This is a genomic window from Chryseobacterium sp. IHB B 17019, assembly GCF_001456155.1.
In the GTDB taxonomy this organism is placed as follows: Bacteria; Bacteroidota; Bacteroidia; order Flavobacteriales; family Weeksellaceae; genus Chryseobacterium.
This window is the reverse complement of sequence record NZ_CP013293.1, coordinates 1,323,474-1,381,144: the sequence shown is the minus strand read 5'-3', so window position 1 is coordinate 1,381,144 and position 57,671 is coordinate 1,323,474. Positions and strand designations below refer to the sequence as shown.

56 protein-coding genes (1 of these 56 only partly in view) are annotated in these 57,671 nt (G+C 36.5%); 26 read left to right on the top strand and 30 right to left on the bottom strand.

Annotated features, from left to right (window positions below):
• The first annotated feature begins 43 nt into the window (after nucleotides 1-43).
• Complete coding sequence (gene rpe / locus ATE47_RS06250; RefSeq protein ID WP_062161149.1) at nucleotides 44-694, top strand: ribulose-phosphate 3-epimerase; 651 nt, start codon at nucleotides 44-46, stop codon at nucleotides 692-694.
• A gap of 224 nt (nucleotides 695-918) precedes the next feature.
• Here the strand turns inward: rpe and chrI are convergent, their stop codons facing one another.
• Nucleotides 919-1,404, bottom strand: coding sequence for a chryseobasin maturation helper ChrI (chrI, locus tag ATE47_RS06245; protein ID WP_185097139.1), 486 nt, complete (start codon nucleotides 1,402-1,404; stop codon nucleotides 919-921).
• A 180-nt stretch (nucleotides 1,405-1,584) separates the two neighbouring features.
• Here chrI and ATE47_RS06240 point away from each other — a divergent pair, with 180 nt between their 5' ends.
• Nucleotides 1,585-3,429, top strand: coding sequence for an alpha-L-fucosidase (locus tag ATE47_RS06240; protein WP_062161147.1), 1,845 nt, complete (start codon nucleotides 1,585-1,587; stop codon nucleotides 3,427-3,429).
• 55 nt (nucleotides 3,430-3,484) lie between these two features.
• Here ATE47_RS06240 and ATE47_RS06235 read toward each other — a convergent pair whose 3' ends face one another.
• From ATE47_RS06235 to ATE47_RS06200, 8 genes are all read right to left on the bottom strand, one after another.
• Entirely contained in the window at nucleotides 3,485-3,901 is a 417-nt protein-coding gene (locus ATE47_RS06235) for a nucleoside-diphosphate kinase (protein WP_034752387.1), read from the bottom strand.
• A 410-nt stretch (nucleotides 3,902-4,311) separates the two neighbouring features.
• Nucleotides 4,312-5,238, bottom strand: coding sequence for a ribosome small subunit-dependent GTPase A (gene rsgA, locus ATE47_RS06230; protein WP_062161146.1), 927 nt, complete (start codon nucleotides 5,236-5,238; stop codon nucleotides 4,312-4,314).
• A gap of 140 nt (nucleotides 5,239-5,378) precedes the next feature.
• Nucleotides 5,379-6,458 (bottom strand): chorismate mutase, encoded by a 1,080-nt coding sequence (locus ATE47_RS06225; RefSeq protein WP_062161145.1) that lies wholly within the window; start codon nucleotides 6,456-6,458, stop codon nucleotides 5,379-5,381.
• Nucleotides 6,459-6,841: 383 nt separating this feature from the next.
• Nucleotides 6,842-7,381: a hypothetical protein gene (locus ATE47_RS19355; RefSeq protein WP_228376329.1), complete on the bottom strand. Its 540-nt coding sequence runs from the start codon at nucleotides 7,379-7,381 to the stop codon at nucleotides 6,842-6,844.
• A 77-nt stretch (nucleotides 7,382-7,458) separates the two neighbouring features.
• Entirely contained in the window at nucleotides 7,459-8,544 is a 1,086-nt protein-coding gene (gene dnaX / locus ATE47_RS06215) for a DNA polymerase III subunit gamma/tau (RefSeq protein WP_062161144.1), read from the bottom strand.
• A 101-nt stretch (nucleotides 8,545-8,645) separates the two neighbouring features.
• Nucleotides 8,646-9,275 carry a TetR/AcrR family transcriptional regulator gene (locus ATE47_RS06210; RefSeq protein WP_062161143.1) on the bottom strand — a complete coding sequence of 210 codons (630 nt, stop codon included), beginning with the start codon at nucleotides 9,273-9,275 and terminating at the stop codon, nucleotides 8,646-8,648.
• Between the two features lie 6 nt (nucleotides 9,276-9,281).
• Entirely contained in the window at nucleotides 9,282-10,535 is a 1,254-nt protein-coding gene (locus ATE47_RS06205; protein ID WP_062161142.1) for an aminotransferase class I/II-fold pyridoxal phosphate-dependent enzyme, read from the bottom strand.
• A 224-nt stretch (nucleotides 10,536-10,759) separates the two neighbouring features.
• On the bottom strand, nucleotides 10,760-11,515 hold the full coding sequence (locus ATE47_RS06200; RefSeq protein ID WP_062161141.1) for a response regulator transcription factor: 756 nt from the start codon (nucleotides 11,513-11,515) through the stop codon (nucleotides 10,760-10,762).
• Between the two features lie 94 nt (nucleotides 11,516-11,609).
• On the opposite strand from ATE47_RS06200, the gene ATE47_RS06195 reads away from it, so the two are divergent.
• Complete coding sequence (locus ATE47_RS06195) at nucleotides 11,610-12,257, top strand: DUF1349 domain-containing protein (RefSeq protein WP_062161140.1); 648 nt, start codon at nucleotides 11,610-11,612, stop codon at nucleotides 12,255-12,257.
• A 151-nt stretch (nucleotides 12,258-12,408) separates the two neighbouring features.
• On the opposite strand, the gene ATE47_RS06190 is transcribed toward ATE47_RS06195, so the two are convergent.
• Together ATE47_RS06190 and ATE47_RS06185 are read right to left on the bottom strand one after the other, a co-directional pair.
• Nucleotides 12,409-13,407, bottom strand: coding sequence for a hypothetical protein (locus ATE47_RS06190; protein WP_062161139.1), 999 nt, complete (start codon nucleotides 13,405-13,407; stop codon nucleotides 12,409-12,411).
• Nucleotides 13,408-13,614: 207 nt separating this feature from the next.
• Nucleotides 13,615-13,833: a hypothetical protein gene (locus tag ATE47_RS06185; RefSeq protein WP_082632649.1), complete on the bottom strand. Its 219-nt coding sequence runs from the start codon at nucleotides 13,831-13,833 to the stop codon at nucleotides 13,615-13,617.
• Between the two features lie 675 nt (nucleotides 13,834-14,508).
• Between ATE47_RS06185 and ATE47_RS06180 the strand changes: the two genes are divergently transcribed.
• On the top strand, nucleotides 14,509-14,841 hold the full coding sequence (locus tag ATE47_RS06180) for a hypothetical protein (protein WP_062161137.1): 333 nt from the start codon (nucleotides 14,509-14,511) through the stop codon (nucleotides 14,839-14,841).
• Here the strand turns inward: ATE47_RS06180 and ATE47_RS06175 are convergent.
• Nucleotides 14,827-16,410 (bottom strand): Na+/H+ antiporter, encoded by a 1,584-nt coding sequence (locus ATE47_RS06175; RefSeq protein ID WP_062161136.1) that lies wholly within the window; start codon nucleotides 16,408-16,410, stop codon nucleotides 14,827-14,829. The two genes, ATE47_RS06180 and ATE47_RS06175, sit on opposite strands and share 15 nt — an antisense overlap.
• Before the next feature lie 475 nt (nucleotides 16,411-16,885).
• On the opposite strand from ATE47_RS06175, the gene ATE47_RS06170 reads away from it, so the two are divergent.
• Nucleotides 16,886-17,302, top strand: coding sequence for a hypothetical protein (locus ATE47_RS06170; protein WP_062161135.1), 417 nt, complete (start codon nucleotides 16,886-16,888; stop codon nucleotides 17,300-17,302).
• 368 nt (nucleotides 17,303-17,670) lie between these two features.
• Here ATE47_RS06170 and ATE47_RS06165 read toward each other — a convergent pair whose 3' ends face one another.
• The 5 genes from ATE47_RS06165 to ATE47_RS19215 form a co-directional block, all read right to left on the bottom strand.
• On the bottom strand, nucleotides 17,671-18,768 hold the full coding sequence (locus tag ATE47_RS06165) for a cytochrome-c peroxidase (RefSeq protein ID WP_228376328.1): 1,098 nt from the start codon (nucleotides 18,766-18,768) through the stop codon (nucleotides 17,671-17,673).
• Between the two features lie 205 nt (nucleotides 18,769-18,973).
• On the bottom strand, nucleotides 18,974-20,443 hold the full coding sequence (locus ATE47_RS06160; protein WP_062163471.1) for an alpha-amylase: 1,470 nt from the start codon (nucleotides 20,441-20,443) through the stop codon (nucleotides 18,974-18,976).
• Nucleotides 20,444-20,447: 4 nt separating this feature from the next.
• On the bottom strand, nucleotides 20,448-21,200 hold the full coding sequence (locus tag ATE47_RS06155; RefSeq protein WP_062161134.1) for an SDR family oxidoreductase: 753 nt from the start codon (nucleotides 21,198-21,200) through the stop codon (nucleotides 20,448-20,450).
• A 26-nt stretch (nucleotides 21,201-21,226) separates the two neighbouring features.
• Nucleotides 21,227-21,739: a CinA family protein gene (locus tag ATE47_RS06150; protein ID WP_062161133.1), complete on the bottom strand. Its 513-nt coding sequence runs from the start codon at nucleotides 21,737-21,739 to the stop codon at nucleotides 21,227-21,229.
• Between the two features lie 95 nt (nucleotides 21,740-21,834).
• On the bottom strand, nucleotides 21,835-21,999 hold the full coding sequence (locus ATE47_RS19215; protein ID WP_185097138.1) for a hypothetical protein: 165 nt from the start codon (nucleotides 21,997-21,999) through the stop codon (nucleotides 21,835-21,837).
• Nucleotides 22,000-22,248: 249 nt separating this feature from the next.
• Here ATE47_RS19215 and ATE47_RS06140 point away from each other — a divergent pair, with 249 nt between their 5' ends.
• The 9 genes from ATE47_RS06140 to ATE47_RS06100 all read left to right on the top strand — a co-directional run bounded on the left by ATE47_RS06140 (nucleotide 22,249) and on the right by ATE47_RS06100 (nucleotide 29,090).
• Entirely contained in the window at nucleotides 22,249-22,845 is a 597-nt protein-coding gene (locus tag ATE47_RS06140; RefSeq protein WP_062161131.1) for a Crp/Fnr family transcriptional regulator, read from the top strand.
• Nucleotides 22,846-23,003: 158 nt separating this feature from the next.
• The gene (locus ATE47_RS06135; RefSeq protein WP_062161130.1) at nucleotides 23,004-23,216 is read left to right on the top strand and encodes a hypothetical protein; all 213 of its coding nucleotides are present in this window, start codon (nucleotides 23,004-23,006) and stop codon (nucleotides 23,214-23,216) included.
• A gap of 125 nt (nucleotides 23,217-23,341) precedes the next feature.
• Nucleotides 23,342-25,093 carry a cbb3-type cytochrome c oxidase subunit I gene (locus ATE47_RS06130; RefSeq protein ID WP_062161129.1) on the top strand — a complete coding sequence of 584 codons (1,752 nt, stop codon included), beginning with the start codon at nucleotides 23,342-23,344 and terminating at the stop codon, nucleotides 25,091-25,093.
• 11 nt (nucleotides 25,094-25,104) lie between these two features.
• Nucleotides 25,105-26,100, top strand: a complete 996-nt coding sequence (locus tag ATE47_RS06125; protein WP_062161128.1) for a cbb3-type cytochrome c oxidase subunit II — start codon at nucleotides 25,105-25,107, stop codon at nucleotides 26,098-26,100.
• Between the two features lie 2 nt (nucleotides 26,101-26,102).
• Entirely contained in the window at nucleotides 26,103-26,366 is a 264-nt protein-coding gene (locus ATE47_RS06120; protein WP_150114795.1) for a hypothetical protein, read from the top strand.
• 13 nt (nucleotides 26,367-26,379) lie between these two features.
• Nucleotides 26,380-26,787 (top strand): hypothetical protein, encoded by a 408-nt coding sequence (locus ATE47_RS06115; protein WP_062161127.1) that lies wholly within the window; start codon nucleotides 26,380-26,382, stop codon nucleotides 26,785-26,787.
• A 241-nt stretch (nucleotides 26,788-27,028) separates the two neighbouring features.
• Nucleotides 27,029-28,030 carry a KGG domain-containing protein gene (locus tag ATE47_RS19045; protein WP_062161126.1) on the top strand — a complete coding sequence of 334 codons (1,002 nt, stop codon included), beginning with the start codon at nucleotides 27,029-27,031 and terminating at the stop codon, nucleotides 28,028-28,030.
• A 71-nt stretch (nucleotides 28,031-28,101) separates the two neighbouring features.
• Nucleotides 28,102-28,671, top strand: a complete 570-nt coding sequence (locus ATE47_RS06105; protein ID WP_082632517.1) for a YciE/YciF ferroxidase family protein — start codon at nucleotides 28,102-28,104, stop codon at nucleotides 28,669-28,671.
• 53 nt (nucleotides 28,672-28,724) lie between these two features.
• Nucleotides 28,725-29,090: a hypothetical protein gene (locus ATE47_RS06100; RefSeq protein WP_062161125.1), complete on the top strand. Its 366-nt coding sequence runs from the start codon at nucleotides 28,725-28,727 to the stop codon at nucleotides 29,088-29,090.
• Nucleotides 29,091-29,109: 19 nt separating this feature from the next.
• On the opposite strand, the gene ATE47_RS06095 is transcribed toward ATE47_RS06100, so the two are convergent.
• From ATE47_RS06095 to ATE47_RS06080, 4 genes are all read right to left on the bottom strand, one after another.
• Nucleotides 29,110-29,958, bottom strand: coding sequence for a cyanophycinase (locus ATE47_RS06095; RefSeq protein WP_062161124.1), 849 nt, complete (start codon nucleotides 29,956-29,958; stop codon nucleotides 29,110-29,112).
• 61 nt (nucleotides 29,959-30,019) lie between these two features.
• Entirely contained in the window at nucleotides 30,020-30,814 is a 795-nt protein-coding gene (locus tag ATE47_RS06090; protein WP_062161123.1) for a hypothetical protein, read from the bottom strand.
• Nucleotides 30,798-31,034, bottom strand: coding sequence for a hypothetical protein (locus ATE47_RS06085; protein ID WP_062161122.1), 237 nt, complete (start codon nucleotides 31,032-31,034; stop codon nucleotides 30,798-30,800). The genes ATE47_RS06090 and ATE47_RS06085 overlap by 17 nt, the downstream gene beginning before the upstream one ends.
• A 150-nt stretch (nucleotides 31,035-31,184) precedes the next feature.
• Nucleotides 31,185-31,418 (bottom strand): hypothetical protein, encoded by a 234-nt coding sequence (locus ATE47_RS06080; RefSeq protein WP_062161121.1) that lies wholly within the window; start codon nucleotides 31,416-31,418, stop codon nucleotides 31,185-31,187.
• A gap of 151 nt (nucleotides 31,419-31,569) precedes the next feature.
• On the opposite strand from ATE47_RS06080, the gene ATE47_RS06075 reads away from it, so the two are divergent.
• The 4 genes from ATE47_RS06075 (at nucleotide 31,570) to ATE47_RS06060 (ending at nucleotide 37,238) form a co-directional block, all read left to right on the top strand.
• Complete coding sequence (locus ATE47_RS06075; protein ID WP_062161120.1) at nucleotides 31,570-32,181, top strand: alpha-ketoglutarate-dependent dioxygenase AlkB family protein; 612 nt, start codon at nucleotides 31,570-31,572, stop codon at nucleotides 32,179-32,181.
• 123 nt (nucleotides 32,182-32,304) lie between these two features.
• The gene (locus ATE47_RS06070) at nucleotides 32,305-34,464 is read left to right on the top strand and encodes a glycoside hydrolase family 97 protein (protein WP_062161119.1); all 2,160 of its coding nucleotides are present in this window, start codon (nucleotides 32,305-32,307) and stop codon (nucleotides 34,462-34,464) included.
• Nucleotides 34,465-34,518: 54 nt separating this feature from the next.
• Nucleotides 34,519-36,666 carry a hypothetical protein gene (locus ATE47_RS06065; RefSeq protein WP_062161118.1) on the top strand — a complete coding sequence of 716 codons (2,148 nt, stop codon included), beginning with the start codon at nucleotides 34,519-34,521 and terminating at the stop codon, nucleotides 36,664-36,666.
• 290 nt (nucleotides 36,667-36,956) lie between these two features.
• Nucleotides 36,957-37,238 carry a hypothetical protein gene (locus ATE47_RS06060; protein ID WP_062161117.1) on the top strand — a complete coding sequence of 94 codons (282 nt, stop codon included), beginning with the start codon at nucleotides 36,957-36,959 and terminating at the stop codon, nucleotides 37,236-37,238.
• 147 nt (nucleotides 37,239-37,385) lie between these two features.
• Here the strand turns inward: ATE47_RS06060 and ATE47_RS06055 are convergent, their stop codons facing one another.
• On the bottom strand, nucleotides 37,386-38,873 hold the full coding sequence (locus ATE47_RS06055; protein ID WP_228376327.1) for a hypothetical protein: 1,488 nt from the start codon (nucleotides 38,871-38,873) through the stop codon (nucleotides 37,386-37,388).
• A gap of 308 nt (nucleotides 38,874-39,181) precedes the next feature.
• Nucleotides 39,182-39,808, bottom strand: a complete 627-nt coding sequence (locus tag ATE47_RS06050; RefSeq protein ID WP_062161116.1) for a DUF4142 domain-containing protein — start codon at nucleotides 39,806-39,808, stop codon at nucleotides 39,182-39,184.
• Nucleotides 39,809-40,106: 298 nt separating this feature from the next.
• On the opposite strand from ATE47_RS06050, the gene ATE47_RS06045 reads away from it, so the two are divergent.
• Nucleotides 40,107-41,711 (top strand): tetratricopeptide repeat protein, encoded by a 1,605-nt coding sequence (locus tag ATE47_RS06045; RefSeq protein ID WP_062161115.1) that lies wholly within the window; start codon nucleotides 40,107-40,109, stop codon nucleotides 41,709-41,711.
• A 127-nt stretch (nucleotides 41,712-41,838) separates the two neighbouring features.
• On the opposite strand, the gene ATE47_RS06040 is transcribed toward ATE47_RS06045, so the two are convergent.
• Genes ATE47_RS06040 through ATE47_RS06030 form a run of 3 tightly spaced genes read right to left on the bottom strand, consistent with a single transcriptional unit; the run spans nucleotide 41,839 to nucleotide 44,015 of the window.
• The gene (locus tag ATE47_RS06040) at nucleotides 41,839-42,549 is read right to left on the bottom strand and encodes a hypothetical protein (RefSeq protein ID WP_062161114.1); all 711 of its coding nucleotides are present in this window, start codon (nucleotides 42,547-42,549) and stop codon (nucleotides 41,839-41,841) included.
• A 9-nt stretch (nucleotides 42,550-42,558) separates the two neighbouring features.
• Complete coding sequence (locus tag ATE47_RS06035; protein WP_062161113.1) at nucleotides 42,559-43,290, bottom strand: hypothetical protein; 732 nt, start codon at nucleotides 43,288-43,290, stop codon at nucleotides 42,559-42,561.
• Between the two features lie 5 nt (nucleotides 43,291-43,295).
• Complete coding sequence (locus tag ATE47_RS06030) at nucleotides 43,296-44,015, bottom strand: hypothetical protein (protein ID WP_062161112.1); 720 nt, start codon at nucleotides 44,013-44,015, stop codon at nucleotides 43,296-43,298.
• Between the two features lie 550 nt (nucleotides 44,016-44,565).
• On the opposite strand from ATE47_RS06030, the gene ATE47_RS06025 reads away from it, so the two are divergent.
• Nucleotides 44,566-44,919 carry a hypothetical protein gene (locus ATE47_RS06025; protein ID WP_062161111.1) on the top strand — a complete coding sequence of 118 codons (354 nt, stop codon included), beginning with the start codon at nucleotides 44,566-44,568 and terminating at the stop codon, nucleotides 44,917-44,919.
• 76 nt (nucleotides 44,920-44,995) lie between these two features.
• Here the strand turns inward: ATE47_RS06025 and ATE47_RS06020 are convergent, their stop codons facing one another.
• The 4 genes from ATE47_RS06020 to ATE47_RS18875 all read right to left on the bottom strand — a co-directional run bounded on the left by ATE47_RS06020 (nucleotide 44,996) and on the right by ATE47_RS18875 (nucleotide 49,145).
• The gene (locus ATE47_RS06020; RefSeq protein WP_062161110.1) at nucleotides 44,996-45,958 is read right to left on the bottom strand and encodes a TIGR03557 family F420-dependent LLM class oxidoreductase; all 963 of its coding nucleotides are present in this window, start codon (nucleotides 45,956-45,958) and stop codon (nucleotides 44,996-44,998) included.
• A 24-nt stretch (nucleotides 45,959-45,982) separates the two neighbouring features.
• Nucleotides 45,983-46,549: an HD domain-containing protein gene (locus ATE47_RS06015; protein WP_062161109.1), complete on the bottom strand. Its 567-nt coding sequence runs from the start codon at nucleotides 46,547-46,549 to the stop codon at nucleotides 45,983-45,985.
• Nucleotides 46,550-46,997: 448 nt separating this feature from the next.
• Nucleotides 46,998-48,650, bottom strand: coding sequence for a DUF6029 family protein (locus ATE47_RS06010; RefSeq protein WP_150114794.1), 1,653 nt, complete (start codon nucleotides 48,648-48,650; stop codon nucleotides 46,998-47,000).
• A 12-nt stretch (nucleotides 48,651-48,662) separates the two neighbouring features.
• Entirely contained in the window at nucleotides 48,663-49,145 is a 483-nt protein-coding gene (locus ATE47_RS18875) for a TlpA family protein disulfide reductase (RefSeq protein ID WP_082632515.1), read from the bottom strand.
• Nucleotides 49,146-49,349: 204 nt separating this feature from the next.
• Here ATE47_RS18875 and ATE47_RS06000 point away from each other — a divergent pair, with 204 nt between their 5' ends.
• From ATE47_RS06000 to ATE47_RS05975, 6 genes are all read left to right on the top strand, one after another.
• On the top strand, nucleotides 49,350-50,405 hold the full coding sequence (locus tag ATE47_RS06000; RefSeq protein ID WP_062161106.1) for an Omp28-related outer membrane protein: 1,056 nt from the start codon (nucleotides 49,350-49,352) through the stop codon (nucleotides 50,403-50,405).
• A 27-nt stretch (nucleotides 50,406-50,432) separates the two neighbouring features.
• Complete coding sequence (locus ATE47_RS05995) at nucleotides 50,433-52,301, top strand: Omp28-related outer membrane protein (protein ID WP_062161105.1); 1,869 nt, start codon at nucleotides 50,433-50,435, stop codon at nucleotides 52,299-52,301.
• A gap of 63 nt (nucleotides 52,302-52,364) precedes the next feature.
• On the top strand, nucleotides 52,365-53,114 hold the full coding sequence (locus tag ATE47_RS05990) for a T9SS type A sorting domain-containing protein (RefSeq protein ID WP_082632514.1): 750 nt from the start codon (nucleotides 52,365-52,367) through the stop codon (nucleotides 53,112-53,114).
• A 254-nt stretch (nucleotides 53,115-53,368) separates the two neighbouring features.
• Nucleotides 53,369-54,712, top strand: a complete 1,344-nt coding sequence (locus tag ATE47_RS05985) for an alkaline phosphatase family protein (RefSeq protein ID WP_062161103.1) — start codon at nucleotides 53,369-53,371, stop codon at nucleotides 54,710-54,712.
• A gap of 343 nt (nucleotides 54,713-55,055) precedes the next feature.
• Nucleotides 55,056-56,456, top strand: a complete 1,401-nt coding sequence (locus tag ATE47_RS05980) for a glycoside hydrolase family 28 protein (RefSeq protein ID WP_062163467.1) — start codon at nucleotides 55,056-55,058, stop codon at nucleotides 56,454-56,456.
• A gap of 1 nt (nucleotide 56,457) precedes the next feature.
• Nucleotides 56,458-57,671: the 5' end (the start) of a DUF4450 domain-containing protein gene (locus ATE47_RS05975; RefSeq protein WP_062161102.1), read on the top strand. It continues 2,383 nt past the right edge of the window; 1,214 of the gene's 3,597 nt are visible here — the first part of the coding sequence; the start codon lies at nucleotides 56,458-56,460; its stop codon lies beyond the right edge, outside the window.

Below are 57,671 nucleotides of genomic sequence, written 5' to 3'. Positions count from 1 at the left end.
TGAAATCTGATATCTCTTATCTTAAATCTTATAAAAAGTAAAAATGAAAACGAAGCTTATTGCTCCTTCCCTTTTATCTGCAGACTTCGGGAATCTGCAAAGAGACATTGAAATGCTGAACAATTCGCAGGCAGACTGGTTCCACATCGACGTGATGGACGGCAGGTTTGTACCCAACATTTCGTTCGGTTTTCCGGTGATGAAAACAATCCAGCAGCATGCCAAAAAATTTGTGGATGTACATTTGATGATTGTTGAGCCTGAAAAATATGTTGAAGAATTTATTAATCACGGAGCAGACTTGGTTTCTGTACATTATGAAGCTTGTACTCACCTTCACAGAACGATTCACCATATCCAGAGTCTGGGCGCGAAAGCGGGTGTTGTTCTCAATCCTTCCACTCCGGTTTTGATGTTGGAAGATATTATTGCTGATGTGGATTTGGTGTTGTTAATGAGTGTAAATCCGGGATTTGGAGGACAAAAATTCATTGAGAATACTTACAAGAAAATTGCAGAGACAAAAGATTTAATTTTAAGCAATAATTCTACCGCGCTTATCGAAATAGACGGAGGAGTAAATCTGGATAATGCAGCCAAACTTTTCGAGGCCGGAGCTGATGTTTTAGTAGCCGGGAATGCTGTTTTCTCAGCAGAAAGCCCTGAAAGAACAATTGAATTATTAAAAATTTAATTCGTTTTTGTAGTTAAAAAATAAAAGGCAACTCTATGAGTTGCCTTTCACTTTTTGAAAATCTGAGCTTTAATGGTTATTAGTTTTAGACTTCAATGTTTGAATTTTTCTGATTCTAATGCTGATGTAAAGATCATCATAAAACAGATATAAAACATCCGTAAAAACACGGAATTTTACTATGCGTATTTCTACTATATTTTAAATTTGATTAATTTTTTACATCAATCAATTTTATTCCAGACACAGGCACAAACCGTTAGAACAATGGTGATTACAGAAAAAAGTGTTCTGATATTGTTCAGGAAATTCCATCTGTTTTCAAATTTACCACGCATTTCTTTGATCGCTTCCGCCGATGAATTGGCAATATCAAATTGAGCCAATTGATCATTCAAAGGAACATTTCCAAACATGGTTACCCCAAAAACACCGATCAGATATGCTAAAGTAGCTAACAAAAGTAGTATGAAAACCGGATTTTGTCCACGATAAAAAAATGTTGAAATAGGAAGTAAAAATGCCGTTCCCATAAAGCTTAGGAAGAATACGGGGTTCAGGATTTCTCTATTGATCGACTGCATAGATTTCAAATATTCGGTATCTGATAATTTTCCCAATCCTAATACAACCGAACATGAATAAGCGTAAAAAAGTCCGGCAATCAAGGCCGTGACGGTAGCTGTAATGATTAAAAGTATTGTTGTCATCTTCATAATTTTAATTTAATAGTTTAGTCTTTTTTGTAAAAGATAAAAATAATACATTAAAATACAATTTATGTTGAATTTTATTAAATAATAAAATCCCGTTTTAACAAATATCATACTTACCAAAATTATTCAAACCATAAACAAGGATTTATTCGCAGCTTTCCTTATTTTAGTAATATGAAAGGAAAATTCGTAAGCATATTATCTTTAGGATTAGCTTTAACAGCTGGAAAAATCACCGCTCAGGAACAAACTTCCAACAATCAGAAAATGGAATGGTTTCAGGATGCCAAACTGGGAATTTTTATCCATTGGGGAATATATTCCGTTGATGGAATCTCAGAATCATGGGCATTTTTCAATAATTATATCAATCACGAAAATTATATGAAACAGCTGAACGGATTTTCTGCCTCACAATACAAACCCGCCGAATGGGTGAATTTAATTAAAGATTCCGGGGCAAAATATGCAGTAATCACCACAAAACACCACGACGGAGTTTCTCTTTGGGATTCGAAAGCAGAAAAAGCTACGACCATTCCGAAAAATTCTCTGGCAAAAAAAGACGTTCTCTCACCTTTCATTTCAGAACTCAAAAAATCAGGCTTAAAAACCGGCCTCTACTACTCTCTTCCGGACTGGAGCCACCCTTATTACGACGTTAATACAAGGACAAAAAAACGTTACGATATCAAAAGTGATTTCAATCGCTGGCAGAATTTTATTAATTATTATCAGAATCAATTAACTGAGCTTTCCTCTCAATATAAACCTGATCTTCTGTGGTTTGATGGTGACTGGGAACATACTTCCGATGAATGGCAGGCCCCAAAAACATTAGAAAACTTAAGAAAATTCAATCCGAATATCATTATTAATTCAAGACTAAATCACCACGGAGATTATGAAACCCCGGAACAGGGAATTCCCGTTATAAAGCCACAAAGTGAATATTGGGAACTTTGCTACACCATGAATGACGCTTGGGGTTACCAGCCTTTTGACCAAAATTATAAAACCTCAAATATGATGGTGAGAACCTTGGCTGATGTCATCAGTATGGGTGGAAATTTATTATTAGACATTGGGCCAAAAGCAGACGGAACAATTCCGGAAAAGCAAGTGGAGATTTTAAAAAGTTTAGCAAGATGGACTTCCAAAAACTCTGATGCGATCTACGGCACTCGAAGCGGATTGCCTTTTGAAAATTATAAAGGAAAATCTGCTTTTTCAAAAGACGGAAAAAAATTATTCATTTATCTGGAAGAAGCGAAAGACTTTACGAAAATTTATGGTTTAAGTTCAATTACAACGTCTGCAAAAATTCTTGGTGACAGTAATGGAAAAGTCGATTTTAAAACGGATAATAATGGAAACCTTACTTTGAACTTTTCTAATGTAAAGTTCGACAAGGATGTAACCGTAGTTGAATTAGGTTTTAATGAAAAAATTAAATTTAATCCAACTGTTAAAAAAGAAAATTATACTTTAAATCAAATTTTAGAAATTAAGAATACAAAATCTGCAACCTATGAAATTGCAGAACAGCTGCACGGCGGAAATAATATTTTCAATAATTCCGGATTGACAAATGACGGCCAAGAGATGAAAATTTTGAAAACAACTAAAACAAATCCTGAAATTTTCAGCTGGATCAGCAAACATTCGGAAGCACTTTTCGGAACAGAAAAAGGTTTACCCAATGGACATTTTCCAGGAAATACGGCACTTTCAAAAGATCGACAGACCCTTTACCTTTTTGTCGAAGGAACACCGACGGGGCCTATTGCCTTGAAAGGAATCAAAAACGGAATTGCAAGAATCAGAATTGTTGGCGAGGGGTCTATTATCCCACATAAAGTTTATAACAAATTGTATTGGAGTGAAATTCCGGGTATTATTTACATTGACGTTCCAAAAGAAAGACTGGATAAAAATATGACAGTAATTGCAGTTTTATTAGACAAACCGATTGAATTGTACCGCGAAAAAGTGGGAGCTATTGAAAATAATTTATAAAAAACAAAATCCGAAGAAAAGCTTTCTCCGGATTTTTATTGTAAAATAATTTTTCTTAGAAAATTTCTCTTCCTGAAAAATGAAATTTTGCTTCAATAAGAGCATTCTCATCAGAATCAGAACCATGAACAGCGTTTTCCCCGATGCTTCTTGCAAACATTTTTCTGATCGTACCTTCAGCAGCTTCAGCCGGGTTGGTAGAACCGATTAATGTTCTGAAATCTTCAACAGCATTGTCTTTTTCAAGAACCGCAGCAACGATTGGCCCTGAGCTCATGAACTCAACCAATTCTCCATAAAATGGTCTTTCAGCGTGTACTTCGTAGAATTTTTTTGCATCAGCTACAGTAAGTTGAGTCAATTTCATTGCTTTGATTTTGAAACCTCCTTCTGCAATTTTACCTAATATAGCACCGATATGTCCGTCTGCAACAGCATCAGGCTTAATCATAGTGAATGTAATGTTAGACATAAATGTATATTTTTTTAATGGCGCAAAAATACAAAAAATATCTTTGATTTTAATTTTAAAATATTTTTAACATAAAAATAACTTTTATTAAGAAATCGTGAACCGAATTGGCACAGTAATTGTTTCTTCTAATGCGATTCTCATGTTTAATTTGAGTTTTCATGGTTATTAGTTTTTACCCAGCTTCGGCTGGGTTTTTTATTGACCAATATTCCCCAAATTTTACACCTAAGTTTAACATTATTAAATAATTAAACCGCTGTTTAAAAAAAATTAAACAGATACATTACGTTTTGTTAACACTAAAATTGATTTTTGAATAAGATTTAAATTGAGATCAAAACAATTATATTTTTTGCAAGTTTGAGCCTACAAAATATTTATTTTGGAACTAATTTTCTTTGAATAAATTATTTTTGAGCCATTTCTTCCGCCTCTTCCATCAGCTTAATATAAGTGGAATATCTTGAATGCTGAATTTCTCCTGTTTCCAGCCCTTCAATTACGGCACATTTTGGCTCATTTATATGAACACAATTATGATATTTACATTCTTCTCTTTTTCTGAATATTTCCGGAAAATAATGCTGTACTTCTTCCTTTTCGATGTCGATCATGGCAAATTCCCGAACTCCGGGTGTATCAATTACATTTCCGCCAAAATCCCAGAAATGCATCTGCGCAAATGTTGTTGTATGTTTTCCTTTGAGGTGAGTACCCGAAATTTCAGAAGTTTTTAAATTTAATCCAGGCTGCAAAGCATTCACCAAAGTAGATTTTCCACAACCGGAATGCCCGAAGAACACGGAGGTTTTATCTTTAAGAAGTTCCTGAAGATCATCTAAATTTAATCTTGAATAAGAAGAAATCTCCAGGCTGTCGTATCCTATTTCCTGGTAAAGAAATTCTATATCTTTTACAATTTCTATTTCTTCATCATGTAAAACATCAATTTTGTTGAATAAAATTAATGGTGTAATATTATATGCTTCACAACATGCCAAAAATCTGTCCAGGAAGCCAAGCGAGGTTTCAGGATGTTTTAAAGTAAAAATAAAACAGGCCAAATCAATATTTGAGGCAATGATATGTGCTTCTTTTGAAAGGTTTACAGATTTTCTGATCAGGTAATTTCTACGTGGCTCTATTTTCGTGATCCAGGCGATATCATCCTGCTCTAATTGAAACTCAACAAAATCTCCTACAGCAAGCGGATTGGTCAGTCTGGTTTTAATTAATTTAAATTTACCCCGAATTCTGGCCTCAAAAATCCTTCCGGTTTCCATTTCTAAAACCTGATACCAACTTCCTGTAGATTTAATGATTTTTCCTTTCATAATAGTATTGCTGCAAATATAAGCAATTAGGATTAGGTTTTAAGGTCTGAGGATTTTAGAGTTTAGGAATAATTATTTTAATTATTATGCTAATAAACACTCAGCCCTAAAACTCTAAAACTCTCGAACCCTCAAACTTATCACCTGTCAATCATAATATTATTCTGAACCTCAATGGATTCTTCATGGATTGCCTTAAAAACTTTTTCTATAAATTCCTGAGACATTCCTGTTTCAATAGCTTTTTGAGTTGAATATTCTTTAATCACTTTCCAACGTTCCGGCTGGAAAATCGCAATATCATTTTCTTTTTTAAGCTTACCAATCTTTTCAGAAATTTTCATTCTTTGGGAAAGCAGCTCTATCAGTTGAAAATCCAGATCGGAAATCAATGTTCTATGACGTCCCATTTCTCCGTCAAATCCGGCCAATCCTGTATTTCTTACTTTTAAATTACCAATAAGTTCCGCTAAAACTTCCGGAGTTATCTGCTGAGCTGCATCGCTCCACGCTTCATCCGGATTACAATGCGTTTCGATGATAGCACCCTGATATCCTACATTCAAGGCTTCCTGGGTGATATCGGCCAGACCGGTTCTGTTCCCGCAAATGTGTGAAGGATCGATCAACATTGGGATATTCGGGAACTGACTTTTAAAGTCCAGGGCAATCTGCCAGTTTGGATTATTTCTGTATTTTGTTTTTTGGTATGTCGAAAAACCTCTGTGAATAGCTCCTAATTTCTTAATATCCTGCCCAACCAATCTTTCCAAAGCTCCTACCCACAGGGCCAAATCCGGATTCACAGGATTTTTGACCAAGACAATTTTATCCGTTCCCTTCAAAGCCATCGCAATTTCCTGAACCGTAAAAGGGTTCACCGTAGAGCGGGCTCCTATCCAAAGAATATCGACATCCGCTTCCAATGCAGCAAAAACGTGGTGAGCATTAGCTACTTCCGTTGCCGTTTTGAAGCCGTACTCTTCCTTTACTTTTTTCAGCCAGTTCAGGCCGATCACTCCTACACCTTCAAATCCGTTGGGCTTTGTGCGGGGTTTCCAGATTCCTGCACGGAAAATAGGCACTTGTGCATTGGTTTCCCGGATCCTTTTTGCTGTTTCCAACATCTGAGTTTCACTTTCCGCGCTGCATGGTCCCGCAATCATCAATGGCTGTGAAAACTCATTGATCCAGTCGTTCTTTAATTCATTTAATTTCATTTATCGTTAATTTATTTATTCTTATTGTGATTAATTCCATAGCAATTTCATTATAAAGTTACTTTATAATTCTTTTCAAAAAAGCCGTTAAAAAATTTTTAAAGGAATCAGGAATTGAAAAAGGATTGATCATCCCTGCTTGTTTTTTGGAAAGAAATTCAGATTAGCAGTACCAATAATAAAATCGGTAATAACTTCTGAAATTTCTAAGATAGGTAGATATAAAGCCAGAATAACCGCTAAAGAACTCAGCGGATAAAATTGTAGACGTGTATGGCATTGATCTTTCTTGCACTTGAGATGTCTATTTTCTAACTTTTTTGTTTTAATTTATTTTGAAAAAAATGACTTTTTCTTATAAATATTTGACAAATATATAAAATTTATGTCAAATCAAACCTCATTAAATCATCAAGATCTTTAAGCAAAGGATTTTTCTCGGTGAATTTTTCAAAGATTTTCCTTTTAGTCATTACTTCTACCTTGAGATTTTCAAAGTCTCTTTTGTAGTCAATTTCAATAGAAAAATTGTGAACTTTTGTTTTAAAATGATTAAAAAATTCCCTGCTTACCTTATCAAACTCCGTTTTTGCAGAATCTGAAGGGTATAAAACCGTAATCTGATTTTCGCCGGACTTTTCAAGCTTAAAGGTTTTGATGGCGTTATAAACAACAATATCCTTTGTTTGAAGCTGTTTCAATAACAGATTCCATTCGGATTGCAGATCGGTGTCGGTAAAATGATTTTGGGGAAGATTTTCTGTTTTTACAGCAATTTTTTCTTCTTCTACCGGCTTATCTTCCTTGTTTAGTAAAGCGTTAATACTGATTCCGGAGGATATAATCTGTCTGGATAACGGCTTGCTTGTTTTTTTAATTTCAACTTCCTGAGTGATCGTAACACTTACAGCCTCGGTTATCACTTGCTTCTTCTCCTGAACTTCAATAGATTTTTCTGGAATTTCTATTTTCTGCTTTTCATTAAGAAACGGAGCTAATATTATAAACTTTTTTTTTTAGAAATCTCAGAATTCGCGGTCAGAGAAGCTAACTGCATTAAAGCAATTTCCACTGTAAGGCGAGGATTCTTTGAATTTTTATAATTGATGTCTGCGTGATTACAGATTTCGATCGCGTCAATAAGCTGTTGGGCATTCCAGTTTTGAGCCTGCTGCACAAATTTGGTTTTTGTCTGCTCTCCTACTTCTATTAACTCAATTGTAGAAGCATTTTGCGCCATCATCAAATCTCTGAAGTGATTTCCTAATCCTGCAATAAAAATATGCGGATCAAAACCTTTCTTTACAATTTCATTAAATGCAAAAAGTACTTCCGGGATTTTATTTTCTTTTGCAAGATCCACCACTTTCAGATATTGATCATAATCCAATATGTTCAATACTTCTGCGGCTTTTGCAAGGGTAATATTTTTTTGTGAAAATGTGGATAGCCTGTCAAAAATAGAAAGAGCATCTCTGAGTGCTCCGTCTGCTTTTTGGGCAATTAAATATAAAGCATCATCCTCATACTGGATATTCTCTTTTTGAGCAATTCCTCTAAGGTGACCCTGGATATCTTCAATAATGATTCTCTTGAAATCATAGATCTGACAACGCGATAAGATTGTTGGGATAATCTTGTGCTTTTCAGTGGTTGCCAAGATGAAAATGGCGTGAGCCGGCGGCTCTTCAAGAGTTTTAAGGAAAGCATTGAAGGCAGCGGAAGACAGCATATGTACCTCGTCGATGATATATACCTTGTATTTACCAACCTGAGGTGCAAAACGAACCTGATCTATCAGTTCCCTGATATCGTCAACCGAGTTATTGGAAGCTGCATCTAATTCATAGATATTGTAAGCGAAGCCATCTTCTGAAACCGAACCGTCTTTTTCATTAATTTTTCTGGCCAGAATTCTGGCACATGTAGTTTTACCAACACCTCTTGGTCCGCAGAACAATAAAGCCTGAGCCAGCTGATTTTCTCCAATTGCATGTTCTAAAGTATCCGTAATATGCGATTGCCCAACAACAGTGTCAAACTCCTGTGGACGATACTTTCGAGCAGATACGATAAAATTTTCCATTGGCCAAAAGTAAGAAATATAGTTCTAATTTGAAAATTAAAAGTTTTCAAATTTTCAACAAAAACTTATTTATTGGTCAATAGGAAAACTTTTTTTCATCATTATTTTTCTTCGTATGCGAAATCAATGATCTCGACGATAGCTTTTTCAATTTCTTTTCTACCTTCCTCAGTTTTAAGGTCGATACCGCAGAATTTGCTTGCATTGTAGCCTGTATAAAGGTTCAGGTAGTAAGCTCCGGAAACCAGAAGGGCTGCGATGGCGCGATATCTTGTAGATTTGTCCTTGAAATGGGGATCAATGATATTTGTGAAAAGTAATTCTCCGATTTCTTCTCTTTCATCTGCGATTTTTTTCAGGATAGGCTTGTTCTCAGAAAGCCCCCAAAGGATAATTTTCTGAAGCTCCTTATTCTTCTTTATGTGTTCGAACTGATTAAGGATAGCTACTTTAGAAAGCTCCTTTCCTCCATCGGAGAAATCAACCTGGATATTATCCTGATTCATTTTACTCCAGTAATCCTGAGATTTGATATACTCGTCTATGAGTTTTTCGGTACTCCCGAAATACTCATAGATAAGTTTTTTATCAAAGCCTGCTACAGCAGCAATTTTACTCACTTTTAAACCTGAGTAACCTTTTGTTCTTAAAATTTTTCCTACTGCAGCGAGTAGTTTTTGTTTAGTTTTTTCTTTATCCCTTATCGGGCCTTGTACAACTTTTCTTGGCATTTGTTATTATTTTTTTGCAATATGCAATTTTTTATCGATATCCTCAAAAGCATTGAGGGTTTTATCAAGGTGTTCCCTTTCGTGAGTCGCCATGATACTCATCCTGATACGTGCATCTTTCCTCGCTACTGCGGGATATATGATAGGATTTGTATAGATTCCTCTTTCTATTAGTAGCTTTCCTACGTCACCTGTTACATGAGGATCACCAATTTTTACAGGAATCACTGCAGAAGACGTAGTTCCGGTTTCCAATCCAAGATCATTTAATCCCTTTTTGAAGTAGTTGATATTCTCCCACAGCTTTGCACGCCATTGCGGCTCTTCATCTATCAGCTCAATCGCCTTAACAATCCCCATTGATGAAGGAGGCATTGTGGCAGAGAATATCTGTTGACGAGACTGGAATCTTATAAAATTGGCCAGCTTTTTATTCGTAATCACATATCCTCCTAAACTACCGAACGTTTTACTAAATGTCCCGGTAATAATATCTATTTTGTCCAGCAATCCTGTATCTTCAATCGTTCCTCTCCCTGTTTTGCCTAAAATCCCTACTCCATGCACATCATCAATCATTAAATAGGCATTGTATTTTTTTACCAATTTATATATCTCTTCGATAGGCGCCGTATCTCCGTCCTGAGAGTATACGCCGTCTATTATTACCAGCTTTGTACGGTAATTATTCTCGGAAGTTTTCAGAATATTTTCCAAAGCTTCCAGATTATTATGAGGGAATGTCTTTCTATTGGTAAGAATACATCCTTCATATACGCTTGCATGCACCGCCATATCCACAATTGCGATGTCTTCTTTCTGAAGCAGAATCTGTAATGTAGCACTATTAGCTGTATAGCCTGTAGTGAAAATTACAGCTTCATCCTGAGTTCTTCCAAAAAAAGAAGCTATTTTTGATTCTAACTCAGTATGGTACAAATAGTATCCTCCAATAAGTGGAGTTGCTGCCGTACCTGTTCCGTATTTTTCGATCCCTTCGATGGCGGCCTGCTTAACTTTTGGGTGTTGAGTAAAGCCTAAATAATCGCTGGTAACGAAACTCACGAATTCTTGTGTTGCATTTTCCGTGCCAACATTCATTACAGAGCTACAACCTGTATTATTTCTAAGCCTGTAGCGGTGTCCGTTTGATTTCATATATTCCAGAAAATCATAATAGATATCTGCACGATCCATCATATCGTATCCGGGAATATTCTCAAAATCCTTAAAAGTTGCTGTTGAAAAGTTAATGTTCATCCTTATATTGTTAGCTGTTAATATAACAAATATAGAACTATTTTAAAATAAGATATACGTATTTTCTTTAAATATTTATTATGTGTGAAATATTTTTATTAAAAACTCTTAAATGCGGGAATTATTCATAATGGATATCATCAATTATGATTAAAAAAATAAAGTGAATTTTTAGTGCAATCGATTAAAAATTAAACAATTAATTAACGATTTTAAGGCTGAAATTAGTGTTGAAAACTATTACTAAAAGCTTCAATAGAATTTTTCACCTTGAGTTTTTCCAGAATATTTTGGCGGTGCCTGTTTACGGTATTGATGCTGATTGAAAGAAAATTGGCGATTTCCTTGCTTGTAAAACCTTCCCCAACGAACTTCAAAACCTCCAGTTCTCTTTGAGAAAGTATATTTTTATACACAAGCTTGTCTTCCACCACTATTTCGCCTTTAGTAGAATTGATGATTAAAAAATCTGACGGCTGGTATTGCGACTGATCCAGTGCAAAATTGTAGAGGCAAAGCGCAAATCTCAGCTTCAGATTGTAAGGTGAATAAAAGTAAAACATACGGTGCTGAATAAACTTGTAAACTTCATTTTTATCTTTCATTTTCAGCCTTGACAAAACACTATATTCTGTCCTTTCTTCAGGTTTCATTAAATCTAATAATTTAAAGAAACGCAATTCGTGAATATATTTTTTGATTTTATCATCCGGATGAATTTTTTTCAGGATTTCTTCTTCCCAGATAGAATTGATAAGAGCGGGGTTTTCTTTAAAATTTAATCCTAATTCCAAAGCTGTTTTTGAGGAATAAACCCAACTTTTATTCAACTGCATATCACTTAATACTGCCACAGAATTTTCTACCTGAGAATAGGTATTGGCAATGTTTTTATACCATTCAATGTCCAGGAGACATTCTTTGTTTTGCCCGGATCCTTTTTGGAGCAGCGTTTTATTCAACTTTTCTACGATTTCCATAAAATGGTTATTTATCAGTATTGATGAAGCTCTCTTTTAATTTTACATTTGCTAAAATAATAATTTACATCCAGTTGTAGTTACCCAAAACAAAATGAAGAGAATATTTTTAAGCTTTTGTGCAATATTTATGATTAATAAAAACTTTGCACAGACATTGGAAAAAATGACATGGTTCAACGAGCCGGAAAAATGGGAAATAAAAAACAACAGATTAACCATGTTTGTAACGCCACAAAGTGATTATTGGAGGATCTCGCATTATGGTTTTACCGTTGATGATGCTCCTTTTTTGTACACTATTTATGGCGGGGAATTTGAAGCGAAAGTAAAGATCACGGGGAGTTACAAAGCCAGGTTTGATCAAATGGGATTAATGCTGAGAATAGACAAGGAAAACTACATCAAGGCAGGAATTGAATTTGTAGACGGAAAATACAATTTAAGTACTGTGGTAACTCATAAAACCAGCGACTGGAGCGTGATCACATTAGACAAGACGCCTTCGGAAGTCTGGATAAAAGCTGTGAGAAGGCTGGATGCTGTTGAGATTTTTTATTCATTTAATGATAAAGATTATATTATGATGCGGAACGCCCATCTTCAGGACAATTCTCCGGTAATGGTAGGTTTGATGGCCGCTTGTCCGGATGGAAATGGATTCAGCGCGACTTTTGAGAATTTCAAGGTAAAACATTTACCTGATGAACGTCGTCTGAAGTGGCTCGAAAACAATAAATAGATTGAATCATGATTCAATATACAGTCAATTTTTATTTGCCTCTCAGTAATGGGAGGCTTTATTTTTATAAAAAAACCGGATAAAAAATATCCGGTTATCTTTTGTGTGTTTTAGAATCTATCTTCATTAATTATGAGGGAAAAAATTAATATTAATCAATCCTGGTAAGAATTATTTTATAACTTCTGGTAACATTTCCATTATTAGTCACGTTTATAGTTCCTGCTGAGGGCATTGTTAAAGTATAATTTAAAGCGGTAGAATTCCCACCGTCCTGACAAGTTGGCTTACCCGTCCAGGTAGTGACGGTGGTTGTTTGGTTTGTTTCGGTAAATGTTGGCCCTTTGGTTGCACTAGGGCTTAAAAGTCCGCTTACTCCTCTGATTGCGAAACTACCGTTAAAAGAAAAGTTATTCACAAAATATTCAGCTGTAGCAACATACACGCAGGCATCGCTGTCTATAACCATAGCTTTGTAAACGCCCTGAATAATTCCTGTAATCAATGGGGCTGTTGCCCCGCTTGCAACACTCACTGTATTTGAAGTTGTTCCTCCATAAATAGCAGACGGAGACGCCTTTACCAGCAATCCATTAGCATCAGAATACACCGGTGTTACAACATTGGTTCCCGCAACCGGAGTAATACTTCTCACCCTTGCCGTTCCGTTTACATCGAGGGTATTAGTTGGTGCTGTTACTCCAACGCCTACATTTCCGTTAGACAGCATCGTGGCGACCGTTGTCAAGGTTTGTCCGTCACCATAAGTTCCTACGGAATTGGCTCCTACATTAAACTGCAGTCCGGCTTCCGCACCCGATACGTTGATGGAAGGAATACTTGGGGTAACATTAAACCAAATATTATCCCAACTTCCACTACCTGTAGAGTTTTTCATACCGAAAGTTGTTCCTACTATATCTAATTTTACAGCGGGTGCCACAGTACCGAGCCCTACATTTCCGGCTGGAGTTACGTTAATATCATTGGCTTGCTGGGCCGCGGAGGGTGTCCCGGTTGCAGGATTGTCTTTTGCGGCATCAATATTAAATGAGCCCTGGGGATTTGAGGTATTAATCCCAATCTGGGCTTTAATTTGGTACAGAAAAACTGAAATAGTTATTACAATATATAATACTGTTTTTTTCATGTTTAGAATATTTGTTATTCAATGGTTTAGTAAATGTAAAAAATAATTCAAACATAAATGATATATTTTATGTAAAATAATCGTAAAGAATATAATATCCGTTAAAATATTTTAACGAATAACAATAATTTGAATATTGAAAGTATCCGGAGTAACCCTTTAAGAATTAATGTAAGAAACAGTTATTAAGATGAATGAATTTAATATTCAACACCTCTTAAAACTACTGAATAAAATAATTTCGGAAACTTTTTCATCAGTGAAAGTGAGTGATAGAACGATCTTTTTGCCGAGCCAGGTTTTCCCGACCTCATAAGTCCAGGTTTTACTTCTGAAATAATTGAAACCATTAAAGGTACAGCCTATTTCTTTCATGATTTCACGACGGGTCTTACCCATCAGGTGGCTATAATTTTCTTTTTTCATATCGTGCGTTTGCATTTTGGTAACAAAAAAGAGACCAAAAAGTTTTTGCAAACTTCTGATCTCCAATACAAAGACAAGTATTATTCCTTTAAACAGCAAATAAGGAGATCTCACAATCAAAAAGAGATTCTATAGTTATTAGTAGAAAGAGAATAATAATAAGCAAAATTTACTTGTCATGAAACTCGGGGCAAATGTAAACAATGTAAAGTACTGATGCATATTAATTTATGTAGAAATAATTCTACTTTTTTGTAGAACTTTCGCTACAAAGAAACAGAATCGATTCAGAATAATAAATTTTAGAAAATAGTAAACATGCTATTTATTGAATAATAATGGAATACCACAAAAATCACTTTTATAGCCATAATTTTAAATAATATTACATTTTTAAGACGTTTTATTACAAATTTTTAATATTTTTAAAAAAAATTAAACTTTTTGGTTAGATATTTGAAGTAGAAAAATTAAATATAAACAGACTATCTGTCGAAAATTTTACACACACCATCACTTAAAAAATATAATGTCATGTCAACTCATTTCACTTCTGCAAAAGACAGCCTTATCAAGGTATTGAGAAAGTCTTTCTCGATTCCCGTCTACTGATTCTGAAATTATCATATTAAGTGTTTTAAAAACAATTCCGAACAATTAAAAACCTTTACGATCATGATCTTTGAAGATGAACATTCTGTATTGCAGGATAACCACAACCTTTCGTTTGTGAAAAACGTTATTAATTTTCACGGAGATAAATCTTTCATTCTGAATTCTTTACAAAAAATAAAGAACAATACGTTGTGCAAGATGAAAAGAAAAACCATCAATAAACTCATTAAAGAATATACCCATCACCTTAATCAGTATATTGAAAATGAAGACATTCACTCAAAGCCGGACAACTATGAGCTTTCTCCCGTGTACGCGAGGCAATCTTACAATAAGGTTTTAAAAGAAGATGAATATCTGCAGAAGGTTCTAACTTTTTTAATGAACCAATAAAATCCTTTCTTCCTCCAGATCAATTCTCATGAGATGCTTTCTGATAAGATCTTCATCGAAATGTTGGTTTTTATCATGATTCTGCTCTATCAGCCAGTCTCGCTGTTTGTTCAGAACATCAAGGTAAGCCATTTTGATCTCGGAGGAAAGCTTTATATCAGAATCCTCCTCTATTTTCCCTTTCCATTTTTCATGAATCTGCTGTAAAAACGGGCTGTTTTGCAACATTTCACCATAATGGTCGGTGAGATGATTGACCGTCAGTTTTGCCATTTCCCGCCGGATCAAATCTTCCGCTTCATCGTCCGGAAGATGGTCATTAAAAGATGGCATATTCATTTTTTTAATCAGATAAGGCAATGTAAGACCCTGAACAACCAATGTTGTCAGAATCACAATAAACGTAATAAATAATATAAGATTTCTTTGAGGAAAATCCGGCCCGCCTGCATGTAATTTCACGGGAATAGATAATGCGGCAGCCAGCGAAACCACTCCTCTCATACCCGTCCAACCCAAGAGTATAGGTGCTTTGAAACCCGGACTTCTGACATCTGCAACAGTAATGTAATTCCTCGCAATCAAGGTAATAATCACGGCTCCGTAAGCTGATAAAATCCGTACTATCACCAGAACAGCGGTAACCAGCAAGCCGTAACCAATAGCGGCAGAAACACTTACACCTTCAAGTCCGGAGGTAATTTCCGGGAGATCCAGCCCGATTAATATAAAAACCAATCCGTTCAGCACAAAAGCAAGGCTTTCCCAGACATTTACACCCCGGAGACGGGATGATGTACTTAAAAAATTATGCCTGTTGTTCGATAGTAGCAAACCACCGCTCACCACCGCCAAAACGCCGGAACTGTGAACTTCTTCCGCAGCAATATACATTACATAAGGAGCAACTATTGTGAGAATAGTATCCATATTGGCATCCGTGGGCAGATATTTTTGTCCTTTCATAAACAACCATCCCACCAGCAAACCAATCCCGATTCCGCCGACGACCATCCATGAAAAGCTCAAAACCGCTTCATGCCAGATGAACTGACCTGTTGCAACAGCTATCATTGCAAAACGGAAAATTATTAATGAAGATGCGTCATTCAGTAAACTTTCTCCTTCCAGGATTGATGACATTCTTTTCGGTACTTTCACAAATTTTAAAATGGCACTTGCGCTTACTGCATCAGGCGGAGAAACAATTCCTCCCAATAAAAACCCCAGTGCCAGCGAGAATCCGGGGATAAAATAATTGGCCACAAAAGCTACCGTAGTTGCTGTAAGAAAAACCACAACAAATGCAAAACTTCCTATAATCCGTCTCCATTTCCATAATTCTTTCCATGAAATTGCCCAGGCTGCTTCATATAATAAAGGGGGAAGAAAAATAATGAATATCAATTCCGGATCAATTCTTATCACCGGAATATTAGGAAGGAAACTTATCAAAAGTCCTGCAATAACGAGCAGTACCGGATAAGCAACCCTGATTTTGTTGGCCAGCATAATCAGAAAAACAATGGCAACAATAAGAGAAAGATAAAACGGAAAGTTTTCTATCATCTGTGCAAGATTTTAATTGTAATTAAATTTAAAAAATTTCGGTAAACAAACTTTGCCCATACAGCTAATTTAGTTCTTGATATAAGCTTTTATTTTTTCTAAATTTAAAAATACAATAAATATCTACAGTTTTATCTCCCTTTTTTCTCCCTATTTTTCTGTTGAATTCTATGATTTTATCTGCAATAAAAATTTTTCATTTCTTGCAAATTGAGAATAAATCACAAAAAAATGATTATAATTAAACAATTCACATACCACACATGTACCACATTTTTAACTTTAAAAAGTTCTGTTTAATTTGTGTAAGTCACTGTTTCAGCAAGATTAACAAGTATTTACGTTAAAATTTTACATTATAATTAACAATAGTTTAAAAGATTATTCACCGTGTAAGGCATAATATTTGCAAATATTCTTATACCAATTATACCAAACACTCACTTATATAATAACCTAAAACACACAAAATATTATGAACGTTGCAGATCTAAAAATTAAAAATTTAGTGGAATATAGAAATCAGATTTATAATATTACTGAAATATTCCAAAATAATGAAAAAGATTATTTTGTAAAAATTGAAAATGATATTCATAGTTTTTCCGTTCCCGCAAAGGCAATTAAACCGATTCAGATTACAGAAGAATGGCTTGAAAAATTCGGTTTTTCAAGAACTTACAGCTCTGACCAGCGAATAAGATATGAGAGACCGGAACCATTCATTAAATATGATATTGATCTGGACTCAAGAAAAATTGTTGACGGACTAAAAATTTATGGAAACTCAATAAAATGTAAGTATATCCATGAATTTCAAAATATTTTCTCGTGTTTATTCGGGAAAGAACCAACCGTAGCTACTTACGGATTAGTAGGCACCGAATCTTAATTATAATATATTTTAAATTAAAAAATCACAACCTTCTGGTTGTGGTTTTTTATGGGTAATTGTCAAAATAAAAAACCTCCAGAAAATTCTGGAAGTTAAAACCAATAACTGAATTAAATTTTTTCATTAAAAAACTGAATTATTTCAGCCATTATTCTCTTTGATTTTCAATAAAGAATAACTTATTGATAAATTTAAATTATTTTTTTCAATTGTTGGTGATTTGTTATAAATATTTTAAAAAAAGTTTTAAAACACTGTATTATATTATTAAAGATACCATAATACTTGCATTAATTTTATTTGGGAAGTTCCGGTACGGTGATTTTTTCGTTTTTACCTGATAATGTTTTCAAAAATGATTCCAGCTAGGAAATTTCTTCATCCGTCAGTTCCAGCATCCTTACCATTCCGGATTTTTCGGAAGCCAATGTGATTCCTTCATGTACCGTTGACCGTTTCTGGCCATGTTCCGGATTTCCTTTGCTGTAAAACTGAATGACTTCTGTAAGCGTAGTCATGGATCCGTTATGCAGGAAGGGCCCTGTTTTCGATATTTCACGTAAGCTGGGAACTCTGAATTTCCCCGCGTCTTCCGGATTTTTAGTTACTGAATATCTTCCTAAATCCTCTCCTTTTTCACCCAACAAAGAAGTTCCGATATTTTCAAATGAACTGTTGGAAAAATATCCTGAATTATGGCAGTTCATACATTGGGCTTTCGTACGGAAAAGATGCAGTCCCATGACTTCATCGTCTGTATAAAGTTCTGATTTACCATCAATAAACTGATCAAATTTGCTGGGTAAACTTTTAATGGTCCTTTCAAAAGTGGCAATAGCTTTGGAAATTCTGTCTTTTGTTACGGTTTTATCTCCAAATGCTTTTTCAAATAAAATTTCATAGCCTTTTATTTTTGCAATTTTTCCTGCTGCAATATCGATATGCTCACCCATTTCCTTTTCATCCTGAATGGGAATTTGCGATTGTTCTTCCAACGATCCTGCCCTGCCGTCCCAGAATAGAGATTTTGCATACGCCACATTCAAAATGCTCATTGCATTTCTTGTTCCGGCCTGCCGGTCATGCCCGAAAGAAACAGTTCTGTTGTCGCACCATGCAAGTTCAGGGTCATGGCAGCTGGCACAGGCAATTTGATTAGATCGGGACAGGCGAGGATCAAAAAAAAGCGTTTTACCTAACATTGCTTTTTCATCTGAATATTGATTATCCCCGGGAAATTCAACATCAGGAAGGTGTCCTATTTCGGAAAAAGTAGGTACTGATTCCGGATCCAAGATCGGTTTTGGCCATTGTGAAGAATCTCCGGAAGAATATAATTTTCTCAGGTTAGCAATAAAGTCGGTTTTTTGTCTGATCTCTTTGTTAACGGTGTTGTTTAGACAATTATTTAAAAGTGAGACAGTTAAAAATAAAATTAAAATCCAGCTTAAAGCGTTCTTCATTTAATAAATAATTAAGAGATTGAGAAATTAAGAGATTTGGAGATTACTAACTTCTAACCTTTAATTTCCATAATTATTAAGTTTTAGCAAAAATATGGATTCTTGATATACCTATACAAAGAAATATGGGATTACATATCATCAAAAAATTAAAAAAAGCCTTTAAATACAAAATCTAAAGGCTTAATTTTTAAAGTAATAACAATCAGGCTTTCACCCAAACACTTACAGAACCGGAATTCACCCAAAATGTGGCTTTTCCGTTTTCATCTGTTACTATTTCATGATTTCTTTGTTTGAGGAAATCAATGTATTTCGAATGGGCATTTTCAGGTCCGAGATCAATTTCTTTAAAACCCTCATCACTATTGGAAATTATGACAACACAGCCCGGATTTTCATGATTTCCTTTTCTTACCCATGCAATGCAGTTGGCATGATCAAAATAATTGACCTGTTCGCCGTGTGCAAATTGCCGTCTTGCCTGCAATAAAGGTGGTAAAACTTCAATTTTCGGCATGACTATTTTTATTTCTTCGCCATCTTTTACATCAGTATATTCCGCTCCGAAAAGATCCGGATAAAAAACGCACGGATAAGCATCCTCCGACAGTAAAATGATAGCATAAGCCAACGGTTTGAACCAATCTTTTACCGCAGATTCCAATGACTGAAGCTTTTGGGTATCGTGGTTTTCAACAAAAGAAACTGAAAATACCGGTTTTTTTTCCAGAAAGCTTCCTTTCAGAATCTGGGTAAGGTCATAATCTTTTCCATCTTTCGAAGCGGTAAAGAAATTATAATGTAAAGGCGCATCAAAACAGGAAATTAAATCATCCATTTTATCTGAAAAGTAGGATATTTTTTCGGCTTCATCTTTCCAGAATTCACCCAAAACATAGCAGTCAGGATTCAGTTCTTTTTTGATATAGGTAATCCATTCTTTAAGAAAATCTGATGAAAGATGCTTCAAGGCATCCAGGCGTATTCCGTCTACTTTAGTAGTATCAAAATACCATTTTATCCAGTTTTTCATTTCCTGAACCACATGCGGATTGCGGTATTCTACATCTGCACCCATGAGATAATCAAAGTTTCCGAACTGATGACTTACTGCGTCTGTCCATTCCGTGCCGTATTCATTATGAATTTTAAAAACTCCTTTCATCTCCTCGCCATCTTTTTTTACACTGTCTATTCCGCTGAAGCAATGGTAATCCCAAATAAAATCCGAATATTTACCCTGCCTTGCCGGAAACGTAAATTTTGTACAGGCAGAAACTTCCATTGGATCTGTAATGGTTTCGTTACGGTTTTCTTCATTGACACCATGTACTGTGATTTTTTCTTCCTCGTCACCGCCCATTCTATGGTTGAGCACAATATCTGCATATACGGAAATGCCCGCTTCATGAGCTTTGTTAATGGCATTAAGATATTCTTCCTTCGTGCCGTATCTGGTAGGGATTCCGTCTTTTTGGTCGAATTCTCCCAGATCGTACAAATCGTAAACATCATACCCTCTTCCCTCTTTTCCCAGGCTACCTTTATTTGCGGGAGGAAGCCAGGCTGCGGTAAATCCCAGGTTTTTCAAAAATTCTGTTTTTTCTGCAAACTCATTCCAAAGGTTTCCTGAATGATACCAGTGAAAATATTGAATTATTACTCCGTTCATAGCCTTATCCATTTACAATTAATCCTCCGTTCGGGTGCAACACCTGTCCTGTAATCTGCGCTGAAGCATTGGTAGCTAAAAATAAAAAGCTGGCAGCAACTTCTTCCGTAGAAGCATTCCGTTCCAGTGGCGGTTTATTCTGATCTTCCTCCTCTTCACCAAATGTTTTTTCGGTGAGCGGTGTAGCAACAGGCCCCGGAGCAACCGCATTCACACGAATTCCTTTAGGCTTGGCCTGCAAAGCTAAAGAACGCGTAAAAGATACGATGGCACCTTTCGTGGCAGAATAATCCAGCAGTTCTTCATGTCCCAGATATGCCACCGCCGATGTTGTATTGATAATGGAACTTCCCGCTTTTAAATAAGGAAATGCCGCTTTTGTCAATAAAATCATCCCGATAATATTGGAATTGAATGTTTTGCGGATATTCTCTTCCTTTAAATCTGTAATGTTTTCTTCGGGGAACTGAGTTCCGGCGTTATTAATTAAAATATCAATTCCGCCAAGATCGGAAGCTGTTTTTTCGACTACATTTTTACAAAATTCCGAATCATTGATATCCCCTTTAAAAACGATTGATTTTCTTCCAATTTCTAAGATCTCGTTTTTAGTTTTTGCCGCATCCTCATCATCATTATAATGTACAAAGGCAATATTGGCACCTTCCCGGGCAAAAAGCAGGGCAACGGCCTTTCCGATTCCGCTGTCTGCCCCGGTAATGAGGACATTTTGATTGTTTAATTGTAAGTTTTTCATAATATTTTAATTTGGTGTGATTAAGACTAATTCTGTTCCTGTTTCAAAAGCTGCTGTTTATCCATTTCAATCTTCAGGCATTCTAATATAAATTCGCTGTAGCACAGCTGAGCATTGATGGATTCTTTTCTGGGGTTGATATCCAGTTTTTTAGAAAAAATAATCTTATCCTTATAAGAAAAAGAAAAATAGGCAAAAAGCTGATAACCTGATTCTTCAACGGGAGTTGCATATCCTGTAACGGCTATTCCCCAATCTGTATCAAATAATTCTGCTACGTTTAAGGCCATTGTTTCCGCAATATTCTGCGAGACGCAATCGCATTGTACAGCTTCCTCTTTATCCACATGCAAAAATTTTACCTTTTCTTCGATCGTATATGCCGTCATGCCACCTTTGAAGAAATTGGAAGCATTTTTTATCTGTGAAAAAGAGAATTGTAAAAATCCTGCCGTAACACTCTCCGCCATAGAAACTGTTTCATTATTCTCCTGCAGGTAATTCCCGATGAATTCTAGTAAATCCTTCTGAAGATTCATAATATTAATTTAATAATTTTAATTAAAATATAAGTTTTAGAAACACTTTCCGGAGTGGTTCTTTTAAAATTGTTGAATATTTATTTTAATTCAGCTTATGAAAGATCTTTTCTTCCTCGAAATTCTTCCGTTAAAATAAAAATTGACCGTCCTGCTCCTGAACAGAAACAAGCTTTTATTTTATCTGAATTGCTGTTGAATTCTATGTTGTGTCTTATGACTTCCGGCAAAATATGCCTTCCGAATAGCAAATTTGTCAAAAAAGTTTTTTTTCATAAACAATGGTCAATGTTTTGATACATTTGTAATAGAAACATCGGAAATAAATTAATCTGTTTATCGAATTTCGTGAATATTATTTATAGAAAAGATGATTGAAATCAATTTAGAAATAAATTATATTTAAATTATAAAATTATAATCGTCAGATAGCTGCCACTTTATTTCTTTCATCTTCAACAAGGCAGGACAAAACCTTATAACTGTTATTATCACAATAAAATAGAGATATGCTAATTGATCAAGAACTTTTACTGTCATACGGCGCGGAAATAGAGCTTTTTGACCCGTTTGAAACGATCTTCAACGAAGGTGATATTCCTAAGTACTATTATCAACTGGTGGAAGGAAGAGTCAAATTAAATCATTACAACGATGATGGTAAGGAGCTTATTCTGGCAATTCTGGATACAGGGCTCAGTATTTGCGAATTGCTGTTATTTATAGATAAGAAATATCCCGTAAATGCTATCACCTGTGAAAAATCCAGTATTTTAAGGCTTCCGAAGGCTGCTTTCTTCAAATTAATGGATGAAAACCCTCAGGTTTCAAGGGATATCAATCAATTTTTATCGGAAAGGCTGTATTTTAAATACATTATGCTTGAAAACAATTCTTCCCTGCGCCCAGAAGTAAGAATCAAAGGAGTTTTGGATTATCTCAAAAGCTTCAGCGAAGATCAGACGAAATATTCTTTAGAAGTACCTTTGACAAGGCAACAGTTGGCTTCAATGACGGCTTTGAGGGTGGAAACTGTCGTAAGAACGGTGAAAAAACTTGAAAAAGAAAACTTCCTTAAAATTATCAATAGAAAAATTTATATTTAATAATTACCTATTTATAGAAATATTAAGCTTCTCGTCATTGGAAGGCTTTTTTTGTGAGGTTTCTGATTTAATTTAAAAATGCACCGTTATGACACCAATCATAAAATTCCGTCATTCAACTTTATATCTTTGGGCTACACATCACAAAATTTAATATTATGAAATCTCTCTTATTGTTAACCGTATTTACGGGTTGCCTTGTCGTCAGCTGCACGAAAGAACCTCAACCTCAGCAAACCAATATCGACAGTCTGAATACCGGCGACAGCATGGTTTCTGGAACTGCCGGCATTACACCGGATTCCGGGGACAATACTCTCCCGATGGACAGTACAGCCTATGATGTAGATTCCATCAAAAACAGCAAATAATACCTTTCATATAGATTGCAATGTACGTTTTCATGTTTTCTGAAAGCGGAGTTGATGCTATTTGAAAAGAAGCATCAATACTGAAATACTAAAATCATTGTATTACTAATCCATACTATTTTGTTATGGCAGAATCGTCATTATTTAATCAGACCGGTATTCAGATTACAATAGTTTTAATGCTGATCATTATTATCGCAGGTTTGGTAGTAGTTGTTCTTAAATTTTTATCGGTATATTCAAATATTTTGAGGCGTCGGGAATCTTTAGAAATTCAAAAGAAAATAAAAGATCTCAGCCCCGAAGAAATTGAGGAATATGAAAGAAGGGAAAAAGAATTAAGCTCCGGACAAACCGAAAATCAGCTATCAGGAAATCTTGCCCCTTCTGATGAAAAAGGAGTTATCCGGAATATCAACTCTGTTGAAGAATTCAGGTTTTTTCCTACCAAAAGAAGAACTTCATCTTTTCTCAATTATATTTCCCCCGAACTTACCCGGCTCATTCTTTGGTTTTTAGGAACGGCCATATTCTGGCTCCTCATTGGGACTACATTTGGGCTATATGCCGGAATAAAATATGTGGCACCGGACGTGGAGCATACGAGCTGGTTAAGTTTCGGAAGGCTGCGTCCCGCCCATACCAATGCTGTATTCTGGGGTTGGGCATCATTGGCGATGGTAGGTTTTTCATATTATGTAGTAACAAGGGTAAGCAATGTTGAAAATTATAATCTTAAACAAGGCTATCTATCTCTAATCCTTATCAATACAGCAGTTCTGACTGGGACCATATCATTATTGGCCGGAATTAACAACGGCGGCGGCGAATACCGTGAATATATCTGGCCGATCATGATTACTTTTGGAGCTGGTGTAGCCATTTCCGCCCATAATTTATTTAAGCCTGTCACAAAAAGGATCGTTAAGGAAATTTATATCTCAAACTGGTATATTATTTCGGGGTTTATGTTCATTGTCATTGTTATTTTGGTAGGATATATTCCTCTGTGGCAGGACGGTGTGGGAGAAACTATTACCCAGGGATATTATATGCACCAAGCCATCGGGATGTGGTTTATGATGATCAACCTCGGGCTGATGTATTATTTTTTGCCTCAACAGCTTAACAAGCCTATTTATTCTTACAGCTTGGGGGCTTTGGCTTTCTGGACGCATGTTTTATTTTATACTTTAATAGGAACTCATCACTTTATCTTCAGTGCCATACCGTGGAGACTACAGACAACGGCCATTATTGCCAGTGTAGGAATGCTGATTCCCGTTGCTGCGGGAACTACCAATTTCCTTTTAACCTTTAATGGTGCGTGGTACCAGTTGAAAACCAGCTATACCCTTCCCTTTTATTTTATGGCGATTATATTTTATTTCACCGGATCATTTCAAGGGACAGTGGAAGCTTTCAGATATACAAACCTGCTTTGGCATTTTACGGATTTTACCGTTTCGCACTCACATTTAACGATGTATGGAATCATCACCTTTATGCTTTGGGGATTTTCTTATACCCTTATTCCGAGGCTTACAGGAAAAGAACCCCCGAAATTACTGGTGGGAATTCATTTCTGGCTGGCTTTACTCGGGTTGTTGATGTATGTCATAGCATTAATGATCGGCGGAACGCAAACCGGATTGATGTGGATGAAGAAAAAGCCTTTTATAGATGGCGTTATCAATATGTTTCCATTCTGGCTTTGGAGAGCTATCGGCGGAACATTTATGTGGATTTCGCATCTCATTTTCGCTTATAATTTTTACAGGATGGTAAGAGGAAAAGAAAGAATAATGAATCCCAGCACACCTGCAGAGATTTTGGCTGCTAAAAGGCAACTTGGAAATACAGAGTTTAAATCTTAAAAATTTTAGTTATGATGCTTTTAAATGATCATAGAATACTCTTCGGATCGTCGCTTTGTCTTTTTATTTTTCTGACTCTTTATATTGCTGTTCTTCCGGCTCTTGATAATCAGAGAATTAACAAGCCTCTACCGAGACAAACCAAAGTTTTAACGAAAGAAGAAAGAGCAGGAAAAATGGTTTATATAGAAAACGGCTGCGTTGCCTGCCATACCCAACAGGTAAGAAGTGTAGAAATGGATAATGTCTTTGGAAAAAGGCCAAGCATTCCTGCAGATTTTGCGGCTAACAGGAGAACGGATTTCTGGAGAAATACAGCCAATCTCATGGGAACACAGAGAGCGGGGCCGGATCTTACCAATATCGGAGAAAGGCAGCCAAGCGCAGAATGGCACCTCATCCACCTTTTCCAGCCAAGAGCAGCAGTGGAAGCTTCTATTATGCCATCTTACGAATTTCTTTTTATTGAAAGGGATTATCTGCAGCCAGGAGACATTGAAGTAAAAGTCCCTGAAAAATTTTTAAAAAATAAAAGAAAGAAAATTGTAGCCACACCAAAAGCTCTACAGTTGGTAGCTTATTTAAAATCCTTAAAACAAACAGATTATACGGATAAATCAATGGTTCCCGCTTTCTTATACAAGCAGAAAAAAGAAGAAGGCGGCACACAGGGAGGCGGAGAAAACCTTCCGGACGGAGGTGAGCTTTTCACAGCAAACTGTGCTTCATGCCATCAGGCGAACGGAGAAGGTGTTCCGGGAGCATTCCCTCCATTGAAGGGAAGTTCCGTGGTCACAGGTGGAGACCTGGAGCTGTATGTCAACATCATTATGAAAGGCTACGACCCAAGACCGGAATTTGCCACAATGCCTCCCGTAGGAAACAACGCCAACTTTACCCCTGAAGATGTAACAGCAATCATCAACCACGAAAGAACAAGCTGGGGAAATAACGCGAAAAAAGTAACCGTAGAAGAAGTAAAACTAATAATGGATAAAATTAAATAAAAATGAAAATACCAATAAAATATGTCTTAGCCTGGGCGTCCGTTTTTTTTACAATTTACACATATGCATGTGATACCTGTAAGCTTCGACAGCCCGAAGTAACGAAAGACCTCACGCACGGAACAGGTCCGGAAAGTGACTGGGACTGGTTTATTGTAGCGGTTGTTATTTTAATAACTGTTTTAGCCTTTATTTTTTCCGTTAAATATCTGATAAAGCCGGGCGAAAAAGACAAAAACCATATCAAGTACTCTGTTTTACAATAAAAAATCGTGAGCTATGACTAAAGATAAAAGTAAAGTTTTTCTCTTCATAGATGATGATCCTGTACCCATTGCAGAATTGGATACTCCTATTGTTTTTGATCTGGATACCAACAAACTTGCAGATGGGGAGCATGTTCTTAAAATCGTGAGCCATTCGCCGGCAGGAAGAGAAGGAATCAGAAAAATACCTTTTACGGTAGCCAACGGACCCGCAATCCGGATAGAAGGATTAAAAGACAAAGATATTGTAGACGGAACACTATCGCTAATGATAAATGCATACGATAAAGGAAATCAGAAAAGCTTCATTATCAACGGAAGTGAAACGCCGCAGACGATACCTTTCTGGATCTGGCTTATCATTATTTTATTTACGGGATGGGCTGTTTATTATGAAATAACCAGCGCGAATATTCAGTAAACAGTTTGAAGATAATCATAAAAAAACATAAAAATCCCTTAAATATGACTCGGCTCATAATTCTCGGATACTTAAAGTTTATAAATTCGATTATTCTTCTTTCTGCAATTATTATTGCTAATAAAATTCAACATCACTTTCTATTTCGATAGATAAAAATAAACCAAACTTTTTGCAGATCAAATACTAGTCACTGATCTGTAAACTATTCACCAAATATTAATTTAAAAAAAATTTTGTTATGAGCACTAGAAATTCAAACAATCGCAACTCAGGAAACTCTTCCAATGAAGACAGATCAACTCTTGAAGAAGTTTATCAGTTAGGATATGACCACGGTTACAACGATGCGTCTGAAGATGAAGATTACGATGATGATTTCTCAGATTATGAGGATTATTATGAAGATTATGATAACGAATATGATGAGGATTACGACGATGAAGAAGATTATGATGATGAAGACTACGATGATGAGGATTATGACGACGATGAAGATTATAATGACGAAGATTACGACGATGAGGATTATGATGATGACGACGACAGAGGTCGTGGAGGTTCCCGAGGAGGCCGAGGAAGAAGCTCTAACAGCGGCAACCAGCAAAGAGACAGCCAGGGAAGATTTACTTCCGGTAACAGAGGCGGTGGCCGTGGAAATTCCGGCGGTGGTAATGGTGGATCAGGAAGAGGAAGAGGTTCAAATTCAGGAGGGGGAACTTCAAGAAGAGGTTTCGCTTCTATGAGTAAAGCTGAACGTACAAGAATTGCCAGAATGGGTGGTGAAGCTTCTCATGGTGGCGGTAGAGGAAGTTCAGGCTCAGGAAGAGGATCTTCGGGCGGTAACGGCGGATCTGGAAGAGGAAGAGGTTCAAATTCAGGAGGAGACGGAACTTCAAGAAGAGGTTTTGCTTCTATGAGTAAAGCTGAACGTACAAGAATCGCAAGAATGGGTGGTGAAGCTTCTCACGGTGGCGGTAGGTCCGGAGGTTCAGGAAGATCTGGATCAGGTAGCGGATCAGGAGGTTCACGTGGTGGTTCGGGAAGAGGATCATCAGGTGGTAACGGTGGATCAGGAAGAGGAAGAGGTTCAAATTCAGGAGACGGAACTTCAAGAAGAGGTTTCGCTTCTATGAGTAAAGCAGAACGTACAAGAATTGCAAGAATGGGCGGTCAGGCTTCTCACGGCGGCGGCAGGTCATCAGGATCAGGAAGAGGCTCGAGAGGTGGTCGTAATTCATAGTTCATAGTTGATATTTGGTTACCTCTTTTTAAAAAAAGGGGTAACCTTTTAATTTAAAACAAATAACAATCATGGCAAAAACAACAAGTACAATCGGCAATATTGCAGAAAAAGCACTTTCAGCAATTACTCCATCCAATGAGAAAAGTTCTTCATTAAAAAAATTCTTTGTAGATGCCTTAAAGGATATCTATTACGCTGAAGAAGCCATCATAGAAGCTCTCAAGGAAATGCAGGAAGCTGCGACAACGGAAGAGTTAAAAGATGCTTTTGAAGATCATCAGCTACAGACAGAAAAACAGGTAAAACGCCTGGAAAAGGTTTTTAAATTATTAAATGAAGAACCTCAAAAGAAAAAATGTGAAGCTATTGAAGGTATTATCAAAGAAGGTCAGGAAGTTATAAAATCTACTGAAGAAGGTTCTATGACCCGAGATGCCGCACTGATCATAGCAGCACAAAAGGTAGAACATTATGAGATCGCCAGTTATGGAGGCCTCATCCAGCTTGCTATTACTTTAGGAGAAGATAAAGCTGCAGATCTGCTGGAAGCTACTCTTCAGGAAGAAGAAGATACGGATTATAATCTTACGGAAATTGCAGAAACATCAATTAATTTTGATGCAGAGCAAGAAGATTAACCTCATAAAATAAAGCCATATATCATTTTATATGGCTTTTTTTCTTTAAAAATATGCGAAAAAAGTATAAAATTTTTCCTGCTATACAGGCATTGTATTATTTTGTGACCGCCGTCTGGCCGTTTATCCATCTTGAAAGCTTTTTAGCCATAACGGGGGATAAAACTGATATCTGGCTGGTAAAAACGGTGAGTGTTTTACTTTTGCCGTATTGCCTGCTGTTAGCATATCTTACCTTTAATCCAAAAAGGAATCTCATCATTGTACTTTCCATTATGCTTTGCTGTTTTGTACTGATAGGAATTGACTTTTACTATCATTTTACAGGAGTTATAAAATGGACTTATCTTATTGACGGAGTTTTGCAGATTTTGTTTTTACTCTATTGGATCTATTATATAATCAATTCAAAAGAATGAAGGAACTCACATTACATAATTAGGAAGCTTCTTCTTTATTTCCTTTAAATATTCCATCTTTAAGATCAAACTGGCAATTTTCTGTCAGAATATGTACTTTAAGATTCTCTGCGTAAATAGGACATCCTTTTTTTACCGTTTTGATGTTGGTCTTTCCTATATTTTCAGCATCCAGAATCCAGACCATCCCCGATCCACGGCAGGTAGCCTTACTTCCCTCTTCGATCATTAATGCCGTATCTTCACCCAGGCCGATTCCCCAATATTCCTGATGAAGTATGATCGCGTGCGCAAGCCTTCCAAACCTTGCCCGATGAACGAAATGAGTATCAACAATACAATTATCGATAAATCCCAACCCAGAATCCAGCTCTATGTCGTTTTCCAACATCGCTTCACCATTTTCAGCTTCCACGATCACAATTTTTGGCATGCACATGGCTCCGGCACTTGTTCCGGCTATCGTAAAATCCTCTTCGTTGAGGTATTTTTCCATCAGAACTTTTTTTATTACTGATTGTTCCAGTGCTTCACATATCCGCTCCTGATCACCTCCTGTAAAAAATACTGCTTTAGCAGCGGAAATCCTTTTTACCTGATAATCTATGTGGATCTGATCATCACAAAAATCCAGAAAGTCAAAATTGGTATAGCCTATGTCGGAAAAAGTTTCCTCATAGGTTTTGCGCATACTTTCAGGCTCGGAAGTTGCCGTGGTGATGACTTCGATACGGTCATCTTTTGATTTTACCAGTAGTTTAAGAATTTCATGTGGAGAGAAATCGTTGTTTTTCCCTTCCATTTCTATATCATTATCATCTCTGTCTTCTTTACCGCCTATAATGAGCAATCTCCCTTTTGGAATCATAATCAATTATTTTTAAGTTTAAATGATTCGAATTGAATTTTTAAAAATGTATTTTTTAAGTTTAAGCCAGGCTAAGTTTCTTCTGCATCACTTCCGCATTCATCAGGTTTAGCCGCGAACCGTCAGTCAAAATATGGCCCTTCAGGTTTTTCACAAATATGGAACTTCCTTTTTCTACCGCTTTGATCCTGTCTTTACTTACATTTCTAGCATTCACCAGCATTACAGAACCTTTTCCTTTGCAGTAAACATCGCTTCCCTGCTCAATAATTAAGACCATACCTTCTGTGAGCCCCAATCCCAAACAGTCATTATTTAAAATCACGGTGCGCACCAGGCTTTTAAATCTTGATTTATAGTCGAATTGCGTATCAATGATACAATTGTTGACAAAGCCAAGACCTTCGCCTGTCCCGTCATTTTTAATGATAAGCTTTGACAGGCACATTCCTCCCGCTCCTATTCCCGCTATCGTAAAATTACTTTCGAGTAAGAATTTCCTGTACAAAAGATCCAGAATAGAAGAACTGTTCAGCATCTCCCGGATATCCGGAATATCATCAAGAAAGAAAATCGCATCCGCCTTAGAAAGTCTTTCATGGAAATTATCATTCAAAGGCTGATTTTCATGAATATGGATGTAATCAAAATTGGAATATCCGGCTTCTACAAGCAGTCCCGAATATTTTTCTATGGAACTCTTCGAGAAGCTTATCAATTCAATACGATTTGATGTATTTTTTGAAATAAGCTGAAAAATTTCCTCACATGAAAAATGTGGACTGCAAGGTTTTTCTGTCCTCAAATCTCCAGCCTGACTGCCTCCTATAATAACTAATCTACCTTTTGGAATCATATTGTTTCTTATTTTGAAGATTTTCGTTATCGGTTTCTACACTTGCGCTGTCGTTTCTGTGTTGAAGCGTGTCGGCTATTTCGTTTAAGGTCTGAATGGTATCCGAGGATGGGTTGTTCACCGATTCTCTTTTATTGTCCTGGTTCTGGTACTGAGTTTCGGATTTTGTACAGCTCGTCAGTATGCACAGAAATAGTGCACAAAATATTAAAGTTTTCATATTTATATTGATTTGGTTATTTCAAACTTAACAAATACAAAATTTTATTTTTATGACACCAATCACAATGTGAATATTTATTAAAAAATATTTATTGATTATTTAAAATAATAGATTAATATTCTATGAAACAATAAATTAACTTAGGGTTTAATCATCGTCTTTTTCCTTTTTAAAGCTCACCACTTCATACTCATCGTTGGAGCAATAATCCTGACAGCTTTTGTCATTAAAGGATTCCGGTGATTTCAGAAAGTCTTCAATAAATTTTACACTTTCCCCGGTATCAGAAGGTGTTATCACAATGTGAAAGTTTTGTAATACAGATTCATCGGCTTTCTGTAAAGCTTCTTTCTTATATTGTTTTGCTTCTTCGTAATTCATAAATGATATTTTTGATGGTGTACTTTTGATAATGAATAAATTGTACCATTTTTTCTTTATTAATCTAAATATCATTAAAAAAATTCTTTTTATATTCGTTTTTAAGTCGGTAAAAAATTTTCATAAAGAATACTTTTTTCAATAACAATGTATGGATCAGCTTAGCTTATTTAATTCAGATGAATTCTTCCAGTTTCCAAAAGAATTATTGGAATACACGGAACATTTTTTATCTGAAAAAGAAGCAACTGAACTTAAAGAAATCCTGCTTCACCAGGCACCCTGGAAGCAGAGAACCCAAAAAATGTACGATAAAACGGTTCTGACTCCTCGTTTAACGGCCTGGTACGGCGATAGCAGCAAATTATACCAACTGGGAGGCAACGAATTCAATGTCAATCAATGGACTCCTGAGCTGTTGTCTTTAAAGCAAAAAATAGAGGAATCATCCGGCTATGAGTTCAATTCTGTATTACTGAATCTTTATCGTGACGGGAACGACTCCGTTGCATGGCACCGCGACAAAGAAAGTGAGCTGGGAAACCGTCCGGTGATTGCTTCTGTAAGTCTAGGCCAAGCCAGAAATTTTGATTTCAGAAAAGTTGATGATCACCGGCAGAAATACAGTTTGGCCCTCCCACACGGTTCTTTGCTGATTATGAAAGGAGATTTACAGGTGAATTGGGAACATCGTATTGCCAAGTCTTCCAAACCGATGAAACCCAGAATCAACCTTACTTTTCGACTGATCCGGGAGATATAGAATCTTGTTTTTTTGACTGTTTTTACAGAACTTATTTTAATAATGTATTATTATTGATTTCATTTAAAAAATATTGCGGTTCGGCAAAACTTTCTTTAATTTTAAGCTACCAAATAGCTTAATATGAAAAAGATTACAATTGGAGCAGTATTGTTCTCAATGATCTGTGCTGGAATGAATGCACAATCTTTAAAATCGCCGGACGGAAAATTTGAAATGAACTTTCAGTTGAAACAGGGAGTACCGTACTACAACCTGAAATACAACGGAAATGTTGTAGTGGAAGATTCCAAATTGGGATTAAGATTGTTTAAAGATACGGCTATCAAATTCGCTTCCGAAGTCGCAAAACCTGAGGACGCAAAAAATGATTTAAATAATGGTTTTACCAAAACCGATGAAAAAAGAGACTCCAAAAACGAAACCTGGCAGCCTGTTTTAGGGGAAAAGAAAAATTACATCAACAATTACAATGAATTAGCGGTTACTTTATATCAAGCTTCTTTAGACAGAAATATGATTGTAAAATTCAGACTGTTTAATGACGGATTAGGCTTCAGATATGAATTTCCTCAGCAGAAAAATCTTAATTATTTTGTGATCAGGGAAGAAGATTCTGAAATTGATTTCCCAACCGATATGAAAGCGTGGTGGATCGTCGCTGACTATGAATCTCAGGAATACAGGTATCAGGAAACAAAAATCTCCGAAATTCCCGGCAGATGGGATCAGGCATTTGACAATCATTCTTCTCAGGCTTTACTTAAAAATGCAGTTCAATCTCCTTTAATGCTTAAAAAAGAAGGTAAAAATCCTTTATACGTCAATGTAGGAGAAGCCGCAGTGTTGAATTATCCGGCATCCCATCTTGAAGTTGATGCTCAGAATTTTAAGTTTAAAACTCACCTTACCCCAGACAAACAGGGATCAAAAGGCTATATCCAGACATCGGCTGTTTCACCGTGGAGAACGATTATTGTTTCCCCGAAAGCAGAGGAAGTCTTAGACTCAAAAATGATGTTTAATCTTAATGAACCCACAAAATATACTGACACATCCTACATTCATCCGACAAAATATATGGGCGTCTGGTGGGAAATGATTATCGGAAAATCGCAGTGGGCATACGGTCAGCCGCAATCAAATGTTCATCTTGATAAAACAGATTTTTCAAAATTAACTCCCAACGGAAAACACGGCGCCAATAACACAAAAGTAAAGGAATACATCGATTTTGCCGCAGAAAACGGCTTCGACGGATTATTGATCGAAGGCTGGAATATCGGTTGGGAAGACTGGTACGGGCATTACAAAGAATATGTTTTCGATTTTATCACGCCGTATCCTGATTTTGATATTAAAATGCTGAATGAATATGCTCATTCAAAAGGAATAAAGCTCATCATGCACCACGAAACCTCGGGTTCTGCCACGAACTATGAAAGATGGGCGGACAAAGCCTTCCAATTAATGAATAAATATGGTTATGACGCCGTAAAGACAGGCTATGTCGGGGATATGATTCCTCGCGGTGAGCATCATTATTCTCAGTGGACGATCAATCATTATTACAGAATTGCAGAAAAAGCCAACGAATATAAAATCATGGTGAACTCCCATGAATCCGTACGTCCGGGCGGAGAAAGCAGAACTTATCCCAACTGGATTTCCGCAGAAGCTGCAAGAGGAACGGAACACGAAGCTTTTGAAGGAAATAATCCTGATCATCAGACAATTTTGCCATTTACAAGATGGATGGGAGGTTCAATGGATTATACTCCGGGGATTTTCCAAACCAAATTGGATTATTATTTCCCTGGAGATAAACGTTTTGTGAAAACTACCATTGCAAAGCAACTTGCCCTGTATGTTGTGATGTACATGCCACTTCAGATGGCGGCGGATTTACCGGAAAACTACAAAAGACACATGGATGCTTTCCAGTTTATCAAGGATGTTGCAGCTGATTGGGATGACACAAAAATATTATCAGCAGAACCTGGCGATTATATTGTGACGGCAAGAAAAGCAAAAGGTACGGAAAACTGGTTTGTAGGCGGAATTACGGACGAAAATAAGCGAGATTACACCGTAGATTTCTCTTTTTTGGATAAAGGAAAAAAATATGAAGCAACGATCTATGAAGACGGAAAAGATGCAGATTACATCAACAATCCTCAGAGCTATAACATCTACAAAAAGAAGATTACCAGTAAATCAAAAATCAATTTCAAAATGGTAAGAAGCGGCGGTTTTGCCATTTCGATTAAAGTAAAAAATTAAATATAAATTTAAAGCATTAAATAAAAACTAAACTAATAACCATAACTCACTTTTATGTCTACAAAAACAATTCTATTCAGTGTTGAGCTGAAAAACATGCAAATTACTTCGGGCAGCTTCCAGATTTTTGGTATTGTCGATAATTATGTAGGGGCAGTCAATTCTAAAACTGGCTTTCAAAATAATACTTTCAGTGCTGAAGTTAATGAAAATGAATCCCAATATTACGCGGTAACCGTTTTGATTGACGGATATACAATTGGAAATACTGCTTACACCATTCAGGGTAAACCGCTCAGTCTTTTGGCCACATTTTATCTTCCGGATGTCGATAATATTGTAAAAGTATGTCCGGAATCGTCTGTCGCTTCCATCTATACCTTCGCGCGGATGACCACCGTAAATGATGATGGCATTGTACAAATGAAAGGTACTGAACGCAATATGAAGATTGCCTACGGAATGAAGCAGAATATTTACCGCACAGAAGGCCGTATCGGGGATATGATCAGTCAATCCCCCAATGGCTTTGAAACCAACAGTTATCCAATATTCAACTCTTTATGCAACTTGTATTATTACTGTTTGACCAATCCTCTCTGTAATACCGGCAAACCGTTTTACGATCAGTTTTTGGAGTATGCGTGGCATCCGTCGGATAAACCGAACAACAATTTTCTGCAGGCAGTTCGTAATATATTATACGATCCTTTTACTAATGCCGGGAATATTTATCAAATGCTGGTAGGAATGGAAGAAATCTATGAAAATTCATTGGTATCTATGAAAGTAGATGAGGATAAAAAAGCGCCCAACAATTGGACACTTACCTTAAAAAGCAATTCTTCCGGAGCTAAAAATTTTATTCCAAGCGGTGCCGCTTTTGTTGTTTTTGATGCTGATGATAATGCATGGATTGCCAATAACTTCCGTGCCGGTTCAGGAGATTCCGGAACGCATTGCCCGGTGTACAAATATGATGCAACACCCACAGATTTTTCACCTGTACAGGGCGGAGGTTTATTAGGTGTGGCCTTTGGTGTAGCGGTAAGTCCAGACAAAAAGTATATTTCCTTCGGGAACTTTGGCTGGGGTTCAGAGTTCAACAATCCGCAGGAAGGCAGCATATCCCGTTTTTATTATAAGAACGGCAGACCTGTAAGCCCTTCAAATGGCTTTACATTGGGTCTTTCACGGGTTCAGGGCATGGAATATGATAAGGATGGCAACCTTTGGATGGCTTCGGTAGGCAGCCAGGAGCCTTTTGCTCCGGCACCTTTAGGAGTTTACCCTTTCGATAGTGAGCCGAGTGCTGTGGTTGTATATTTAAAGCCGGAAAAAGAAGAAGATATGGAAAAAGGACCCACCCCGGAGCGTACTCTGATCTGTAATGAGTTTCCAGTAAAAAAATTACCGGATTCAGATCCCGAATGGTGTAGGACACCGTATCTTAAGATATTTGATGTTACCCCTGATAACAAAGGCAATGCTTATGTCTCCTGCATTGGTAATTATGATAAGAACAATCCTGATAATTGTGCCTTTTCCGCGGTCTATAAAGTAACGATTGAGGATAATACTTTGGTTGTTAAAAATTATTGGTTCAGTGATTATTCCGAAAGTGCCAACAAACAGGAAGGCTATGAATCTTTACGTCAGATCACGATAAACGGTGAAGGTGATGTGGTAGTTGTTGGTGTAAGCAGTAACCGCGCGACAATACTTAGCAATGATCTTTCAACTGTTAAGGGGTATTATGATACAAATACATATGCACCTTGGGGAGTGAAGATCGACAGCAAACAAACCGTTTTTCTCGCTAATTTCGGGCATGAAACGGATTTTAAGGAAAATTTAGCGCTTGATATGCAGGGGCCTTTCGGGGTAACAATGCTTAGGGAACCTTCAAAACCGAATACCGCAATGCTTCTTACCGTGCCGACAGGCGGTTCTGAAGTGACCCTTGCCAACGGACAGCCTCTGTATGGCACCCAAACAAAACCACAAACACCGGGTTCCAAGCTTGAGCCCGTACAAATGCAGTGCTACCAACCCATCATGCGGCTTACCTCAACCAATATTGACGGTGCCGGAAATCTCTGGTGTATGAACAACTGGAAGCCTTCCGCCATTGTGGATGTATTGGATAATCCCGGTGGAGACGGTGTTGTTATTTTTCTGGGTATTGCAGAACCGGAATAAACTTTTACAGTAAAACATTCATACGTATTAATTATTTCATATTAATTACAGCTATAATTCAATGAATATGCACTGTACATAAATATTGATAACGAAATAGAGAAATATCTATAAAATAATTTATTGAATCATTAAAAACCATCTTATATTTGCATAGTAAGTTTTTATACAAATGAAACACAAGTGACGGCGAATGCCTCCCTCAAAATGGTTAAGTTATTTTTCTTTATGAATGTTATATACTTAACCATTTTTTATTAAAAACATACGATTAAAACTAAAAACTAAAGATGGAAAAAAATAAACCTGAGAACAACAGTTCCTCTCCTTATCCACGGGAGATTCCGGATCTGCTGTCTTCCGAAATAAAAGAACTTTACGGACTGGAAATTCCTGAAAATCCCGGCAAAGAAAAAATAATTCACACCTTACACAGATCTTATTTCGGGGTTTTCCGCAAGGAAATTCATATTAAGCTTTTTTCGGGGCGGGTGATAGATTATAATATTGTTTATACCATTTTAGGTGTTTACATGAACAAAAACCGGAATTTTTCAAAAGAACTTAATTGATTTAAATTCTCTCCATTAATTTACTTTAGCTTAAGAAAAAAGACTTTAAATACAAAGATTTAAAGTCTTTATGGGCATATATTCTCGCCAAATGAGGGAAATATCGAATTTTACAGATATATTTTCACTAAAAATTTAGCTTGAATATTATTTAATCGTAACAGTCATGTTAGGAACAACAATATCTCCATTAGACCCTGAATATCGCTGTGCGAATATTTCTATATAATCATTATTAAGAAGTTCTGTAGTACCGTTTATTGGTAAAACCACGATATCATTGGTTGAAGATCCACGTCCGTATACTTTATACTGACTTAGAACCGTTCCGTTTTTTGCAATATAAATAATGTAAGTCCCGGTGGCAGGAACCTGGAATGAAACCGATCCTGTGATCTGGAAAATACGTTTCTTTTTACCTAAATATCTCAATCTGTTAGGAACTCCGTCAGTTGAAAAACGGAATAAATTGGATGATGTCGAAACTGAAGTTGCCGTACCAATTTTCACAATATTACTAGGATTACTGTTGTTGAAACTCACCCCGATACCGGTTCCCACTGCATAATCAACCGAGAAATCCCCTACTGCATTGGTATCAGATTCGGTTGGTAATCCGGCCGATCTTACCGTCCAGCTATTGTTGAAATTATACCCTGAATAAGTTCCTACCGTATAGTTCTTTACATATCCTGTAGTATTAGTTCCTGTGAACACAACAGATTCCATTACAGCATCACCGGTAATTGTAAGCCCGGATGCAGATACATCAAAACCAATTGCAGAACCGTTTACCTGGGTGAAGCCACCTTGTTTTTCCACTAAAGTAAATGTACCGGTTAATCTTTCATACGTCCCTGAGTTATTTCCGAACCATCCCAGGTTGCTTAACAATAACTGATTGATATTATTATAAGTAATACCATTGGTATTCCCGGAAAACTGGATAATGCTCAAAAATACCAGTCCGAAACCGGAAATAGTCCCAACATTATTGGAATTAGCTACAACACAATCCCTGAAGATAAGGTTCTGCGCTGCGGATCCGTTAAGATTGAAAACACTTCCCGCTGATGCAATAAGTGTCACATTTCTGATACTTCCTCCTGTTGCCCCTTCAAAAATGTTACCTGAAGTTCTCACGAGAATATCGTTGTTGGTATCCTGGCCGTGGATATATGAGTTGTTAAGATCTACAGGCAAATCAAAAATAATCTGACCATTGATTTCATATAAAGTATTGGGATCCATAACATATCTGGCTCCTCCACCCGCAGCAAGTTCTGAAGCTAAAACGGTATGCAAAGCATCGGTAGACCTCACAAGTTTGAAATTAAGACGATCCGTAACATTCGCTCCCATGGGAGTCCATGATGATGAAGCGCCGGAATAGTAATAAAATAGCTTTAATGTAGTGTCATAAACCATGAGTCCGTCTGCCGGAGATACAATTGCAGTTCGTTCAGCGGTTGTCATTCTGGGAGCCAAAAGCCCTTTGTTGGTAGAGGCCACATCCAAGGCTGCGCTTGGATTGGGTGTTTCGGTATTTATTCCTACCTGTGCCCTTATCGAAAATGATAATAGGATGAAGAATAAAAACGTAAATCTATGATTGAAAGTAATAGTACCGATCATAATAAAATAATTTTTAATTGTTAATTTTGTTTTTTTTAAACCTCGTATCGGTATACCTTTTATTATGATCTGCTGTATGATCCTAACTGCTGGATATTCCGTAATAAAGCATACGATAAAATATGCTCTATAATGCAAAACTATTAAATCCAAAATCATTGATTTATGATCATAATCACTAAATAGTGAAAATGTATTAATTATATTATAGCCAAAATTAGAATAGATCTGGCCAAAAAAATGACTTCCCGATAACAATAAAAGCACCCTTTTAAGGTGCTTTTTGTTTGTTAAAATCGCTTAATATGCTATTTTACTGCATCTTTTGCTTTTTCAGATTCCATCAAATGATGTTCTAATGTAGGAACTGTTTTGCCTGCAAAAGATTTCAACGAGGCTTCCGTTCCGTCCGAAGCTTCTTTTTTGAATTCAGCTATATCTTTTTTATGATCAGACACCATAAGATCAGTATACGCACGATCAAACTCCTCTCCTTTTTTCGCTTTCAACTCGTCATACTTTTTCTGTTTTTCCGCATCCAGGCTCGTAGGCAATGTATAACCTGCTGTTGAAGCCCATGCTTTGAGCTCGTCATTGGCTTTCGAGTGATCTTTTACCATCATTTCACCTAACTTTTTCACAGTTGCATTGCTGGCGTTGCTGGCGGCAAGCTGTCCCATCATCACTTCCATCAAACCTCCTTTTGCTGCAGCATCCGCAAATTTTTTGTCCTGATCACTTAAAGAAGCCGTCTTACCGGTAGCATCGGTATTTGACGCGGTTGCAGCAGAATCAGTAGTTGTCCCTGATGTTGCAGAATCACTTGTTGATACCGTTGCAAGGCTGTCTGCAGAATTGTCGGTAGCTGTCGTTTCATTTTTTTTGCAGCCTACTAAAGCAGCAGCCGCGAAAATTGCTAAAATTGAATTTTTCATAATATTAATATTAAGTTAAAAGGTTAAGATAAATTACAATCTATTATTGCTACATCTACCTGCAACAATTTATTTGCCAAAGTTTTATATATTACAATCCGAATTATGCAATATAATTCCCAACTTGATAAATAATTTAATAGAAGTATCTCCTCTAGCTCCTAATATGGCAGAGCTTAAGTTCAGTTTTAATGCGCTGGATATTAACTCAAAACCACAAAAAATTGTTCGCGATTGGCTACCACACTTTAGTTATCAATAAAAATAACACATTATCTTTGTCATTTTTCACGGAACTATGAAATTCTTCACGCTCTTATTTACACTTTTTAGTGCCATTTTTTATGCCCAGGATCTTGCCTCCTTTAATGCCATCTACACAAAAACTTTTCTGGAAACTTCACAAAAAGATTTTAATAAAGCATTACGGGTTGCAGATTCATTGTACACAATTTCGGAAACTCCTCTACTGCAGGCAAAAAGCTTAATGCTCACGGCAACTCTCTATCAGCAGACCGCAGAATTTGAAAAGGCATTACTCTATGCTTTAAAGTCTGAAAAAATTATCGAAAAGACAGATAACGCAATCTGGAAGGCCAGAGTATACGGTTTTTTAGCTTCACAATACCGTTTTGTAAGATTGTATGATAAGTCGAAGGCGTATTCTGAAATGGGTTTTGCTATCAGTAAAGAAATTACAAATCAGGAAGTTGCGAACAACACAATGGCAATGATGATGCAGGAAATGGCTTATTATGATATTGAGAAAAAAGAGTATAAGAATTCCATACAGAAATTAAAAAAATCTGAAGAATATCTAGAAAAAACAACCGCTAATAAGCTTGTTCAGACGATTGACAACGAACAGCTTCTTGGCTACAATTATTATCACATCGGGGATTTCGAAGAATCATTTAATCATTACGAAAAAGCATTAGAACTTTCAAAAGATATTCCTGAAAATTATCGTACAGCACTTATTCATAATGGTTTTACATTACTGTACTTACAGAAAAATGATCTTAAGAATGCAAAAAAGCACCTTGATATTACACTTAGGATTACTGAACAATCTAAAAATCCTTCTCTTAAAAATGAAGTTTATGAAACCTCGGAAAAGTATTATGCTGCCACAAAAAACCTTGAAGGTTATGTAAAAACCAGGGAAAAGCACGACACTGTAAAGAAAACACTTCAAAAAAATGTACAGTTTCTTGTCAATAAATCTTATTCAAAAATTGATAAAGAAAATACCCAAATAAAAAAAAGCGACTCTTCCAAAAGCATTATTATTGTGATAATTACAGCGTTATTCGTGGCCGGACTGCTATTATTTTTAAGGTACAGGCGTATCCAAAAATTAAACATTCAGCATTTTAAAAAAATTATCCGGGATTTGGATGAGAAACCGGAAATATCTTTTACAAAAGATAATACAGACGACCGTAAAGACACCGTGAAAACCCTCACCCAGCCTATGATGCCTCCTGAGACAGAGGAAAAAATATTGTCTTTTCTACAAAAGTTCGAAGAATCAGAGATGTATACCGATAACAATATTTCTCTTTCTTATTTAGCTACATATTGTGAAACGAACGGCAAGTATCTGTCTTATATTATTAATACTTATAAAAACAATGATTTTAATAATTATATTAATATTTTAAGGATACATTATGTCATTCAAAAGCTAAGAAATAATCCTACTTACAGAAAATATAAAATTGCCACATTAGCCGAAGAAGCGGGATTCTCTTCACTGAATAAATTTTCCACCGTTTTCAAAAAAGCGACAACGCTTACCCCTTCTTTATTTATAAAATATTTGAATGAAGATAAACTTAAGGATAAGGAAATAACAGAACTTCTGGAAATAAAAACAGCAGATAAAAATCTTGTTTAAATTAAAAGGGAATAAAATATAACTACAGTTTAAGAGAAACAACCAGAAGATGAACTAACTGAGGCATATTATTTTAAGGAATGTCTCCGGCTGCTTCTCTTAAACTGTAGTTATTGGGAATGCAAAATTATTGTCCTAAATAAATAAAAGTATTCACTACCAGATATTCGGGTAAAATATTTAGTGGTTGTGAGGACCCTCCTGTGGCAGCTGCTACCGAGTGATTGTGGCTGCCGCTTACTGCGGTTGTCACAACCCTTGAAGTAAGGCTGAACCAATATCCGGCACCAGCTTCAATACCAAATCCGTTTGCAATCGTATAAAAATCCGTAACCGAATGGGCATGCGCTCCTGAAGGATTCAGTGTTGCGGCCGCCAATGTATAAGCCGGAATATTAGCTGGTGTTAATATAATCGAATTGCTTCCACTGAGAGTACCCACCGTCTGTCCCGCTGCAATTGTTCTCACCATACGATCTGCCGCATTGGGTATCGCCGTACTGATTCCTATGCCAATTGCATTGTTCCGGGCATTTACTGGTAATGTCGATATATTCCTGCCATTCATAAGGTACCATCCGCTATGATCTGACGCTGCTAAACTGCTTTTAACATCGCCAATTTTTCCGGTAGCAATATTGTCCAGCTTATAAAGATTACCATCAGGATCTGAAGTGAGTATGGATTTTCCGGCTGAGCCAGTTGCAGGAATTGCTCTTATTCTTACTTCTCCGTTCACATCCATTGTTTTAGTGGGTGTATTGGTATTAATACCGGTCTGAGCCTGTGTTTTGTTATATAATATTATTAAAATAACAGTTAAGATATATTTTTTCATTTTCAGCAATTAATTTCCGAGATAGACAAAAGTGTTTAGCGCAATATAAGCCGGAGACAAGCTGATTGGCTGTCCTCCTCCATTAGAATTTAAGCTTACAGTATGCGTATGATTGAGCGACGTGGAAGTGCTTTTGCCTTCTGCGAAGAGCTGTATCGGGCCGGTGTATCCCCATAATCCTGCGTACGGTGGCAGGTTGAGCTGCCCGAAACGAATATCTGAAGTTCCGTGATTATGATCACCATTTAATGCGGCAATTGCAGTCATTGCAAAATTTGGCATATTGGCTTTTGTAAGGTTGTGAGATGCAATTCCTCCTACTGTCGATAAAGAAGTTCCTGTTTCATCAGTCCGTGCATATTTCCCGGAAAAATTAGGCAGACTACCTGTAAAACCTATTGTTGCGGCATTAGTCTGTGCAGTAGATGAAAGTGAAGTGAGCGCCCTGCCGTCTAATAAATACCAGCCTTCATGATCTGTAGTGGTATAGCCATCCTTAATATCTCCAACCTGCGGAAGTGCGGCGGGCAGATTCATTTTCAGGATATTTCCCAGCTGATCCGAGACAATAATCTGCTGGCCACTGTTTCCCGGCGGAAGGACCCTGATTCTTAATTCCCCGTTTATATCCAGTGTCTTTGTAGGATTGGGAGTATTTATCCCTATATTTTGAGCCTGCAGACAGCTTACACTTCCTATAAGTAATGCTATACTGTATTTTTTTAAGCTTAATTTTTTCATAATTTTTAATTTCCTAAAAATATAAATGTGTTTACGGTAATATTCTGCGGAATGATGGAAAAGCTTTGAGAACCACCCTCAGAACTTACATTGACAGAATGGGTATGGGCACCATTGGTAGACGTGCTGAATCCCACTTCATAATTCAGCGCCCATTGTTGATTGACATTATTTGATCTTACTAAGGCATGAGCTTGTCCTCCATCAAACAAATCCGTCCACGTATGGTTGTGAGCGCCATCAACAGAGCTTGTTCCTGTAAAATTGTAATTTGGAAGATTTGCCTGAGAAAGAACTCTCACATTGCTGCCCGCCGAACTTCCAAGTACCTCTGCTCCTGTTTTGGCTTTCAGAAACTTACCTCTTGCATTGGGAAGATTTCCTGAGAGACCGATAGAGCCTGCTGCTGTCTGCACATTGGCGGGTAATACGCTGAGCAACCTTCCGTCCAGCAGATACCAACCCGCATGATCCGAGGTCTGGAATCCCTTTTTAATATCGCCGACAGTATTGGGTGATATTGCAAGATCTGCAGAACTGATATTACCATTATTATCAGTAAGGATCAGATTGTAATTACCGGTAGTTGCATTCGGGAGGACGCGTATTCTCATCTCTCCGTTCACATCCAATGTCTTGGTTGGGGTCGCTGTATTAATACCCACCTGTGAGAAGCTCTTCCCACAAATGAGTAAAAAAGCAACAGTTAATAAATGTTTTTTCATTTTAAAATTTAGTTTTCAAGTAGTTTTAATTAACAGCCCGGAGGGAAACAAGCTGTCGGAATATTGTGTTTCTCGAATCGTTTCTTAAAGGATTCACCCGCAAAAAGCCGGATGATTTTCATTTTTTAATCTTATATACGATTGTTAAGATTTTTGGCAAATATAGATACGAAAAGAGGGCTTGGAAAGTGTTTGGATTACCATTTTCCCGATAATGATAAATTAATTTATGATAATATAGACATCAAAAATTCAATTTATCTTAATGACAATCAAGTCGTTATACAGACAAATAGTTCACTAATAAGAGAATGTATTTTTAACATCATTTTATTTCCCTATTAAATATATTTTAGGAATATTACATTGATTTATCTCCTGAAAAATTTCTTCAGGATGATTTAATTATGCTTGTCATATAAAAAAATTTTGTGCTTATAGTACACTAAAACACCTATTTGCGGGCTTTATTTAATATGTGGTACATTAGATAGGTTATTTTGTTTTGAAGTCTTTCAATAACTCATTAAATTTGTAGTAAATTTAAATTATGAATTACACGCTAGAGCTCAATACACAGGAGCCTGACTCTAATATTGTTTTTAACACAATTAAGTTTGATTCTTTTAAGGTCAATATAATTGAAAGATATACCGGAGGAAGGGCTGCTAAGTTATGCGAGGCTCTGTTTAAGCTGAGAACGCTGGATGATGAAATTATTAAAACAAGGAACGGCAATTCCAGAATCAAAATTAAAGATGATAATTTTGAAACTTATTACAGGCTGACAAGAGTACTCAATTCTTACGATTATAAAAACAGGCTGATTAACAGAAAAGATGCCGAACAGGATTATGTTCACTTTATGTTGAGCCTTGTGATTACCAATTATGAGCTTAGCTAATTTTTCATCCGTATTTTCTCAAATTATTTGATACTGAATATTGATTAAAATTAATACCTCTTTCCTACTAAATATATCAATATTGATCTTTTAGCAGTTTCCCATACATCCTGATTGTTTCTGCCTGGTCATTGGAAACATCCTGGATGTATATCTGAGAAAAGCCACAGCTTATGTCTTCGTTGAGCCATTCAAGGTGTTCTTTGGGATCTGATGAGACCCGGATAACCTTGTTGGTCTGTTCTATGGTTATACTTTCTGCTGCACTGTCAAAATCATCGGGTGTCCTGATTTCCGCCTGCAGTTTTGCGCCAAGTACGGCATGACGCCAATTATACCAGGCTTCATATTCTGCTTGTTTTTGGTCTTCATGATAAGACATGATCGCCTGCAGATACATGGAATCTTTATCACCACCACCCTGTTGATAGGCGTAAACAAATTCTTCCTGCTCTCTTTTAGGCTTAATCACGGTGATTATTCCATCGCTGCAGTCGGCCAGCTCGTGCGCTGATTCTTTGGATAATGCCGCTATCAGAAGTTTGGGCTGGATAGAAGGTATGGTGTATAATTTAGTATCGAAAACCTGAAAATATTTTCCTTCATGGTTGACTATTTTGCCCTGAAGCAGATTTCTGATAATATGAACAGCTTCTTTCAATCTTTCATTTCTTTCACTTTTTACCGGCCAGTACTGGTTGGTAATATGCTCATTGAGGAGCTGGCCACTTCCAAAAGCAACCCACAACCTGCCGTTGTACATGGAAGCCAAAGTTGCGATATATTGTGCAATGATAGCCGGATGACAACGTTCTACCGGCGAAGTTATAACCCCAAAAGGAAGATTAACCTCTGCCATCGCAGCTCCCAACCACGGCCATGATGCAATGGAAGCTCCCTGGCGTTTGCTCCATGGATAAAAATGATCTGAGCATGAAATTCCTTTAAAACCATTAGCTTCTGCAAGCTTAATATTATTAAGGTGCTCAGTTGGCGTGAATCTTTCGAGGGAACAGTGGTATCCAATTAATGTTTTCATAGATCAATATTTTGTGGTTGTTTGCTATAATTCAGATTTGATTTTCTTCTGTTCGGTGGTTACAAGATCTATTGCCGTCTGCCGTAGTTGTGAGTTTCCATCTTTTAATGCCAATAAAATATCAAGACATTCCTTTAGATAACGTTCGGCAAACATGGGATCATTTTGTGAGATTTCGGCTGCGTTATCCAGAATATCAGCGTATTTGATGGTTTGGGCTTCAGGACTGATATTTTTAAGACGTTTGATCTCTTTTCTCTTTCTTTTAAATCTGTTTAATTTTGGGAAATTTTCCTTCACATATACGTCGGTTAATTCGATAACGAGGCTAATGGTAAGGTTTCGCTCCGCTTCATTCATATAGCTTTCAAGAAATGCTGATATATCGTCCTGAATGTATGGAGTATCTTCCAGAACATCATGAAGGACAGCCGCGGCGAGTATCGGAAGGCTGTCCGTGTATTCACTGCAGGTTTTCATGACCCTTATCGGGTGGACAATATACCGGTCCGGACTGTATTTCCTGGTTTGATCTCCATGCGCCTGATCAGCAAATTCTATTATTTTATCGATAATTTCTGAGCGATCCATATTTATTTTTTAAAATTTAAATGAAGTCATTTATCTTTTTTAAAAATCCTGCAACAGTGTAAAGTAATTACACTTTGAGCAATAAAATTATGGCTAAAACCTGCTAAACCACGAACAAATAAAATGCCATGAATACTGGGTTATCAAGGTTTATTTTAATATTTCTTTGATTTATTTAATAATTCAAAACAATAAAAAAGCCTTCAAATACTAAGATTTAAAGACTTTTGATTTAATTCGAGTACGAATCGGTAATTATTTAATTTACAGAAAATGTATTTAATTATTGTAAAAGAAAGCGATAATCAGAGAGGCAATACGGGCACATGCACCAAACATTTTGTACGTTCCCTGAACGATTACCAAACCGCGGACAGCCATATGCAACAATAGTTTACCTTTTGATTCGTTAAAAAATAATTTTTGTAACATTACTTAAAGATTTAAATTAATAATTGGTGCTAATACCAAGCGAAAACCCTGCACTTTCCGGAACAAATCTGCAAACTCCACCTACACACAACAATCCTCCGCGCTGCCTGCCGTAAGACGCCTGAATTCTTGTGCTGTTTTTCCTGAAAACCAGCCCTCCGGTATAATAATGCATCTGTTTTTCTTTATCAGAATTTCCGTAATTGTATAAATCATTGATAAATACGGACCAATGTTTTTTAAAATTATACTCCGCCAAACCTGCGGCCCAATTTCCGTGATATCCGTCTGCCCATTGGTGTTGCAGCTCAATCTTTATAGAGCTTTTTGGAAATCTGTAAATATTATCCAAAACCACAGTTTGTGCTTTTACCTCCCCCGTTGTTTCTTCTGTACGATACGTATTGTAATATTGATTAATAAAAACGAGGGCAATCTTCCAGTTTTCTTTCAACCTGGTTCTGATATCCAGGCTCTGATCAGAATAATATTTTTCGCCCAGCTTTAAAAATTCTGTTTCATAGCTGTTGTCATCGTTGATGTAAGATCGGTATTTGCCTTTCAGGCCATACCAATTTGATATGTTAAGTGATAAATCTGTCCCGTATTTTCCACCTAAAAGGGTTCCTTTTTTGATTTTATAAAAAATGTCGAACTGCGAGCCTATTTCTCCTGCTTTTTTCTGAGAAAGGAAGGTAAGCTGCGGCTGGGCCTGGTAAACATAGATGTTCGCAAGGCTATAGTCGAATTGTTTTGTAAGTGAGGGAACATAATTAAGAACAGCATTATTATAAATATTTCCGATCTGGTTTCTTTGGGAGTAAAAATTGAAATTTTCCAGCCTTCTGAAATTTGCAATAATTCCAAAATTATTGGTCGCATACGAGAGATTAAGATAATAAGCATTTCCGGAGAAAATATTATTAGGATCCAGCGTTGTCACCTGCTTTATATTATCTTTGGTTTTGTACAGATATTCAAATTCCATGGCGAATTTAGAATATTCCATCTTTATGCGGCTCCCGTAAATACTTACATTTTTAGGATTAAGATCGTTTTCTTTATTATCTTCATTTTTACTGACATAGCTGAAACCGACACTCGTTCTCAACTTATTGGATTTCATCAGAGAATCCAGTCTTACCTCAGCATCCAGACCTCCAATAAGTCCTTCCGTTAAGCCAAATCCTGTTCTTTGTTTTCCGAGGAGCGCTTTTAATGTAACAATTTGCGCCGGATCTGTATATTTAATTTTTCCTCCTAAAAGTGAATTGGCAATTCCCAACTGCTTATCTTCCCAAAGCCGCAGCGCCAGACCACTTCCAAATTGTTCATAAAAATGGCCGACAGTAGCATCTATACCCGATTTTTCGTTGGAATAATTAATATAATACGTTCCTATATTAGTTTTTTTGAAAGCAGGATTGTAATTCAGAAGTGCTTCAGGCTCGTAGGATTCAAGCTGTGCCCCAAATGTGAAATCTTTTAACTTATAACTGGCATTGAGATAATTATTTGATCTAAAACGTTGCGCCACTTCCGCTTCAGAAAGCTTAATCTTGTTATCATCAATATAATATTGAGAATTTGATTCTAAATTTACGGTCAACTGGCAAAGTAATTGGGCACTAAAAAGTAATAGTGTCCCTGTAATTAATTTGTTATGCATCAATTAAACTGATTAAAGATTATTGTTACATTCTTTAATTTTTGCAATCAGTTCATCTTCATCACCAGCAGAATATCCTATATGTGAATACACTACTTTCCCTTTATGAACCAGGATTGTATGAGGAATACTATTAATATTCAAGCTTCTTTTCAGCGTCTGATTCGGGTCCAGTAATATATTATAAGACCAGCCTTTACTTTTCACAACCGTTTTCACTTTTGAAGTCGTTCGGGCGTCATCTGTAGAAACTGCGTACATTTTGAATTTCGCCTCTTTTTGCCAGTCTTCAATTTTTTCATTAATCGTATTTAGCTCTTCCATACAAGGTAGACACCATGTTGCCCAAAAGCTCATAACCACAGGCTCTGAGGAATTTATTTTTGAAATATTCAGCTTCTCGCCATTCAGGTTACTGATAGACACATTTGGGATTTGCTGAGCATAATACGTGCTAAAACTTAATAACAAACCCGTGAGTATTAATTTCTTCATCTTGTAAAATTTTATTTTCAAATATATACATATTTTTTTATACAATATTAAATATTTAATTACATTTGTTACAGATTAAATAAAAATATAACAATATTTATAATTATTTGATAATTGGAAACGGTAAAAAATAAACCAATTCACAGCCTAAGGTTTAATAAAATTATAGAGAACTGAATATTTAATTTAAAATTTTATAAAAAGATGAAAAAAAGATTATTATTTCTTTCCACAGTGACATTTGTTCTCCTGATTCTCTTTTCCTGTCGGGGTTCAGAGAGCGATGAGGGTAACACAACGGTGACTTATATCTCCGTAGCCTCCGAAGGTGGGAACGAAAAACTATTAGGAAAACCGTTTACTTTTAAGGTAAAAGATAACTTAAACAATGATATCACCAATGAGAGTAAAATATTCGTCAATAATCAACCAATAAGCGGAAATATTTTTACTCCTACAGAAAAAGGAACATATTCTGTAAAGGCAAGCTATAAAGATCTTCCGGTAAACCCTATTTCTGTAAATGTGGTTGTAAATGAAGGAGTTGCCTTTAAACACAGAATCCTCTATGAAGATTTCACAGGAACATGGTGCGGATACTGTACCATTGCTCTGGCAAGACATGACAACCTTACTGCTCAAACAGAAGATTATGTTTTTATAGGAATCCACGGGCCTGAAGGCACTACGGACCCATGGGCCAATGCAACAAGTACAGAACTGGAAACCCTGAAAAACGTTACAGAATGGCCTGCCATGTATATCAACAGGAATACGCTCTGGCCTTATGATTCCAACTACACCGATATGTCGGTTCCATTAAGTCAGCTGAATGCTTACAGTAAAATAGGAATTAAAATAAATTCTTCAATTACCGGAAATACAGTAAATGCAGAATCTAAGGTTTTCTTCACAGACAATTTCAATAATCTGAAAATAGCCGCTTTTATAGTGGAAGACAAGCTGGTGCATAATCAGAAAAACTATATCAGCGCATTATACGGAGGAGGCAGCACGATTTACAATTATGTACATCACAATGTTCTACGTGACAAATTAACATCCATCAACGGAGAGCCAATTCCGGGTGCACAAACGACCGTTTCGAATGAATATTCAAGATCTTTCCAATACAATATTCCATCCGGATATAATACCAACAACCTGAAAATCATAGTGATGATATTAGACGGAAACGGAACCGTACTCAATGTACGTGAGGAAAAAATAGGTACAAACAACAACTACGAATTTTTATAAACATTAACAAATTAAAAATCAAACAACATGAAAAGAATTTTAACTATTATGGGTATTCTTCTATTTGGAATACACCAGTCCCAGACTTATTATAGTCAGGATTTTAATACCCCCGGTCTTAATGGCTGGACAAGCACTGATCTGAATAATGATGGCTATCAATGGAATAATGAGAGTTTTTCATCTGATTTCCCAAGTTTTGGATCAGGATCACTAGTGTCTTATTCTTATATTGACGCAACAAATAGTGCAATAACACCCAACAACTTAATTACCTCTCCTTTGATTAATTTAAGTGCCGTTACTGCAACCAGTGTCTCATTAGAATATGATATGGCTACAGCTCCTTACTATCCGGCCGAAAAATATTCTGTTTATGTGACAACCTCCAATACTCCTGCGACGATAATTGCTTCCACACCTGTTTACACAGAAACGGTTGCTACAGGAGGGTCTCAAAGCAGATCAGTTGATCTTACACCATATATCGGACAGCAGGTCTACATTTCTTTCAGACATTATGATTGCTATGATCAATATGCATTAATTTTAGATAACCTTAATGTAAAAACTGTTGCAGCTAAAGATATTGCCCTTCAAAAAGTTACTTTAGACAAATATGGTGTTATTAATACAAACTATTCTTTAAAAGCAACAGTAAAAAACAACGGTACAGAAACTATTAATAATATAACTGCTAACTGGAATGACGGAACTACAGACCATATTTCAACAATTCCTTTAACTACACCACTTGCTACAGGTCAGCAAGCTACTATCACTCATACGATTTCTGTAAATTACCCTTCTGTTGTAGAAAAAACCATAAATGTTACTATAACCCAGGTAAATGGAGCGGCAGACAGTAGCCCTGCGGATAATACTCTCGCCACTTCATTCAAAACAGTAAGCCAGAACTCTCCTAAAAAAGTTCTGATAGAAGAAGGAACGGGAACATGGTGTGGATATTGCCCAAGAGGAGCTGTTGCCATGCACTACATGGATACCAATTATCCAAATGATTTTATTGGAATCGCTGTGCATAATGGTGACCCAATGAAAATAACCGATTATGACAACGGAGCAGACTTTAATGCTTTCCCTGGAATGAATATAGACAGAGCTGTTCTGAATGCTTCCGTAACCAATACAGAAATGGTATCTCAGGTAAACAAAAGAAAAATTCTTGTAACACCTGCGCAATTAGATGCTTCTTCCAGCCTGGCAGGAAACGTTCTTACCTTTAATGCAGCAGCTACATTCAGAACAAACTTCACTAATGCTAACTTTAGGTTCGCCGTTGTAATGGTGGAAGATAATGTAACAGGTACAACAACAGGCTACAATCAATCCAATTACTACTCAGGCGGATCTGCAATGGGAGGTTATGAAAATCTTCCTAATCCGGTTCCCGCTTCACAAATGGTATATGACCATGTGGGCAGAATGCTGTTAGGAGGATATTCAGGACAGGTAGGCTCAATCCCTGCTACACTTACGGACGGGCAGACAGTGAACTATACTTTCACAACAACTATTCCTACGACATACAATATAGCAAATATGAAAGCTGTTCTGCTTCTTCTTGATGCCACTACCGGAGAGGTTGTAAATGCACGTTCTTTCCTATTTAATACTTTGGGAACCAGCACTGCACAAACAAATGCAAACTACCTCACAATGTATCCTAATCCTGCAACAGATTATATCAAAGTACAGGCAAATTACAATGTAGATTTGAAATTCTATGATGCAACAGGCAGACTTGTTTTGGAGAAATCTCAGGTTTCACCGGACAGCCGTGTTTCTGTAGAAGGTCTGGCAAAAGGTGTTTACCTTGTTTCTATTAAAGAAAAAGGTTCTGAACCGAAAACTCAAAAATTAATTATAAAATAATAATCAAAAGATTAAGGAAACCCAGATCTTGGGTTTCTTAATCTTAATAAATATTTAAAACAAATGAAAAAGTTTAGTTTATTAACATTCTGTATCCTGATGTCTTTTTTCAGTAAGGCACAGATTGCATTAGCAACAGACGAAAACATACCTATTGCCGACGGCCAGGTCTTCACATACAATACAACTGATGAAAATATAGCAACACTTCACTATAAAATTAAAAATACATCTGCCAACGCTATAAAAGTCCGTATGAAAATAATGAGTATCCAGAACGCTACCGGAAATAATTTTCAGTTCTGCTACCTCAGCACCTGTTTGCCTTCTGTAGCAGTAAATGGTGTATATCCTTCTAATACAAGCGCACCCATTACCATTGCAGCCAATTCAGAAACACCATCTGTGGGATACAATATGTGGAATTTTAATGCCGGATCTGGGACATTCCCTATCAGCTATGTAATAAAATACTACCTTGTTAATAATGCAAATACCGAATACGGAACTCCGGTTACCATTACTTATAAATATGATCCAAGTGCTATTTTAGGGGTAAATGATGTGAAAAACAATCAAAATTCTTTCGCGCAAATCCAAACCAATGTTGTGAAGGATAATGTTGAGGTTATTTCCAAAGAAAATGCATCTTATAATCTGAATTCAATGGATGGACGTATTTTGTCAAGTGGAAATATTAAAAATGGTAAAAATTCTTTAGATATTTCAACTTTAAATACAGGAATATACATTATGACTTTAAAAAACTCTCAAGGAAAAATTATTACAAAAAAAATCATAAAGACCGATTAATTGTACATAATAATAAAACTTGATTAGTTATGGCTGGAAGATTTATTTCATGATCCCTTTTGATCATTTTATAGATCTTTCAGTTATTTTTTTTGACTATGCATTAATTATTATCATTTTAATCAAGAAAGCCATTCATATTCTTCATTTTAAAATAAATATTAAAAATATGTAGTTTATTCTTATGCAAAACATTTAATATCCCGTTCATCTCCGATTAACACTAATGTTCTAATCTTGCAAAAATTTTTACAATGAAAAAAATATTCTTTTTTCTTGCCTTTACTGTGGGATTAGCAAAAGCTCAGGACAACACAAAACATGTCGTTTTGATAAGTGTAGACGGATTAAGACCGGAATTCTATCTGGATCCCCAATGGTCTATGGTAAATGTAAGACAAATGATGAAAAAAGGAGCTTATGCAGATGGAGTCCGAGGTTCCTTCCCTACGGTTACTTACCCGTCACATACTACGATGGTAAGCGGTGTATTACCCGCAAAACACGGTATTTATTATAACACTCCGGTTCAGCCTTTGGGAATTACAGGCGAATGGTTTTGGTTTTATAAAGATATTAAAGTTCCTACCATTTTCAGTGCTGCAAAAGAAGCCGGTCTTACTACAGCCGGCGTAAGCTGGCCGGTAACGGTAGGCGCCCCAATTACTTATAATTTACCGGAATACGTTTATCTCCCTAAAAATAAGGGTGAGAAAAAAGATGAAGTAAAAGCAATGAGCATGGAATCTTCTCCTAAAGAGCTTTTCCAGGAAGTTCAGGATTATGCGGTGGGAAAATTCGGGGAATACGGCGCAAGCCTGGATTATGCTGTGACAGATCAAAACAAAGCCAGAATGGCGGCTTATATTCTGAAGAAGTACAAACCCTCATTTTTGGCCCTTCATATAGCGGCTACCGATCACTTCGAGCATGAACAAGGAAGAGATGGCGATAAAGTTCGCTCCGCAGTAGTAGGTGCAGACGTTGCCATTAAAACATTGATTGACGCTGCCATCGCAGCCGGAATACAGGATAATACAACGTTTATCATCACAGGGGATCATGGATTTGTGGATATCCATACCCAATTCAATCCTAATGTAATGCTGGCAAAAGCGGGACTTTACAATAATGACAAAAAAGAAGACTGGAAAGCCTACTTTCAGGCAAGCGGTGGTTCTGCATTCTTACATTTGAAAAACCCGAATGATAAAGCAACTTTAAATAAAGTAAATGAACTTTTAAACAACCTACCCGAAGGCCAGAAAAAGCTTTTTCATATTTTAAATAAACAGCAAATCGCAGAAGCTCAAGGAGATCCAACTGCGTCATTAGCTTTGGCCGCTTATCAGGGAATAAGTTTCGGGGCAACAGCAACCGGAGAATTATTAAAAGCCGCAGACGGAGGAACCCACGGTTACCTTCCAACTGATTTTAAGGAAATCCAAACAGGATTCGTGGCTTTCGGCAGAAATATCAAAGAAGGAACTGTAATTCCGTTAATGGGACAGGAAGATATTGCACCATTAATTGCATACCTTCTAAATATATCATTAAAAACGGATGGCGTCCTTTATCCGGGATTACTGAAAAAATAGAAAATCAACTTTATATTAAATGGCTGCTTATTTTTGGGCAGCCTTTTTATTTTGATAAATTGGTTGTTTTATTTTCTTTTAATTTTTAAAGTATTAATTCATTTTAATATAATAATAACAGGCAACATTTTTAGGTCTGGTTTGCAGAATATACGAGGTTTACCAAATCCGATATCGCATATTCCCGCGGAATTAGGAATATTATTCCAAATAAGGAAAAACATCTAACGAAATTTATACCGACAGTGCAGGATAATTTTTAATCATAATTATTTTAGATTGCGATAAAGAAAGAGATTATTTAATATTGATGCCTTTCTTAAACCAATATTTTTATAACATTATGAAAAAATACGCATTAATCCTTTTCGCATTAATCATATCAATTCCTGCTTCGGCGCAATATAAGCCGTGGACTTCCTCAGAACAGCCTTTAAAGGAAATCAAGGCCCTTAAAAAACAAATTGTAAAGCCTGATTTCAGAAAAAAAGACTATCTGGTTACCGAGTTTGGTGCTATTGGTGATGGAAAGACAAAAAATACAGAGGCATTTAAAAAAGCTATCGAAAAATGCAATGCAGAAGGTGGAGGAAGAGTTGTCGTTCCAAAAGGTGTCTTTTTGACAGGTGCTATTTATCTAAAATCTAATGTCAATCTACATGTAAGTGAAGGAGCAACTATTTTATTCAGTCAGGATAGCAACGATTACCCTATCGTTTTCACGAGATGGGAAGGAATGGAATGCATGAATTATTCATCCCTGATTTATGCTTATGAAGAACAAAATATCGCCATAACCGGAAAAGGAACGCTAGACGGAAATTCTGATAATGACCACTGGTGGTTTTGGTGTGGTGCAACAAAATACGGATATAATGAATCTCGTCCGGGAAGACAAAATCCGGCCCGCGCAAAGCTTCATGAATATATGGCTCAAAGAAAACCTGCAAGAGAAAGAATTTTTGGTGACGGATATTATTTAAGACCCAATTTCGTTCAGCCTTATAAAAGTAAAAATTTCTATATGGCGGATGTTTTAGTTAAAAATTCTCCAATGTGGAACCTTAATCCTGTATTGTGTGAAAATGTTTTGATTGAAAGGGTAAAAGTAATCAGCCACGGTCCGAATAATGATGGTTTCGATCCTGAAGCATGTAAAAATGTATGGATTAAAGATTCGTATTTCGATACGGGAGACGATTGTATTGCCATAAAATCAGGAAGAGATGAAGACGGAAGAGACATCGGAAGACCCGCAGAAAATCATATTATTGAAAACTGTGAAATGAAAGACGGTCACGGCGGTGTTGTGATCGGAAGTGAAATTGCAGGCGGAGCAAAAAATATTTATGCCATCGGAAATGTGATGGACAGTAAGAATCTTGACAGAGCTTTAAGAATAAAAACAAGCTCAAGCCGTGGCGGAATCATTGAAAACGTATTTTTCTACAATACAAAAGTAGGCGCATATAAAGAAGCTGCAGTACGTTTCAACATGCATTATGAAAAACCTGGAAATCATATTCCGACCATCAGAAATATCTGGGTAGAAAATTTAACCGTGGAAAAAGGCGGAAAATATGCCGTTCTTTCTGATGCTTACGAAACTTCTCCCGTAACAGATTTCACAATGATTAACGCAAAAATGACTGGCGTTGAAATTCCTTATAAAGTTGATTTCTTAAAGAATGTAACGCTGAAAAATGTGACCGTTAACGGAAAACCTTTAACTGAACTTAAATAAAATGCGAAGAAAAACCATTTTCGCCGGACTGATTGCTTTATCGGCATTCTCACATTCGTTTTCCCAGTCGAAACACTGGCAGAACAACGACAGAGAATTACATTACAAGGAAGACAAAGGCGATTTTTTATTGGTCAACGGAAAATACAGGTTCAATCGCGCTTTGTATGGTGATAACCGTGCTTCGCGTGTGGAAGCGGGAGATTTACCGGAATTTGCATTATATCTTCCGGGAATGGGTGGAAATCTTCAGTTTGTGATTCAGAAAGGAAATTCAATTAAAAAATTAATTCAGGCTGATAAGATTGAAACCCGTTATCGTCCTGGATCTATGCTTTATACTATTAAAGATCAAGTTCTTGGAAATGGAAGTTTAAAACTGACGGTTTTAGCTCAATCCAAAGAAGAAGGTTTGGTCTTAAAAATGGAAACTGAAAATATAGATTCCACTACAAAAATCTACGCAGTTTATGGCGGCGCAAGCGGAAAAACATTCAACAGAAATGGTGACATCGGTGCAGATCCTGAATCCGGATTTTACCTGCTTCCGGAATATTGTGAAGACAATCAGTTTCAAATTAATAAGAACCAGTTTGAACTTGCTTATTTAAACAAGAAAAAGGAAAATCAGTTCATCAACGGAAGTTTTTCAAACGCCAATTCAGTGCAATTAACCGATGCAAAAACGTTGGAAAACCTGTCAAATTTCACACAAAACAAAGCTGAAAAATCTCCAATTATTTACGCAACATATTCTGCACAGAAAAATCCGATTTATATTCAAATTAAAAAAGGAAAATCAGATAAAAATTTTTCTGACGAACAGCTTGCGGTTATATTTAAAGATGCAGAGCAATCCCGATTAAATTTAATCAATAGAATTCAGCTTAAAACGCCGGATTCAGATTTAAATAATTTCGGAGCAACTTTAGCTGTCGCCGCAGACGGAGTTTGGGAAAGTCCAACCTTTCTTCACGGCGCTGTTGCCTGGAGAATGCGTTTAAATGCATGGCGTGGAGCTTATGCAGCGGATGTTTTAAGTTGGCACGACCGCGCAAAAGCACACTTTGAAAGCTATTCCAATTCTCAGGTTCTGAAACCAGATTCTGCGCCTGTTGAGATGGATACGCTGTTGCATTTGGCAAGACACAAAGAGAAAATGGGGACTTCGGTGTTCTCAAGCGGATATATTTCGAGAAATCCTAATGACAATTC

Bases quoted from the DNA above. Each gene is read 5' to 3' on its own strand.
- rpe (WP_062161149.1), top strand. From the start codon at position 44: ATGAAAACGAAGCTTATTGCTCCTTCCCTTTTATCTGCAGACTTCGGG.
- chrI (WP_185097139.1), bottom strand. From the start codon at position 1,404: ATGACAACAATACTTTTAATCATTACAGCTACCGTCACGGCCTTGATT.
- ATE47_RS06240 (WP_062161147.1), top strand. From the start codon at position 1,585: ATGAAAGGAAAATTCGTAAGCATATTATCTTTAGGATTAGCTTTAACA.
- ATE47_RS06235 (WP_034752387.1), bottom strand. From the start codon at position 3,901: ATGTCTAACATTACATTCACTATGATTAAGCCTGATGCTGTTGCAGAC.
- rsgA (WP_062161146.1), bottom strand. From the start codon at position 5,238: ATGAAAGGAAAAATCATTAAATCTACAGGAAGTTGGTATCAGGTTTTA.
- ATE47_RS06225 (WP_062161145.1), bottom strand. From the start codon at position 6,458: ATGAAATTAAATGAATTAAAGAACGACTGGATCAATGAGTTTTCACAG.
- dnaX (WP_062161144.1), bottom strand. From the start codon at position 8,544: ATGGAAAATTTTATCGTATCTGCTCGAAAGTATCGTCCACAGGAGTTT.
- ATE47_RS06210 (WP_062161143.1), bottom strand. From the start codon at position 9,275: ATGCCAAGAAAAGTTGTACAAGGCCCGATAAGGGATAAAGAAAAAACT.
- ATE47_RS06205 (WP_062161142.1), bottom strand. From the start codon at position 10,535: ATGAACATTAACTTTTCAACAGCAACTTTTAAGGATTTTGAGAATATT.
- ATE47_RS06200 (WP_062161141.1), bottom strand. From the start codon at position 11,515: ATGGAAATCGTAGAAAAGTTGAATAAAACGCTGCTCCAAAAAGGATCC.
- ATE47_RS06195 (WP_062161140.1), top strand. From the start codon at position 11,610: ATGAAGAGAATATTTTTAAGCTTTTGTGCAATATTTATGATTAATAAA.
- ATE47_RS06190 (WP_062161139.1), bottom strand. From the start codon at position 13,407: ATGAAAAAAACAGTATTATATATTGTAATAACTATTTCAGTTTTTCTG.
- ATE47_RS06185 (WP_082632649.1), bottom strand. From the start codon at position 13,833: ATGAAAAAAGAAAATTATAGCCACCTGATGGGTAAGACCCGTCGTGAA.
- ATE47_RS06180 (WP_062161137.1), top strand. From the start codon at position 14,509: ATGATCTTTGAAGATGAACATTCTGTATTGCAGGATAACCACAACCTT.
- ATE47_RS06175 (WP_062161136.1), bottom strand. From the start codon at position 16,410: ATGATAGAAAACTTTCCGTTTTATCTTTCTCTTATTGTTGCCATTGTT.
- ATE47_RS06170 (WP_062161135.1), top strand. From the start codon at position 16,886: ATGAACGTTGCAGATCTAAAAATTAAAAATTTAGTGGAATATAGAAAT.
- ATE47_RS06165 (WP_228376328.1), bottom strand. From the start codon at position 18,768: ATGAAGAACGCTTTAAGCTGGATTTTAATTTTATTTTTAACTGTCTCA.
- ATE47_RS06160 (WP_062163471.1), bottom strand. From the start codon at position 20,443: ATGAACGGAGTAATAATTCAATATTTTCACTGGTATCATTCAGGAAAC.
- ATE47_RS06155 (WP_062161134.1), bottom strand. From the start codon at position 21,200: ATGAAAAACTTACAATTAAACAATCAAAATGTCCTCATTACCGGGGCA.
- ATE47_RS06150 (WP_062161133.1), bottom strand. From the start codon at position 21,739: ATGAATCTTCAGAAGGATTTACTAGAATTCATCGGGAATTACCTGCAG.
- ATE47_RS06140 (WP_062161131.1), top strand. From the start codon at position 22,249: ATGCTAATTGATCAAGAACTTTTACTGTCATACGGCGCGGAAATAGAG.
- ATE47_RS06135 (WP_062161130.1), top strand. From the start codon at position 23,004: ATGAAATCTCTCTTATTGTTAACCGTATTTACGGGTTGCCTTGTCGTC.
- ATE47_RS06130 (WP_062161129.1), top strand. From the start codon at position 23,342: ATGGCAGAATCGTCATTATTTAATCAGACCGGTATTCAGATTACAATA.
- ATE47_RS06125 (WP_062161128.1), top strand. From the start codon at position 25,105: ATGATGCTTTTAAATGATCATAGAATACTCTTCGGATCGTCGCTTTGT.
- ATE47_RS06120 (WP_150114795.1), top strand. From the start codon at position 26,103: ATGAAAATACCAATAAAATATGTCTTAGCCTGGGCGTCCGTTTTTTTT.
- ATE47_RS06115 (WP_062161127.1), top strand. From the start codon at position 26,380: ATGACTAAAGATAAAAGTAAAGTTTTTCTCTTCATAGATGATGATCCT.
- ATE47_RS19045 (WP_062161126.1), top strand. From the start codon at position 27,029: ATGAGCACTAGAAATTCAAACAATCGCAACTCAGGAAACTCTTCCAAT.
- ATE47_RS06105 (WP_082632517.1), top strand. From the start codon at position 28,102: ATGGCAAAAACAACAAGTACAATCGGCAATATTGCAGAAAAAGCACTT.
- ATE47_RS06100 (WP_062161125.1), top strand. From the start codon at position 28,725: ATGCGAAAAAAGTATAAAATTTTTCCTGCTATACAGGCATTGTATTAT.
- ATE47_RS06095 (WP_062161124.1), bottom strand. From the start codon at position 29,958: ATGATTCCAAAAGGGAGATTGCTCATTATAGGCGGTAAAGAAGACAGA.
- ATE47_RS06090 (WP_062161123.1), bottom strand. From the start codon at position 30,814: ATGATTCCAAAAGGTAGATTAGTTATTATAGGAGGCAGTCAGGCTGGA.
- ATE47_RS06085 (WP_062161122.1), bottom strand. From the start codon at position 31,034: ATGAAAACTTTAATATTTTGTGCACTATTTCTGTGCATACTGACGAGC.
- ATE47_RS06080 (WP_062161121.1), bottom strand. From the start codon at position 31,418: ATGAATTACGAAGAAGCAAAACAATATAAGAAAGAAGCTTTACAGAAA.
- ATE47_RS06075 (WP_062161120.1), top strand. From the start codon at position 31,570: ATGGATCAGCTTAGCTTATTTAATTCAGATGAATTCTTCCAGTTTCCA.
- ATE47_RS06070 (WP_062161119.1), top strand. From the start codon at position 32,305: ATGAAAAAGATTACAATTGGAGCAGTATTGTTCTCAATGATCTGTGCT.
- ATE47_RS06065 (WP_062161118.1), top strand. From the start codon at position 34,519: ATGTCTACAAAAACAATTCTATTCAGTGTTGAGCTGAAAAACATGCAA.
- ATE47_RS06060 (WP_062161117.1), top strand. From the start codon at position 36,957: ATGGAAAAAAATAAACCTGAGAACAACAGTTCCTCTCCTTATCCACGG.
- ATE47_RS06055 (WP_228376327.1), bottom strand. From the start codon at position 38,873: ATGATCGGTACTATTACTTTCAATCATAGATTTACGTTTTTATTCTTC.
- ATE47_RS06050 (WP_062161116.1), bottom strand. From the start codon at position 39,808: ATGAAAAATTCAATTTTAGCAATTTTCGCGGCTGCTGCTTTAGTAGGC.
- ATE47_RS06045 (WP_062161115.1), top strand. From the start codon at position 40,107: ATGAAATTCTTCACGCTCTTATTTACACTTTTTAGTGCCATTTTTTAT.
- ATE47_RS06040 (WP_062161114.1), bottom strand. From the start codon at position 42,549: ATGAAAAAATATATCTTAACTGTTATTTTAATAATATTATATAACAAA.
- ATE47_RS06035 (WP_062161113.1), bottom strand. From the start codon at position 43,290: ATGAAAAAATTAAGCTTAAAAAAATACAGTATAGCATTACTTATAGGA.
- ATE47_RS06030 (WP_062161112.1), bottom strand. From the start codon at position 44,015: ATGAAAAAACATTTATTAACTGTTGCTTTTTTACTCATTTGTGGGAAG.
- ATE47_RS06025 (WP_062161111.1), top strand. From the start codon at position 44,566: ATGAATTACACGCTAGAGCTCAATACACAGGAGCCTGACTCTAATATT.
- ATE47_RS06020 (WP_062161110.1), bottom strand. From the start codon at position 45,958: ATGAAAACATTAATTGGATACCACTGTTCCCTCGAAAGATTCACGCCA.
- ATE47_RS06015 (WP_062161109.1), bottom strand. From the start codon at position 46,549: ATGGATCGCTCAGAAATTATCGATAAAATAATAGAATTTGCTGATCAG.
- ATE47_RS06010 (WP_150114794.1), bottom strand. From the start codon at position 48,650: ATGCATAACAAATTAATTACAGGGACACTATTACTTTTTAGTGCCCAA.
- ATE47_RS18875 (WP_082632515.1), bottom strand. From the start codon at position 49,145: ATGAAGAAATTAATACTCACGGGTTTGTTATTAAGTTTTAGCACGTAT.
- ATE47_RS06000 (WP_062161106.1), top strand. From the start codon at position 49,350: ATGAAAAAAAGATTATTATTTCTTTCCACAGTGACATTTGTTCTCCTG.
- ATE47_RS05995 (WP_062161105.1), top strand. From the start codon at position 50,433: ATGAAAAGAATTTTAACTATTATGGGTATTCTTCTATTTGGAATACAC.
- ATE47_RS05990 (WP_082632514.1), top strand. From the start codon at position 52,365: ATGAAAAAGTTTAGTTTATTAACATTCTGTATCCTGATGTCTTTTTTC.
- ATE47_RS05985 (WP_062161103.1), top strand. From the start codon at position 53,369: ATGAAAAAAATATTCTTTTTTCTTGCCTTTACTGTGGGATTAGCAAAA.
- ATE47_RS05980 (WP_062163467.1), top strand. From the start codon at position 55,056: ATGAAAAAATACGCATTAATCCTTTTCGCATTAATCATATCAATTCCT.